At 38.9% G+C, this 57,671-nt stretch carries 50 protein-coding genes and 1 pseudogene (1 of these 51 running past the window's edge); 32 read left to right on the forward strand and 19 right to left on the reverse strand.

Going from position 1 to position 57,671, the window contains the following annotated elements:
• The first annotated feature begins 444 nt into the window (after window positions 1-444).
• Window positions 445-948 carry a GNAT family N-acetyltransferase gene (locus DRF67_RS15265; protein ID WP_115929165.1) on the forward strand — a complete coding sequence of 168 codons (504 nt, stop codon included), beginning with the start codon at window positions 445-447 and terminating at the stop codon, window positions 946-948.
• Between the two features lie 148 nt (window positions 949-1,096).
• Here the strand turns inward: DRF67_RS15265 and DRF67_RS15270 are convergent, their stop codons facing one another.
• From DRF67_RS15270 to DRF67_RS15320, 11 genes and pseudogenes are all read right to left on the reverse strand, one after another.
• Window positions 1,097-2,458: an MATE family efflux transporter gene (locus tag DRF67_RS15270; protein ID WP_115929166.1), complete on the reverse strand. Its 1,362-nt coding sequence runs from the start codon at window positions 2,456-2,458 to the stop codon at window positions 1,097-1,099.
• A gap of 99 nt (window positions 2,459-2,557) precedes the next feature.
• A pseudogene (locus DRF67_RS15275) lies at window positions 2,558-3,743 on the reverse strand (sigma-54-dependent transcriptional regulator).
• A gap of 56 nt (window positions 3,744-3,799) precedes the next feature.
• Window positions 3,800-4,459 carry a YggS family pyridoxal phosphate-dependent enzyme gene (locus DRF67_RS15280; RefSeq protein WP_115929167.1) on the reverse strand — a complete coding sequence of 220 codons (660 nt, stop codon included), beginning with the start codon at window positions 4,457-4,459 and terminating at the stop codon, window positions 3,800-3,802.
• Between the two features lie 75 nt (window positions 4,460-4,534).
• Window positions 4,535-5,407, reverse strand: a complete 873-nt coding sequence (locus DRF67_RS15285; protein ID WP_115929168.1) for a polysaccharide deacetylase family protein — start codon at window positions 5,405-5,407, stop codon at window positions 4,535-4,537.
• 291 nt (window positions 5,408-5,698) lie between these two features.
• Window positions 5,699-6,427 carry a DUF72 domain-containing protein gene (locus DRF67_RS15290; RefSeq protein WP_115929169.1) on the reverse strand — a complete coding sequence of 243 codons (729 nt, stop codon included), beginning with the start codon at window positions 6,425-6,427 and terminating at the stop codon, window positions 5,699-5,701.
• 4 nt (window positions 6,428-6,431) lie between these two features.
• Window positions 6,432-9,284: a heavy metal translocating P-type ATPase gene (locus tag DRF67_RS15295; RefSeq protein ID WP_115929170.1), complete on the reverse strand. Its 2,853-nt coding sequence runs from the start codon at window positions 9,282-9,284 to the stop codon at window positions 6,432-6,434.
• A 216-nt stretch (window positions 9,285-9,500) separates the two neighbouring features.
• Window positions 9,501-10,061: a helix-turn-helix domain-containing protein gene (locus DRF67_RS15300; protein ID WP_115929171.1), complete on the reverse strand. Its 561-nt coding sequence runs from the start codon at window positions 10,059-10,061 to the stop codon at window positions 9,501-9,503.
• The gene (locus tag DRF67_RS15305) at window positions 10,058-10,453 is read right to left on the reverse strand and encodes an acyl-CoA thioesterase (RefSeq protein ID WP_115929172.1); all 396 of its coding nucleotides are present in this window, start codon (window positions 10,451-10,453) and stop codon (window positions 10,058-10,060) included. Before DRF67_RS15305 ends, DRF67_RS15300 begins: the two co-directional genes overlap by 4 nt.
• 96 nt (window positions 10,454-10,549) lie before the next feature.
• Window positions 10,550-10,963: a DUF6157 family protein gene (locus DRF67_RS15310; RefSeq protein WP_115929173.1), complete on the reverse strand. Its 414-nt coding sequence runs from the start codon at window positions 10,961-10,963 to the stop codon at window positions 10,550-10,552.
• A 53-nt stretch (window positions 10,964-11,016) separates the two neighbouring features.
• The gene (locus tag DRF67_RS15315) at window positions 11,017-11,220 is read right to left on the reverse strand and encodes a helix-turn-helix domain-containing protein (RefSeq protein WP_115929174.1); all 204 of its coding nucleotides are present in this window, start codon (window positions 11,218-11,220) and stop codon (window positions 11,017-11,019) included.
• Window positions 11,221-11,222: 2 nt separating this feature from the next.
• Window positions 11,223-11,753 carry a DUF2975 domain-containing protein gene (locus DRF67_RS15320; protein ID WP_115929175.1) on the reverse strand — a complete coding sequence of 177 codons (531 nt, stop codon included), beginning with the start codon at window positions 11,751-11,753 and terminating at the stop codon, window positions 11,223-11,225.
• A gap of 248 nt (window positions 11,754-12,001) precedes the next feature.
• Between DRF67_RS15320 and DRF67_RS15325 the strand changes: the two genes are divergently transcribed.
• Window positions 12,002-12,358 carry an RNA recognition motif domain-containing protein gene (locus DRF67_RS15325; protein WP_115929176.1) on the forward strand — a complete coding sequence of 119 codons (357 nt, stop codon included), beginning with the start codon at window positions 12,002-12,004 and terminating at the stop codon, window positions 12,356-12,358.
• A gap of 575 nt (window positions 12,359-12,933) precedes the next feature.
• On the opposite strand, the gene DRF67_RS15330 is transcribed toward DRF67_RS15325, so the two are convergent.
• The 3 genes from DRF67_RS15330 to DRF67_RS15340 are packed head-to-tail and all read right to left on the reverse strand — an operon-like array spanning window position 12,934 to window position 15,854.
• Window positions 12,934-14,727, reverse strand: coding sequence for a DUF4153 domain-containing protein (locus tag DRF67_RS15330; protein WP_115929177.1), 1,794 nt, complete (start codon window positions 14,725-14,727; stop codon window positions 12,934-12,936).
• Between the two features lie 18 nt (window positions 14,728-14,745).
• On the reverse strand, window positions 14,746-15,243 hold the full coding sequence (locus DRF67_RS15335; protein ID WP_115929178.1) for a BlaI/MecI/CopY family transcriptional regulator: 498 nt from the start codon (window positions 15,241-15,243) through the stop codon (window positions 14,746-14,748).
• 8 nt (window positions 15,244-15,251) lie between these two features.
• Window positions 15,252-15,854 carry a phosphatase PAP2 family protein gene (locus tag DRF67_RS15340; protein ID WP_115929179.1) on the reverse strand — a complete coding sequence of 201 codons (603 nt, stop codon included), beginning with the start codon at window positions 15,852-15,854 and terminating at the stop codon, window positions 15,252-15,254.
• Between the two features lie 203 nt (window positions 15,855-16,057).
• Between DRF67_RS15340 and DRF67_RS15345 the strand changes: the two genes are divergently transcribed.
• The 11 genes from DRF67_RS15345 (at window position 16,058) to DRF67_RS15400 (ending at window position 27,688) form a co-directional block, all read left to right on the forward strand.
• On the forward strand, window positions 16,058-16,489 hold the full coding sequence (locus DRF67_RS15345) for an NIPSNAP family protein (RefSeq protein ID WP_115929180.1): 432 nt from the start codon (window positions 16,058-16,060) through the stop codon (window positions 16,487-16,489).
• 317 nt (window positions 16,490-16,806) lie between these two features.
• Window positions 16,807-17,808 carry a pyruvate dehydrogenase (acetyl-transferring) E1 component subunit alpha gene (pdhA, locus tag DRF67_RS15355; protein ID WP_115929182.1) on the forward strand — a complete coding sequence of 334 codons (1,002 nt, stop codon included), beginning with the start codon at window positions 16,807-16,809 and terminating at the stop codon, window positions 17,806-17,808.
• 109 nt (window positions 17,809-17,917) lie between these two features.
• Window positions 17,918-19,525: a pyruvate dehydrogenase complex dihydrolipoamide acetyltransferase gene (locus DRF67_RS15360; RefSeq protein ID WP_115929183.1), complete on the forward strand. Its 1,608-nt coding sequence runs from the start codon at window positions 17,918-17,920 to the stop codon at window positions 19,523-19,525.
• A 125-nt stretch (window positions 19,526-19,650) separates the two neighbouring features.
• The gene (locus tag DRF67_RS15365; protein WP_115929184.1) at window positions 19,651-20,319 is read left to right on the forward strand and encodes an ABC transporter ATP-binding protein; all 669 of its coding nucleotides are present in this window, start codon (window positions 19,651-19,653) and stop codon (window positions 20,317-20,319) included.
• Window positions 20,320-20,336: 17 nt separating this feature from the next.
• Window positions 20,337-20,912 (forward strand): murein L,D-transpeptidase catalytic domain-containing protein, encoded by a 576-nt coding sequence (locus DRF67_RS15370; RefSeq protein WP_228435821.1) that lies wholly within the window; start codon window positions 20,337-20,339, stop codon window positions 20,910-20,912.
• A 27-nt stretch (window positions 20,913-20,939) separates the two neighbouring features.
• Window positions 20,940-21,617, forward strand: coding sequence for a RadC family protein (gene radC, locus DRF67_RS15375; RefSeq protein ID WP_115929186.1), 678 nt, complete (start codon window positions 20,940-20,942; stop codon window positions 21,615-21,617).
• A complete protein-coding gene (locus tag DRF67_RS15380; protein WP_115929187.1) occupies window positions 21,614-22,525 on the forward strand; it encodes a hypothetical protein in 912 nt (303 codons plus the stop codon). The genes radC and DRF67_RS15380 overlap by 4 nt, the downstream gene beginning before the upstream one ends.
• Window positions 22,526-22,546: 21 nt before the next feature.
• The gene (locus DRF67_RS15385; protein ID WP_115929188.1) at window positions 22,547-23,479 is read left to right on the forward strand and encodes a phytanoyl-CoA dioxygenase family protein; all 933 of its coding nucleotides are present in this window, start codon (window positions 22,547-22,549) and stop codon (window positions 23,477-23,479) included.
• Between the two features lie 36 nt (window positions 23,480-23,515).
• Window positions 23,516-24,028 carry a DUF7935 family protein gene (locus DRF67_RS15390; RefSeq protein WP_115929189.1) on the forward strand — a complete coding sequence of 171 codons (513 nt, stop codon included), beginning with the start codon at window positions 23,516-23,518 and terminating at the stop codon, window positions 24,026-24,028.
• Between the two features lie 17 nt (window positions 24,029-24,045).
• The gene (locus DRF67_RS15395; RefSeq protein ID WP_115929190.1) at window positions 24,046-24,657 is read left to right on the forward strand and encodes an inorganic pyrophosphatase; all 612 of its coding nucleotides are present in this window, start codon (window positions 24,046-24,048) and stop codon (window positions 24,655-24,657) included.
• Window positions 24,658-24,961: 304 nt separating this feature from the next.
• Window positions 24,962-27,688 (forward strand): sodium-translocating pyrophosphatase, encoded by a 2,727-nt coding sequence (locus DRF67_RS15400; protein ID WP_115929191.1) that lies wholly within the window; start codon window positions 24,962-24,964, stop codon window positions 27,686-27,688.
• A gap of 259 nt (window positions 27,689-27,947) precedes the next feature.
• On the opposite strand, the gene DRF67_RS15405 is transcribed toward DRF67_RS15400, so the two are convergent.
• Window positions 27,948-29,087, reverse strand: a complete 1,140-nt coding sequence (locus DRF67_RS15405) for an aminotransferase class I/II-fold pyridoxal phosphate-dependent enzyme (protein ID WP_115929192.1) — start codon at window positions 29,085-29,087, stop codon at window positions 27,948-27,950.
• A gap of 86 nt (window positions 29,088-29,173) precedes the next feature.
• Between DRF67_RS15405 and DRF67_RS15410 the strand changes: the two genes are divergently transcribed.
• From DRF67_RS15410 to DRF67_RS15425, 4 genes are all read left to right on the forward strand, one after another.
• Window positions 29,174-30,214 (forward strand): M28 family metallopeptidase, encoded by a 1,041-nt coding sequence (locus DRF67_RS15410; RefSeq protein ID WP_115929193.1) that lies wholly within the window; start codon window positions 29,174-29,176, stop codon window positions 30,212-30,214.
• Window positions 30,215-30,321: 107 nt separating this feature from the next.
• Window positions 30,322-30,684: a VOC family protein gene (locus DRF67_RS15415; RefSeq protein WP_115929194.1), complete on the forward strand. Its 363-nt coding sequence runs from the start codon at window positions 30,322-30,324 to the stop codon at window positions 30,682-30,684.
• A 12-nt stretch (window positions 30,685-30,696) separates the two neighbouring features.
• A complete protein-coding gene (locus tag DRF67_RS15420) occupies window positions 30,697-31,197 on the forward strand; it encodes an endonuclease V (RefSeq protein WP_115929195.1) in 501 nt (166 codons plus the stop codon).
• Between the two features lie 234 nt (window positions 31,198-31,431).
• Complete coding sequence (locus DRF67_RS15425) at window positions 31,432-32,730, forward strand: T9SS type A sorting domain-containing protein (RefSeq protein WP_115929196.1); 1,299 nt, start codon at window positions 31,432-31,434, stop codon at window positions 32,728-32,730.
• A gap of 100 nt (window positions 32,731-32,830) precedes the next feature.
• Here DRF67_RS15425 and DRF67_RS15430 read toward each other — a convergent pair whose 3' ends face one another.
• Window positions 32,831-36,166, reverse strand: coding sequence for a DEAD/DEAH box helicase (locus DRF67_RS15430; RefSeq protein ID WP_115929197.1), 3,336 nt, complete (start codon window positions 36,164-36,166; stop codon window positions 32,831-32,833).
• 265 nt (window positions 36,167-36,431) lie between these two features.
• On the opposite strand from DRF67_RS15430, the gene DRF67_RS15435 reads away from it, so the two are divergent.
• Window positions 36,432-37,328, forward strand: coding sequence for an MFS transporter (locus tag DRF67_RS15435; RefSeq protein ID WP_228435822.1), 897 nt, complete (start codon window positions 36,432-36,434; stop codon window positions 37,326-37,328).
• 5 nt (window positions 37,329-37,333) lie between these two features.
• On the forward strand, window positions 37,334-37,591 hold the full coding sequence (locus tag DRF67_RS21820) for an MFS transporter (protein WP_228435823.1): 258 nt from the start codon (window positions 37,334-37,336) through the stop codon (window positions 37,589-37,591).
• A gap of 86 nt (window positions 37,592-37,677) precedes the next feature.
• Here DRF67_RS21820 and DRF67_RS15440 read toward each other — a convergent pair whose 3' ends face one another.
• The gene (locus DRF67_RS15440; protein ID WP_115929198.1) at window positions 37,678-38,067 is read right to left on the reverse strand and encodes a hypothetical protein; all 390 of its coding nucleotides are present in this window, start codon (window positions 38,065-38,067) and stop codon (window positions 37,678-37,680) included.
• A gap of 85 nt (window positions 38,068-38,152) precedes the next feature.
• A complete protein-coding gene (locus tag DRF67_RS15445; protein WP_115929199.1) occupies window positions 38,153-39,535 on the reverse strand; it encodes an MFS transporter in 1,383 nt (460 codons plus the stop codon).
• Window positions 39,536-39,607: 72 nt separating this feature from the next.
• Here DRF67_RS15445 and DRF67_RS15450 point away from each other — a divergent pair, with 72 nt between their 5' ends.
• The 11 genes from DRF67_RS15450 (at window position 39,608) to DRF67_RS15505 (ending at window position 53,551) form a co-directional block, all read left to right on the forward strand.
• Window positions 39,608-40,456 (forward strand): helix-turn-helix domain-containing protein, encoded by an 849-nt coding sequence (locus tag DRF67_RS15450; protein WP_115929249.1) that lies wholly within the window; start codon window positions 39,608-39,610, stop codon window positions 40,454-40,456.
• A 205-nt stretch (window positions 40,457-40,661) separates the two neighbouring features.
• Window positions 40,662-41,156 carry a MarR family winged helix-turn-helix transcriptional regulator gene (locus DRF67_RS15455; RefSeq protein ID WP_115929200.1) on the forward strand — a complete coding sequence of 165 codons (495 nt, stop codon included), beginning with the start codon at window positions 40,662-40,664 and terminating at the stop codon, window positions 41,154-41,156.
• Window positions 41,153-41,914, forward strand: a complete 762-nt coding sequence (locus DRF67_RS15460) for a hypothetical protein (RefSeq protein WP_115929201.1) — start codon at window positions 41,153-41,155, stop codon at window positions 41,912-41,914. The genes DRF67_RS15455 and DRF67_RS15460 overlap by 4 nt, the downstream gene beginning before the upstream one ends.
• 561 nt (window positions 41,915-42,475) lie before the next feature.
• On the forward strand, window positions 42,476-44,515 hold the full coding sequence (locus DRF67_RS15465) for a type VI secretion system Vgr family protein (protein ID WP_115929202.1): 2,040 nt from the start codon (window positions 42,476-42,478) through the stop codon (window positions 44,513-44,515).
• Between the two features lie 3 nt (window positions 44,516-44,518).
• Entirely contained in the window at window positions 44,519-46,300 is a 1,782-nt protein-coding gene (locus tag DRF67_RS15470) for a hypothetical protein (protein WP_115929203.1), read from the forward strand.
• 378 nt (window positions 46,301-46,678) lie between these two features.
• Window positions 46,679-47,293 carry a hypothetical protein gene (locus DRF67_RS15480; RefSeq protein ID WP_115929205.1) on the forward strand — a complete coding sequence of 205 codons (615 nt, stop codon included), beginning with the start codon at window positions 46,679-46,681 and terminating at the stop codon, window positions 47,291-47,293.
• A 122-nt stretch (window positions 47,294-47,415) separates the two neighbouring features.
• Window positions 47,416-48,390 (forward strand): hypothetical protein, encoded by a 975-nt coding sequence (locus DRF67_RS15485; protein WP_115929206.1) that lies wholly within the window; start codon window positions 47,416-47,418, stop codon window positions 48,388-48,390.
• Between the two features lie 33 nt (window positions 48,391-48,423).
• Window positions 48,424-48,891, forward strand: a complete 468-nt coding sequence (locus DRF67_RS15490; protein WP_115929207.1) for a DUF4280 domain-containing protein — start codon at window positions 48,424-48,426, stop codon at window positions 48,889-48,891.
• Window positions 48,892-48,896: 5 nt separating this feature from the next.
• Complete coding sequence (locus DRF67_RS15495; RefSeq protein ID WP_115929208.1) at window positions 48,897-51,758, forward strand: hypothetical protein; 2,862 nt, start codon at window positions 48,897-48,899, stop codon at window positions 51,756-51,758.
• A gap of 3 nt (window positions 51,759-51,761) precedes the next feature.
• Window positions 51,762-52,709, forward strand: coding sequence for a hypothetical protein (locus DRF67_RS15500; protein ID WP_228435824.1), 948 nt, complete (start codon window positions 51,762-51,764; stop codon window positions 52,707-52,709).
• Window positions 52,710-52,774: 65 nt separating this feature from the next.
• A complete protein-coding gene (locus tag DRF67_RS15505; protein ID WP_115929209.1) occupies window positions 52,775-53,551 on the forward strand; it encodes a hypothetical protein in 777 nt (258 codons plus the stop codon).
• Window positions 53,552-53,622: 71 nt separating this feature from the next.
• Here DRF67_RS15505 and DRF67_RS15510 read toward each other — a convergent pair whose 3' ends face one another.
• On the reverse strand, window positions 53,623-53,856 hold the full coding sequence (locus tag DRF67_RS15510; protein WP_115929210.1) for a hypothetical protein: 234 nt from the start codon (window positions 53,854-53,856) through the stop codon (window positions 53,623-53,625).
• 201 nt (window positions 53,857-54,057) lie between these two features.
• On the opposite strand from DRF67_RS15510, the gene DRF67_RS21595 reads away from it, so the two are divergent.
• Both DRF67_RS21595 and DRF67_RS15515 read left to right on the forward strand, forming a co-directional pair.
• On the forward strand, window positions 54,058-54,198 hold the full coding sequence (locus tag DRF67_RS21595) for a hypothetical protein (protein WP_165851810.1): 141 nt from the start codon (window positions 54,058-54,060) through the stop codon (window positions 54,196-54,198).
• A 335-nt stretch (window positions 54,199-54,533) separates the two neighbouring features.
• A protein-coding gene (locus tag DRF67_RS15515) for a SpvB/TcaC N-terminal domain-containing protein (protein WP_165851811.1) crosses the window boundary here: on the forward strand, window positions 54,534-57,671 show its 5' portion. 4,347 nt of this gene lie beyond the right edge of the window; 3,138 of the gene's 7,485 nt are visible here — the first part of the coding sequence; its start codon is at window positions 54,534-54,536; the stop codon falls past the right edge of the window.

Consider the following 57,671-nt stretch of genomic DNA (forward strand, 5'->3'; position numbering starts at 1 on the left):
TCTGCTGTAAACTTATATATAGAATATTTGCAGTAGTAAAAAGAGAAGAACCTTTTGTAAATTTAACAAGATATAATTTGCATATGTCTTAGAATACACTGATTTTCACAGATTTTTGAGCATAAATTTTAAGGGACCCCTATAGCAGAGCACGGGAAATAGTTGTAAGTAAACCTTTAACCGACCTAGGAATCAGGAGCGTTAATAAAATTGACCTTGAATCCGTTAAGAAATTTCCAGTGTCTGAGCATGGTCACTCTATTGAGTCGAAGAACCAATATTGAATCCATGCGAGTTTGGAAATTTTAGGAGTCAAGGTCAATTTTTAGCGGATGATTCCAGTCTTGAATTTTTGTATACTTTTGCTTCAAGGCAAAAGTATAAATAGAAAAATACCCCCACAACTTTTGTATTTGATCTATATTAAGTTAACTATTCATATCCATGGAAAAATTAGAATTCAGAAATGCTGACCTGGCAGATTTAAGTACAATCGTAGCAATATACAATTCGACAATTGCCTCAAGAATGGTGACTGCAGACATGGAAGAAGTCTCTGTAGAAAGCAAAATAAAATGGTTTGAAGAGCATAATTCCCAAACCAGGCCGCTGTGGGTGGTTGAAGATGACCGGGGTGAGATCATCGGATGGGTAAGCTTCAGTTCATTTCATGAAAGAGCAGCTTATAGTGGTACGGTAGAGGTGAGTATTTATCTTGATGAAAGCTGCAGGGGAAAAGGGTATGGGAAAATCATTCTTCAATATTGTATTGACAATGCCGGAAAATTCGGGGTAAAAAACCTTGTCGCCCTTATTTTTCTTCACAATGAGCCAAGCTTGAAACTCTTTAGACATTTTGGATTTGAAGACTGGGGGAGTCTTCCAAACGTAGCTGTTTTGGATGGGGTGGAAAGAAGTCTGAAGATTTTAGGAAGGAGAATTAAGTAAAATAGAGAACTTTTTCTCTTCCTGCTATATTAAAAAATAGCTCGCTGATGTAGCAGATAATGCAGATTTCTTAGGATTCATCAAAATTTGCGAGATCTATGGGAGTACATAAAAAAGCTGCTTCTATTGAAACAGCTTTTTTTAAGTATTATGCATTCTGCTTTATTCGTTTGGCAGACATATTCAAAAATCGTTTTACCAGGAATACGGCAGATACCGTGAGCCCGAGTCCGAGAGCGATCCACATTCCGAAAGCTCCCATTTCCAATGTGACACAGAAGAAATATCCCAAAGGAATCGTGATCACCCAATAGGCGATAAAGGTATAGATCGACGGGATTTTTACATCCTGTAGCCCTCTCAGCATTCCTAAGGCGGTTACCTGAATTCCATCGGAAAGTTGGAACAATGCTGCAATAATCATCAGTTTTGCAGCCAGGGTAATTACTTCCACTTCTTCTTTTTTAGTAAAGAAGGTAGGCAGTATGTTTCTGCCTAAGATAAAGACCAAACCACAGATGCACATGAAAATAAAAGCAATTTTCAGGTTGTTGATTCCTACTTTTCTCAATTCCACAAAATTCTGCTCGCCCAGCTTTCTGCCGATCATGACCGTAGAGGCCACACTGAATCCTACACATAGGTTAAAGGTAAAGGATGCCATGCTTAATGCAATCTGGTGAGAGGCAATATCGTGCGCAGAGATAAGACCGCAGATAAATGCAGCTCCTGCAAAAGCCGTTACTTCAAAGAACATCTGTAAAGCTGTTGGTAATCCCAGCTTAACCATTTTATCAAACATTTTTTTTGAAAAATCCTGTATTTTCAGTGAGAAATCTTTGATATATCGTCTGGTTCGTTCTTCTTTAAGCAAAACAAAGTAAAGGAAGACCACCATGAAAATTCTGGAAATAAGGGTTGCCAGCGCAGAGCCTTTCACACCCATTGCAGGTATTCCCCAAAGGCCTTTGATGAATACATAGTTCAGGACAATGTTGATAATATTGGCAATAATGGTTGCTTTCGTTACACCGATAGTATAAGAAAGACCCTCAGAAACTTCACGGAGCGTTTGAAAGGCCATAAACGGGATCATACTGATCACCATAATACTCAGGAAGCTTACCGTATCTGGGATAATCTTAGCCGGCTGCCCGGAATGGTAGAGCAGAGGCATGCCCAAAAGCAAAATCACCATCAGAATAACCCCCACAGACATATTAATAATAAAGCCATGGCTGAAAACAGAATTTATCGTAGTGTGATCCTGTCTAGAATGGGCTTCTGAGACCAATGGCGGTATGGCAAATGAAAATCCAAGAGCCAGTACAAATATGGAGAAGAATACGGCATTTCCCAGTGAAACGGATGCCAGTGCATCTGCGCCCAAAAGCTTTCCGACGATAATATTATCGAATAAGTTGACGGAAACCTGACCCACCTGGGTGAGCATCACAGGCAAAGCCAAAGTCAGGCATTCTTTCGTATAATTTTTATGTAAAAAGTTCATAATATTTTAAGATTCATATAGTTTTAATTCAAATAGTTCAAAAAAAAAATTTGCAGTAGTTGTACTGCAAATTTTTATAATAGTGTAAATAATAGCTTATTATTTCCTTACAAAACTTGCAACGTCGCCTTCAGATACAGTGTTTCCACCCAGAATAATCAATCTTTCCACAACATTTCTTAGTTCCCTGATATTTCCTGTCCACGAAAGTGCTTTTAGAGCATCAATAGCCTTATCATCAAACTTTTTCATAGCCGTACCGTGCTCATCAGCAATCATACCGGAGAAGTGGTCTACCAATAGTTTGATATCCTCCTTTCTCTCATCCAATGGCGGAACATAAATTTCAATCACCGAAAGTCTGTGATAAAGGTCTTCTCTGAATTTACCTTCTTCTATTTCCTTCTGCATATTCTTATTGGTTGCTGCAATTACCCTTACATCAACTTTTATTTCTTTATCACTTCCTACAGGAGAAACTTTGCTTTCCTGAAGTGCTCTCAATACTTTTGCCTGAGCGATAAGGCTCATGTCACCAATCTCATCAAGGAAGATGGTTCCTCCGTTCGCCTGCTCAAATTTTCCCTGCTTATCTTTGATTGCCCCCGTAAAAGATCCTTTCACGTGTCCGAAAAGTTCGGATTCAATCAATTCAGATGGGATAGCCGCACAGTTGACCTCTACCATAGGGCCTCTTGCACGTTCACTTTGGTTGTGGATGGCATGCGCTACCAGTTCTTTTCCGGCACCGTTGGGGCCCGTGATCAATACTCTGGCATCAGAAGCCGCAACCTTTTCAATCATATCCTGAATCTTCTGCAGGGCAGGAGAATCACCGATCATCTGATATTTTTTGCTTACTTTTTTCTTTAAAGTTTTATTTTCAGTCTGAAGATTTTTATTTTCTTTCTTCAGGGTTTCTTTAACCAGGGCATTTTTTACACTGGTGATCAGTCTATTGATATCAATAGGCTTGGAAATGAAATCATATGCACCCTCTTTAAGGCAGGAAACGGCAGAATCTATGTCTGCGTGACCTGAGATCATGATAAAGGTAGTTTCAGGTTTTAAGGCCAGACTCTGCTTCAAAAGCTCGGTTCCTGAAAGTTTAGGCATTTTGATATCAGATATGATCAATGCGAAATCTTCTTTTTCTACCTGTTTGTACCCTTCAAGGCCGTCTTCGGCGATAACAAAATTCATAATCGGTGAGTTCATCCGAAAGAATACTGTGAAGTACTCCCGAGATTGCTTTTTCGTCTTCTACTATAAGGATTTTTTGCATAGTTGCAAATTTAAATTTTTTGTTTCAATTATTAGCAAAAACTATACCTAAATATTCTATAGAAAATAGTCTCTTCTCCCGAAAATGGCAGACCCAACCCTCACAGAGTTGGCCCCACACTCAATCGCTGCAGGAAAATCATCACTCATTCCCATTGATAATGTTTTTAATGGTTTCAGTTGATTTAATTCATCAAAAATAGCTTTTAAGGTTGAAAATTCTTTTTTCACCTGTGGGAGGTTATCGGTAAAAGTAGCCATTCCCATCAGACCGGTGATCTCAATATTGGGAAACTTTCCATCCAGATAGACTACGAACAGTTTTTTAGCTTCAGAAATCTCAAGCCCGAACTTAGTTTCTTCTGCAGCAATTTTTACCTGAAGCAGAACTTTGATCGTCCTGCTGTTTTTTCCTGCCTCTTTGTTGATTTCGGCTAATAATTTTTCAGAATCCACACTTTGTATGGTATCAATAAAAGGAGCAATATATTTAACCTTATTGGTTTGTAAATGTCCGATGAGATGCCATTGGATATCTTCGGGAAGAAGGGGGGCCTTCTCCATCAGTTCCTGAACTTTATTCTCTCCAAAAACCTTTTGTCCCAGGTCATACACTTCCTTAACAGATGATGCCGGATGCGTCTTAGAAACCGCTACGAGCTGAACGTCTGCCGGAAGCTGATTCTTTATATTCTGATAATTTTCTATAATACTCATACCTGCAAATTTCCGAAAATTACTTGATAGTTGCCAGCTGCAAATGTATTTTACATGGCACTTTGTACTGTCAGATTAATTCAAAACCTCATTGATCTTAGGATACTGTGACATTTTTCTGAAAACAAACTTATTGCTTTTCTGAAGCTTTTCTATAAACAGGTCCAGTTCATTGATGGAGTCTGTATCTCTCAGATATTGATCATGCGTAAGAAAAACAAGATGCTTTGAAGTTTTTTCCAGATCATTCAGGAAGATGCTGTCAACTTTCTTCAGCATTGCTTCGTGGCTTCCCTTTAATGTCATTTTTTGGCTGGGTCTCCATTCAAGATCCCATCCGACTACCTTATAACCTGCTTTTCTAAGTCCATTGGCAGCAGCCGTAGAACTTTTGATGTCTGTTACATTGATATTATTGAGCCTCCAGATATTTCTTCCCGGAGTTCTTGCTATTTTATCATAGAGTTTCAGACTGTCTCTGGCAATATCAAAATCATGTACTACCGCCTCTGCATTCCTGTAGTAGTCTGTGTACTTATTGTGGGCATGTGAGAAACTATGGTTAGCCAGCTCAATAAGTGGGTTTTCTTTAAGAAGTTTCAGATCATCTTTTTGCTTTTTGCTTCCATAGGCATGTTTTCCCACCAAAAATGCTGTGGCACACACGTTTCTTTTATCGAGTACTTTTAGAAGATTTTCCGTGCCCTGGTTAGGGCCGTCATCAAAGGTAAGGTAAATTACTCTTTTGTCAGAGTCTGACTCTGAATCATGATCATCTATATCTGTTCTGGGGACTTTTTCTGCGGCAGGATGTTCCTCGGAATCGAGTCTTTCATTCACTTCATTTTTGAAATTACAGCTGTTCAGCAAAACCGAAGTTGCACTCATCAATGCAACCATCCCGAGAAAAGTCTTATTCTTTGACTTTCCCGCAAAAAATTTATTCATAAAGATTATAGAATTTGATTGTTAAAATTCGTTAAAAACAACTGAATAATGTTAACAAATTATATGCCATGTCCGGGATGCAAATTTCTTTTTAAGCTTATTTTAAGAACTTTAATTTAAAGGGTATTTCTGGTAAATGATGAGATTTGAGAATTATGATTTCAGTTTGTTTGGTTTTAACATTTATTAATGCTAAAATGATAGTTTTTCTCTATTTATATTGAAATAAAATAATTCTTCCTACGATAGGGAATTATATAATAATGGTTGTTTTGAAAAAATGAAAGTATTTTATTTTATAATGCTTTTCAAGAACGTTGCATTCGTGATGGCAGAGGTGCCCCATGTATTGTTGAAGAATATAAAGGTCTTCCGTTTGCTGTCGGAGATTTTTGAGGCCAGGTCACTCAGAAAGGCTTCGCTGTATTCAGATTTGTAGAGAATGGGTTTTCCATGAAGTCTGTAATAAAGTACTTCAGGATGGTTAATGATAACATCTTCCGGTAAATTGCCGGGAAAGCTTACCCCGGTAAAAACTACATTTATTTGATGTAGGGCATCCAGTATCTCCTGTTGCCACCAGGAGGAATGGCGGAATTCAATAACATTTAAAAAATTAAAATCCAGATTGTTGACAATCAGGTTCAGATTTTCCGGAGTATTTTTGAAAGAAGGTGGAAACTGGTAGAGAAACCCGGAAAGTTTATCTTTCAGGCTGCTGTGAATGTGTTGACAGAATGCGGTAATTTCTTCTTTGGAGTCCTTAAGAAGGTTTTGATGGGTAATGGCTTTCGGGATCTTAATGAAAAACCTGAACGAATCCGGCGTCTCGTTATGCCATTTCAGAAGGGTCTTAGCAGTAGGTTTCCGGTAAAAGGTAGAATTGATCTCCACCGCATTGAAAACGTTTCCATATAGAGAAAGAAAGTCCTTACTTTGGGCACCCTCAGGATATAAAGACCCTTTCCAGTCGTTATTGTAAAATCCTGAGCAACCGATGTAAAGACTTTCTTTTTTCATGCTGTTATTTTATATCCAGATCTACGGAATTTAATCTCAATGAATTCAGGATCACGGATAATGAGCTGACACTCATCGCTGCCGCTGCAATCATTGGAGACAGTAGAACTCCAAAGAATGGATACAATAACCCTGCCGCAATAGGAACTCCCAATACATTATAAATAAAAGCAAAGAATAAGTTTTCTTTTATATTTCTGAGAAGTTTCTCACTCAATAATTTGGCTTTGGCTACCCCCATGATATCTCCTTTGAGTAAAGTGATTTCTGCACTCTCAATTGCTACATCGGTTCCCGTTCCCATTGCAATACCCACATCAGACTGGGCAAGGGCAGGAGAGTCGTTGATTCCGTCGCCAGTCATCGCTACGATTTTACCCTGTTGCTGAAGTTTTTTCACCTCATTCAGCTTATCTTCCGGAAGACAGTTGGCTTTAAAATGTTTGATGCCCAGCTCATCAGCAACTGCTTTAGCGGTGTGTTCATTATCACCGGTCATCATAATGACATCAATTCCTTCGTTCATCAGCTTTCGAACTGCTTCTTTAGAGCTTTCTTTGATTTTATCTGTGAAGCTTACAAATCCCAATACCTGCTGGTCACGGGCAATGTAGGAAATTGTATGGGCCTTCGACTGCACTTCCACAGCTTTCTTTTTAAGACTGTCCGGGATCTCGATCTGATGTGAGGTCAGCAGATTTTCATTTCCGAGATATACTGTTTGGCCATTAATGGTTCCTTTCACTCCCTTTCCTGAAATATTTTCAAACTGTTCAACTTTTTCAGCAGATACATTTTCATCCTTCGCTTTTTTGATCACTGCATTTGAAAGTGGATGCTCGGAGTTTTGGTTCAATGAGAATGCTAGCTGTAAAATCAGATTTTTATCCTCGCTGTGTATTGTTTCAATATATTCTACAGAAGGTTTTCCTTCGGTTAATGTTCCTGTTTTATCAGTAATTAAAACATTTACCTTATTCATGTGTTCCAGCGCTTCGGCATTTTTAATCAGGATTCCGTTTTTGGCTCCTTTCCCGATTCCTACCATGAGAGACATTGGAGTTGCCAGTCCAAGGGCACAGGGACAGGCGACAATGAGTACAGCAACGGCATTAATAAATGCAAATAAGCTTCTTTTTCCTTCGGGACCGAAGATCTGCCACACGATAAAAGTAAGGACGGCAATAAGGATCACTACAGGAACAAAGACTTTCGCAACTTTATCGGTAAGCTTCTGTATAGGGGCTTTGCTGCGACTGGCTTCATTAACCATTTTAATAATCTGGGAAAGGAGCGTTTCGTCGCCTACCTTTTCAGCTTTCATGATGAATACCTGGTTTCCGTTGATGGTGCCTGAAGAAACTTTATCATCAATATTTTTTTCAACCGGAACAGGTTCACCAGTAATCATGCTTTCATCTACAATAGAGTTTCCTTCGGTGATCTTTCCGTCCACAGGAATTTTCTCTCCCGGTTTTACTTTTAATAAATCTCCTATTTTTACATGGGAAAGCAAGACTCTTTTTTCTTCCCCATTCACTATAAGGTTTGCCTCGTCCGGTGAAAGATTCATCAGTTCCTTGATGGCGTTACCTGTTTTTTTATGTGCTGCAGCTTCCATCAGCTGTCCCAGAATAACAAGCGTAAGAATCACACAGACTGCTTCAAAATACAGAGGGATCTCATGATTGTGCCCCCGGATTTCATGGGGAATCATATCTGGAAAAATAAGCGCTGCAATACTGAAAATAAAGGCTGCAGCTACTCCCAAGGCGATAAGACTAAACATGTTGAGATTCCATGTCTTAAATGAAACCCAGCCTCTTTTAAGCAGGAACCATCCGGAATAAAACATAACCGGAAGAGTCAGCGCAAGTTCGATAAACCCCTGAATCTGATGAGAAAAAGGGAAGCTGATCAGCATTCCTCCCATTGAGAGTATGAAAACCGGAACGGTGAATGCTAGGGAAATAAGAAATTTTCTTTTTAAGATATTGTAGGTTTCGTCGTCTCCGTCATCATCGCCGTCAGGCATTCTTACCAGATCCATCCCACAGATCGGGCAGCTGCCGGGCTCATCACGGATAATTTCAGGATGCATAGGACACGTATATCGGGCGGTTTTCTTTTCCGGATATTTTACCAGATCCATTCCGCAGACAGGACAGCCAACATTAGAGTCGTAGGTTTTGTCGCCTTCACAGTACATAGGGCAGTAATATTTACCAGCCATTTCGTCGGTGATTTTAGGGGGTTCTTGGTGGGTATGATGATGATCATGACTGTGAGAGTGGGAGTGATGAGCCTCTGCATGATGGATCAGTTCATCAGTAATCTCTTCCAGATGCATGTGACAAACTGGGCAGTCTCCTTTTTCATCGTATACCTTGTCCCCTTCACAAAACATAGGGCAATAGTATTTACCAATGTTGTTTTTAAAGTTACCGGGAAGGTTTGCCGCAGAGTAGGCAGGCTTGTGGTTGGGATCTTTAGCTAGTTTTTCTTCAATAGGCACCAGGTACATTTTGCATACCGGACACCTTTCACCCTGCTTAAAATAGACTTTGTCGCCTTCGCATTCCATAGGACAATAATATACCGAAGACGGAGATACCCGATCCTGAGGTTTTACAAAAGTTTTTTCCGGCTTTTCGGGATCTTCAAGCCTATATTTTCCTATTTCTTCAAGGGCTTTATTTAAAACTGAAAGCTGAACTTCATCATCTGAGGTTATGGTTGCAGTATTGTTTTCCAGATTGACATCCGCTTTTACTCCCTGAATGCTATTCAACTGGTTTGAGATCTTTTTCTGACAACCTGAACAGGTCATTCCGAGTATGGTATATTGTCGCTCCATGATTCTTAAATTTATACTACAAATTTCCAAAATGGAAATCGAACGTTGTTATAAATTTAAGGATAATAGTTATAGAATTTAGGTTTGAGAGCTTGAGGGTGGAAGAGTATTAGAGTATTAGGGCATTAGATTGGCGGTTGATTGCTTATTGATTGAAATACAAAATCCAATATAATCCGACTCTCAAATACTCAAACACCATATTCTTCAACTCAACTATAGATTATCAAGGGGTTTCCTGTGATGATCTTTTAATTTTTTAAACTCTGTAGGAGTAAAGCCGGTTACGTTCCGGAATTGGGCCGAAAGGTGCTGAACACTTTTGTATCCCAATTTCCCTGCAATTTCAGTAAGGTTGAATTCATTATACAAAAGCAGCTCTTTTACTTTTTCAATTTTTTGAAGAATAAAAAACTGTTCAAGGGTGATGTTTTCATTCTGTGAAAAGGTTTTGGATAAAGAACTGTACTCTTTGTGAAGCTCTGAACTTAAAAACTCTGACAGCAGAAAATCTTCATCAATATCAAGCTCACTGACTTTTACGATGATCAGGCTTTTGATTTTCTCAATAAGCTGATGGGCATAGTCCATGATTCTTTCAAAGCCGTTTTCAAGAAGCTGTGTTTCAATGATTCGCATCTTTTCTGCAGAAACCTGCATCATGAGTTCCACTTCCCCGAGAATGATGGAATCTGTTTTAACATCAGCCTTGCTGAAGATGGTTTCTACTGCAGCAATACATCGGTTGCAAACCATGTTTTTGATGAAAATCTTCATAGTCCGCTGTTAAGCCTGTCTTTTACAAATTCGATCTGTGTTTTACCGTGCGGAGAAGGGTTTCCTTCATTATCCAGATTGACCATAACGATTTTTTCCACTGTAATGATGGTTTGGTGGGTCATTTTATTGCGGACATCACATCTCAGCGTGATCGAGGAAGACCCAAAATGGGTTGCTTCAATACCGATTTCAATAATATCTCCCTGTTTGGCGGAGCTTACAAAATTGATTTCCGAGATAAATTTGGTCACCACTTTGGTATTTTCAAGCTGAATAATGGCATATAATGCTGCTTCTTCATCGATCCATTGCAAAAGTCGACCTCCAAAAAGAGAGTGGTTAGGATTCAGGTCTTCCGGTTTGACCCATTTTCTCGTATGGTAGTTCATAATTCTTATCGTTTATTGTACAAATTTAGCATTAAAAGCTGATGTAGTCAATAGATAAGCATTTATTGATCTGAAGAGGATTATTCATTTTCTCAATCATTTTCTTTTGGAGCGCATAGCCTTTGTCTTTGTAATAGAGGAATCATTGGAGAGTTTTTGATATTGGTCACTTTCAACGGCATATAATGCTACTTTTCCTTCGGTATTATGATGAATTCCAAATCCATATCTTTTGGCTAAAGGAGAAGAACGAAGACAGGGCTGCCCTTTGGAGAAGAACTGTTCTCTTTCTTTTTCCTTTTCATTTTCTGAAATGCCGCTTTTAACAGCATGACATTCAAAAATAACATCATCAGAAGAATACTGATAAGGATGCTTGCTGATTATTTCATATTGAAGGCTAGCCAGTGTTTTCTCTTTTTTCTGAGGCGGAACTTCCGACCTCGAAACAGGGCAGTCTTCCGCAATTTCTATGAAGGTATTAACGTAATTCGTGGTGTGGATTTTCATAGCCTATAGATAAGGATATATAAATGATAAAGATCCGGATTTTTGGGTATATATTATTCTTTATACTCTAAAATTTCTCCCGGCTGGCAGTCCAGTGCCTTACAAAGCGCTTCCAGCGTACTAAACCGAACGGCTTTAGCCTTACCGGTCTTTAAAATGGAAAGATTAGAAAGGGTTAGATCTACTTTTTCAGAGAGCTCATTCAATGACATTTTTCTTTTGGCCATGATGACATCTAAGTTGACTATAATCGGCATGTCTATATTGTTAATTCGTTTTCGGATTGTATTTCGATTCCTCGTTTAAATACCTGGGCGATAATAAATATAATTCCTCCAAAAAACAAGTATTCGGCTCCAAAGCCCGTAAATTCATAGATATTAGTGAGTTGAACTCCTTTTTTTATAAAACCTTCCCCGTAAGAATCTGCGATTAATAACAGAATACCAATGGCCAGTGAGGAATAGCTGATTCTGGTGATTAATTTCATAACGCTTTCACTGAAAGGAGCTGCCAGATTTAGCTGTCCGAAAATCCTGATCACCAGAAAACAAAGATACGCCTTATAGCATGCAATGAAGATAATAAAAGACATCATCAGATGGTATGAGCTGATATTATAATGATAAAGTTCAAGCAGGTTCAACCCTTCATAGAGGTTTTTTGCGCCTTCCGGATTGACGATCGTAACGATAAATGCGAAGGTAAGTGCACCTGCTTTTATACATGAACCGATAAATATAATCCAGGTGATTATATTTAATACATAAAGAATTTTTTGGGTTTTCATCGTAATTTGATTTTGATTCAATGCAAATATCAATAAAAATTTATTGAAAAACAATAAATTTTTATTCTTTTTCAATCATCGCTGTTTTTTAATTCAACATAATGTAAGAAATACTTAAAAAAAGCTTTGATTTGAAATTATTAATTGTATCTTGCATACGTTATATTTGGAATCAATATTTGTTCATTAATTTATGTTGTTTTTCTTTTATATACCAAATTTTTATTAATTTTTTAATTTATTTTAAAATGAACATTTTTGTTTCAAACATCAATTACGCAACTAAAGAGTATGAGTTGCACGATCTATTCGCAGAATTTGGAGATGTATCATCAGCTAAAATCGTTACAGACAGAGAAACTGGTCGTTCCAGAGGTTTCGGTTTCGTAGAGATGGGTGATGAAGAAGGAGCTCAAGCTATTGAAGCTCTTAACCAAAAAGAATTCAACGGAAAAACACTGAACGTATCTGAAGCTAAGCCAAGAGAGGAAAAACCAAGAAGAAGCTTCGATAACAACAGAGGTGGAGGTTATGGTGGTAACAACAATAGAGGCGGAGGCTATGGCGGTAACAACAACCGTAGCGGAGGCGGAAATCGTTGGTAAAAATATAAGGCGGCTTTTTTAAGCCGCTTTTTTTATGCCCAAACTTGAAATAAAAGCTGAGGCCCAAAAGTTGATAAAACAAATTATTTTTTTCCTATTATACTTTTGCCTTGAAATCGAAGATTAGACGGAGTCAAGCAAAAGGATACAAAAATTCAAGACTGGAATCATCCCCTAAAAATAGATCTTGATCCCTTTAATTTCCAAACTCGGATGGATCAGGTATTTGATTTTCAATTCAATAGGATGTTATGCTTAGACACTGGAAATGTTTCAACAGATTTAAGATCAATTTTGCCTCTGAATTTTTATTTTTGTTTGAATCGGCGAATTTTAAAACGTTTCTTAACACTCCTTATTCCCTGTTCGATTAAGGATTACTTATTAATTAATCAGGACGCCAGATATTCAATAGAACGGACTTTATTCCGTCCCGTTCACCTATAATGGAAAATAAAAACTGATCTCTCGAATTTATCAACAGTTGACCCCTTAGCCTTTTGATATAGCCCACACCTTTGCATATCATTTAATTAAAATTAAACGCTGCCAATTTCATCTGTGATTCCCTGTACTTATTTTATTTTTACCAGCAGGAAGGCATCCTGAAAATAAATGCTGTCAAGATTGTTATAAGAATCTTTTTCCTTTATTATTTGTTTAAAGATAAGCTGTACGTGGTATTTTCCCAAATCTGTTTCCATAGAAATTTCAGGGACTTTTACCGTACCGGTTTTACCTGTGTTTTCTTTAAACAGCCTTATGATTTGAGATCCGAAATCAATTTCCTCCTTTGCATTCAATGTCAGTTTTAATGAAGATTTTTTGGACAGTTCATCGGTTAGGGTAAACTGATCATCATTGAGCTTCTGAGGTTCGTCTTGATTATATTTGGAGAAACTGATCAGATGCTGATAGCTTTCTATGTTTATTGCCTGTTTTTCAGATTGGAGAATCAGCCTTTCGACTTCATAATGATTCGTTTTTGAGGTCCTGGTGATATTGGCAAACCTGTTCTGGATATTGAATCCTATCATATAAAAGTTTCCGGTTTTAATATTTTCTGCCAGGGTTGTCTGGTCTTTCTTATCTAAGAAGCTGAAGATAAAATCGGTCTGTTTTCTTTCTGCCAGAAATTCAATCTTATCAGCGATTTCACGACTGACGGTATCTGTGACTTTCTTTTCAAAATTTATTTTTCCGTCCTGTAACAGCTGCTGCTGATTTAAAACGTTTAAAAGCTCAGCCTTCTGGCTTCGTTTGGCTACGCTGAACGCATTCAGGTAAGGGAAGATTAAAGCAAAAACACCAAATACAAATAAGCTTACCGGAATAAATTTTATCGTGGATCTTTTGGTGAACACAAAATACATCACAATACTCAAAAGCCAGAGGGCGATCAGTAAAACAAAATATCTGGGCTCTGTATATCCGTATTCTAAAATTCGAGTGAAAATAGCCGTGAAAAGCAGTACGACCAAAGGGATTATAGTATAATAGAATGCTTTTGAAAATATTTTGACCCAAGATTTTGCATGATCTTCTTTCAGTGGATGAACCAGAAGGATTGCTAAAATTCCTACTATACTATAAGCCAGAATAAGGTAAGAAACCCAGCCTCTTGGCAGTTGCCAGTTGATAAGGATCTTAAACGAATAAAAATAGAGAATGACTACATAGATAAGCAGTAAAGGAATAAGGATAAACTGGGTGAAAAATTTTAAAACCACAGGATAGGTGCCGTCTTTTTCAAGACTGCTCAGTCCTTTTTCATTAAACAAAAGGAAAATAAAGCAGCTTCCCGAAATGGCAAGAAGAAAGAATGTATCAGTGTACAGTCTGTCTCTGAAATTAAAATCAAAAAGCTTGTCAACGGCAAGAATTGCCAGCTCAACTCCACCGGTAAGAACTCCTGTAAATACAGCGGTAAGAAAGATGTTGACAAAAAGATTTTTATTGTACTGCCAGAATCCTGTCTCCGCGTTTTTCTTTATAAATGGAATAAAGGAAACAAGCAGATGGGTTAAAATTGCTGTGACGGCAATCATGTAGACGTAAACATCGGTGAAATTATTTTTTTTATCGGGTAGGATAAAATAAAAAACTGCAAGAAAAACAATCCCGCAGAGATGCAGGAGAGGTTCTCTGCCGATTCTCTGAGCCAGCATTTTTAACGCAAACATCAGGGAGATTCCCAGGGAAGCACAGATGGTGAGTTTTGAAAATACAATAAACAATTCCGGATCATTGTTGTTTCTATTCATGCAGATAGCCCCGATAGAGGCGATGACAGCCATGATCAAGACCATAGGATACCGGGTAATGACTTCATTGGCCCGGCTTAACGTTTGTCGGAATTTTGTTTTCATGATTTGGTGTTTGGTGGTCTAGTCTTTTTTCTTCTTTTTCTTTTTCTCCTTTTCCTTCTCTTTTTCCTTCTCTTTTTCTTTACCCTTTTTTTCTTTTTTGGGGTTGAGAACTTCGTTGGCTATTTCGAATTCAGGCTGCTTCTTTCGGGTTGGTTTTATTTCTATTTTAAGATCAAAATGACCTTTCATATCTTCCTGAGAAATTAATTTCTCATTCAGCAGCAGTTCCAGGATCTCTTTTCCGGAATCATTAAAGAAATGATGGGAAAGCTCCTTCAGCAGAAATTTTTTGTACTCTTCAAAAGGAACGATGACACTGTATTTGAAAATTCTTCCTTCTTTTACGGTGGACAGGTAGCCTTTTTCCACCAAAATTTTCAAATAGGTAGACACCGTATTCTGATGGGGCTTGGGTTCCGGGTGCTGCTCCATAACGTCCTTCAGATAGAAAGATTCCATTTTCCAAAACAGCTTCATAAAGTTTTCTTCTGCGGCAGTAAGATGATTTATTTTCATATAGTACTCTAATGTTGAAATTGAATATTGCAATAAAGATAAATAAAAGATACCATAAAAGCTATTCCGGCGCCCATAAATACTTCTTTTACGGTATGTCTTTTTAAAATAATTCTTGTGATTCCGACCAGAATAGCGATTCCCAGCCATAGGAGGCCTATCTTCCAGTCTAAGGTGAAAAATAAAGCTGCAACAAACACATTGAATGCGGTGTGCATTGAGCTTTTAATAAAGAAATTACTGATTTGAAGGGCAAAAAGAAGAATTAAAATAAACAGCATCACCAGATCGATATAACCGTTCTGAACATAATTAAAAATAAGATAAGTGACGACACATACGGCAATGAATATATACAGTGTTTTTCTCTGAATGCGGTTGGATACATCCATATTGGTATACCTGCCGGTTTTTACATTCCAAACCAGCCATATCACTACAGGAACGATGATCATTAGCAATACCGGAATAAAATAAAGAAGAGATTCTGTCCATGTGTATTTGTTGACACTCATGGATATAAAAAAAATGATCAGGGAGACCAGGGGATTGAAAAAATCAGAGATGATTTTTGAAATTTTGTGTAGTAATGAAGACTGTTTTTCTTCCATAATCGAATTTAAAAAACCAAATATACTATTATAACGTCAAAGGACAAATGAAAGAAGAGCAGGCAAGAGGAATTGGGAACTCTGTAAAGTGTTTCAATATCAGTTGCTTCACTTGGAATAAAATATTTTTTGGTGGTTTTAAATTTAGATTAAATTTTGCACGAAATACCTATCTTTATTTATCATTTTTTAACATATGTATAATGAAACACCTGTTCATATTTCTGTTGGTCATAATAAGTTGTTTTACCTTCGGACAAAAGCTTTCTCAGAAACCTGGTTTTGTGCAGACAGGTCCCATCCATCAGTTAAGAATTTACGAAATCCCCAAAGAGAATAAGCAGGTATTTCTGGATCGCTTCAGGGATCATGCACTCAGAATAATGAAGAAATATGGTTTTACAATTGTCGCGATCTGGGAATCGGAGTTCAGGGAAAAAACCGAATTTGTGTACTTGCTGGAGTGGAAAAATGAAGAGGCCATGAAAACAGGTTGGGAAGCATTTATGGGAGATAAAGAATGGAAGGATATTAAAGCCAGAACAGCAAAGCAATATGGCAATTTTGTTAATGATATTGAAGACAGAATCTTGAAAATTGAAAATTTTTCTCCGGAAAAAAAGCTGTTGAAATAACCAAAAGATATATTAACAATAATTAAAGAGGAAAGAAATAGGAGCATAAAAAATAATGAATTCTACTATCCCTGAATCCTGTATTAGTTCAATAAAACCATATGGATAGGCCGACTCCTTATAGATAACAACATAAAAATGACAGATGGAATGGTGCTTCTTAAGCTGATCCGGGGCTCGAAAATTAAGAATAATCCCTTCAGCCCGCAAATGGATTTTAGAGAAAAAACGAAAAGTTATCCATGTATAGAATAAAAACAAAGTTTTTTTCATAATTTTGCTCAACTATTTCATCATAAAAAAGCAAGAGCTAACACATGAAAGAATTTTCTAAAGAGGTATACCTGAAGTGGTATGAAGATATGACAATGTGGAGAAGGTTTGAAGACAAATGCCGTTCTCTTTATCTAAAACAAAAGATCAGAGGTTTTTTACATTTGTATAACGGTCAGGAAGCTATTCCTGCAGGATTCACACATGCAATGGATTTAACGAAGGACAGTATGATTACCGCTTACAGATGCCACATCCATCCAATGGCGATGGGAGTAGATCCTAAGAGAATCATGGCGGAACTTTGTGGTAAAGCGACTGGAACCTCCGGAGGTATGGGTGGATCTATGCACATTTTCAGTAAAGAGCACCGTTTTTATGGTGGACACGGAATCGTTGGAGGACAAATTCCTTTAGGAGCAGGTATTGCTTTTGCAGATAAATATTTCGATAGAAAAGCGGTGAACATCTGTTTCTTTGGAGATGGTGCTGCAAGACAGGGGTCTTTACATGAGACCTTCAACATGGCGATGAACTGGAAGCTGCCTGTGGTATTTGTTGTGGAAAACAACCAATATGCGATGGGAACTTCTGTAAAAAGAACAGCCAACCACGAAGATATCTATAAATTAGGATTAGGATACGAAATGCCTTGCCTTGCGGTAGATGCGATGGATCCTGAAAAAGTAGCAGAAGCTGCTTATGAAGCTATTGAAAGAGCGAGAAGAGGAGACGGTCCTACGTTTATCGAAGCAAGAACATACCGTTACAGAGGACACTCAATGTCTGATGCTGAGCCATACAGATCCAAAGAGGAAGTAGCCATTCACAAGAATGACGATCCTATCGAATTGGTAAAACACAGAATTTTAGAAAACGGATGGGCTACAGAAGAAGAATTGGAAGCAATGGACAATAAGTCAAGAGATTTTGTTGACGAGTGTATTGAGTTCATGGAAAACTCCCCATATCCTGAAGCAGAAAAAATCTATGAGTATGTCTATGCTCAGGAAGATTATCCATTCTTAGATAAACTAGAAAACTAAAAAAGATAATGAGTTAATTTGACAATTTGAAAATTTGAGAATGTGATATTGCATATCCTTTTTAATTTTCAAATTTTCAGATGGCTAAATTTTCAAATTAAAATAAATTATGGCAGAAGTAATTACGATGCCCCGCCTTTCCGACACGATGACGGAAGGTAAAGTGGCAAAATGGCATAAAAACGTAGGCGATACAGTAAAAGAAGGAGATATTTTAGCTGAAATTGAAACTGACAAAGCAGTTCAGGATTTCGAATCTGAAGTAGAAGGTACCCTTTTATACATTGGTGTAGAAGAAGGCGGTGCTGCTGCTGTAGATTCTGTTTTGGCAATTATCGGTAAAGAAGGAGAAGATATTTCAGGATTAACAGGTGGGGCTGCTGCTCCCGGTACCGGCACTGAAGAAAAAAAATCAGAGGAAGAGCCTAAAGCAGATAGTCCAGCAACTTCTGAACCAGCTGCAACAGCTGCTCCGGAAGGTGTAGAAGTTATTACCATGCCAAGACTTTCTGATACCATGACCGAAGGTAAGGTAGCTAAATGGCATAAAAATGTAGGCGATACAGTAAAAGAAGGAGATCTTCTTGCTGAAATCGAAACAGATAAAGCCGTACAGGATTTCGAATCGGAATTCAATGGGGTATTATTAAAGCAGGGTGTAGAAGAAGGTGGTGCGGCTCCTGTTGATTCCGTACTAGCGATTATTGGCCCTGAAGGAACTGATGTTTCTTCTGTAGGGGCTCCAAAAGCTACTGCACCGTCTACTGAAAAACCAGTTGAGCAAAAACAAGAAGCTAAAACTGAAGAAAAGGCTGCACCTGCTGCTAATTCTTCAACTTCTGACAGAGTGGCAATTTCTCCTTTAGCTAAGAAAATGGCTCAGGATAAAGGGGTGGATATCAATAGCGTTCAGGGTTCCGGTGAAAACGGAAGAATCGTGAAAAAAGATATTGAAAACTATCAGCCATCTGCAAAATCAGCGGCTTCAGCTCCGGCTGCAAGTGCAGCGGCCCAGGTTGCGGTAAACTTCGTTCAGGGAGAAGATACAGAGACTCCAAACTCACAAGTGAGAAACGTAATTGCAAAACGTCTTGCTGAAAGTAAATTCTCTGCTCCTCACTATTACCTGATGGTTGAGATCAACATGGATAAAGCTATTGAAGCCAGAAAAGAAATCAATTCTTTACCCGATACAAAAATTTCATTCAATGATATGATCATTAAAGCAACAGCTATTGCTTTAAGAAAACATCCTCAGGTAAATTCAAGCTGGGCAGGAGATAAGATCATTCACAGAGGAAATATCAACATCGGTGTGGCAGTAGCTATTCCTGACGGATTGGTGGTTCCGGTATTGAAAAATACAGACCAGATGTCTTACACCCAGATCTCTGCATCCGTAAAAGATATGGCGTCAAGAGCTAAAAATAAAGGACTTAAGGCAAACGAAATGGAAGGGTCTACCTTCTCTATTTCCAACCTGGGAATGTTCGGAATCGAGACTTTTACAAGTATCATCAACCAACCTAATTCTGCTATCCTTTCAGTAGGAGCGATTATTGAGAAACCAATCGTTAAAGACGGTCAGATTGTCGTTGGAAACACCATGAAGCTTTCATTGGCGTGTGACCACAGAGTGGTAGATGGCGCTACAGGTGCTCAGTTCCTGCAAACATTAAGAACTTATTTAGAAAGTCCGTTAACACTGTTACTGTAATTTTCTGAATTGAAGATAATACAGCCTCCCCACCGGGAGGCTTTTTTTGTTATATCCGTTGAGGAATTTAAATTATCACCGTACTTTTTGATGGAATTTCAAAATCAAATTAGTATTTTTGAATCATGATTAAAGCGAGAAATATCCATAAATCTTATGGGAATTTAGAAGTACTGAAAGGTGTTGATATTCATATTAAAATGGGTGAGGTTGTTTCTATTGTAGGAGAATCAGGGGCAGGCAAATCTACATTGCTGCAGATCCTGGGCACCCTTGATCATCCGAGTCAGTCTGGCAAATATGATACAGAAATTGCGATTGCCGGAGAATCATTTATCAATATGAATGATAAGCAACTTTCCAAATTCAGAAATCAGAATATTGGCTTTGTCTTTCAGTTTCATCAGCTTCTTCCAGAGTTTACCGCCCTGGAAAATGTCTTGCTTCCAACAAAAATTGCGGGAGCCAATGAGAGAGAAGCGCTTGAAAAGGCGTATGCCCTTTTTGAAGATTTAAAAATAGAACAGAGATTGAATCATAAACCCAATCAGCTTTCAGGTGGAGAGGCGCAGAGGGTGGCCGTAGCAAGAGCTTTAATCAATTCACCGAAAATCATTTTTGCTGATGAGCCAACAGGAAACCTGGATTCTAAAAATGCGGATGATCTTCACAGATTGTTTTTCGATCTTAGGGATAAATACAATCAGACTTTTGTCATTGTTACCCATAATCCGAATCTTGCTGAAATTACAGACCGTAAGCTTGTCATGAAAGATGGGATGATTATAGAGTAGCCTTACAAAACACCGTGATGAGACCCATTATTTTTCTTTTAATACTTTTAACTTTCTGTTCAAAAGCCGGATCTCAGCAGTTGGATACTCCGGGGCTGCCTGCATCAAAAATATCAGAAATTAAAGAATTTATCAAAGGAAAAAAGTACAGTCAGGAGCTGGCCGTTTTTATCAATTATAAAATACCTTCTGGAAAATACCGCTATTTCATCTATAATCTGAAAAGAAATACAGTCGTTCAAAAAGCAGTAGTTTCTCATGGTTCAGGCTCAGTAATTCCCCGATCAGAATCTTTACAGTTCAGCAATGTAGAAGGATCCTACCAGACTTCCCTTGGAAAGTACGAAATTGGAGAAAGCTATGTAGGGAAATTTGGAAAAGCATACCGTTTAATAGGACTGGACGCTACCAATAGTAATGCCATGCAAAGAGCCATTGTTCTTCATTCTTACGGATGTGTGCCGGATAAAGAATCTCAAAATCCTGTATGCTTAAGTTTAGGCTGTCCAATGCTTTCTGCAAATGCATTGAACCGGACTGCAGCATATATTGATCAATCGGAAGACCCTGTGATCTTATATGCATTTTATTAATTACTTTTATCATTTAAAATCCATTTCATGCCTATAAAATATTTAGCAGAAGACGATAGACCAAGAGAGAAATTTTTGCAGAAAGGCAAAAATTCACTTTCTGATTCTGAGCTGCTGGCGATCATTATGGGAAGTGGAAATAAAGAGGACAGTGTCTTGGAGCTGGCGAGAAAAATCTTAAAATCAGTCAATAACAGCTGGCACCAATTGAGTCTTCTTTCTGTAAAAGATCTTATGAAATTTAAGGGAATAGGAGAGGCGAAGGCCATTTCCATAATTTCCGCTTTAGAGATTGGAAGAAGAAGACTTGGACAGGAGATCCCGGAAAAATCAACCATTGGAAACAGCAATGATGCCTACCAGATCCTGAAAAATCATCTGGAAGACCTGAGAACCGAAGAATTCTGGGCTATTTTTCTCAACAACAGCAACAAGGTAGTGCATATCTCAAAGCTTACACAGGGCGGGATAAGCCAGTCTATTGTGGATGTCAGAGTTCTTTTCAAAACAGCGCTGGATCATTTTTCCACAGGTATTATCATTGCCCACAATCATCCTTCCGGAAGTATAAAACCGAGCAGGGAAGATCTCAATATTACCCAAAAAATAAAAGAAGCAGGGAAAACATTAAGTATTCAGCTTTTAGACCATATCATCATTACCCAGAATGCCTATTGTAGTTTCTCAGACGAAGGATTGTTATGATTAGAAGATTGAAATACAACGAAATAGACTTTGTCAGGTATCAAAAAGTTTTGTCAGAAGCATGTCAGGTTGATGATTTTGCCTCCAGAGAATTCATGGATATTGTTGCAGGAAAAAACTGGGGGATTCTGGTGTATAGAGATTATGAAGCCGTAATGCCCATTGCATGGTCCAGTAATTTTGGGATTAAAATTATTCAAATGCCTCCACTATGTCACCAGCTGGGTGTGTTTTCAGAAGAAGATAATCCCCAAGTCAATCAAGATTTCTCGAACTTTCTGAAAAAGAATTTTGCCATTTCCTATTATGCATTCAATAAAGACAATGCTTTTCCAACTGGCAGCCGGAATAAAAAATCATATGTTATTCTAAAGGACAGGTATGAAGATGTAAAGAAAAAATACCATGTCCACAGAAGAAGAAATATCAGACATACAGAAGATATTAAGGGCAATGCCGAATTTATAAGCAATGTAAACCCTGATGAAATAGAGGATTTTTTTCTTGAAAATGCAAGAGGATTACCCAGCAGATCTCTCAAAAAAGTATACTGGAAAATTGTCAGTAGGTTGATTGAGACGGGATTCCTGGAGGCTTTTGCTGTCAAATATAAAGGAAATCTGCATTCGTTCGTAGCCACCTTTAATGCAGGCCAGACGGATTATCTCAGTATATTCATCAATGCTTCACAACTTGAAAATAAAAATATTCCTTCTCTTGCGATTGATTACAAGCTTCAGCATGCCATTGAGCATAAAAATTTTGACTTTATGGGAAGCAATGTTCCCAACGTTGCCTCGTTTAATGAAAGATTCGGGGCTCAGCCGTATTTCTTTTCCGTCTTAAACTATCAGAAACTGAATATTATCAGTAAAATAATTAAGCTCGCTTTTACCAAAAACAGGTAACTTTATCTAAAATAACTCACCATGCTAAATTTTATCAGGAATTACAAGCTTCCTTATATGATATATAATTTTTTTCATAAAGAAAAGCTGAAACATAATATTCCGCTTTACAGGAAATATGGAGTTAAGAAAAGCTATTATTCACCTATTTCAAGCTCAGATTTTGCTCATCTTCCTGATACCGAGAGATCTATCGATAAAGATCAGCTGTCCTCCACTGAATTTTTCAGAGGTCTGTCCCCGGAAAACAAGGAGAGCGCCCTACATTATGATGATAACGGTTACATGATTCTCAGAAATTTTTTAGATACTCAAACCGTAGATGATATCAATATTGAAATTGAAAAACTCATGGAAGAAGGAACGCTGAAATTTCGTTATGGAGGAAAACTGATGTTCGCCATCCATCATTCTGAAATTATCAGAAATATCGGCAGCGATAAAAATTTCCTTGATTTTCTATCCGTTTTGCTAAATGGCAAGGCTAAGCTGTTCCAAAGTATCAATTTCATTAACGGAAGCCAGCAGAAAACCCATTCCGACAGTATTCATATGACCACCTATCCATTGGGAGGACTTCTGGGGGTATGGATAGCCCTGGAAGATGTAGACGAAAACAACGGGGCCCTGCATTATATTCCTGGCAGCCACAAACTTCCTTATTTCCTGAATTCTGATTACGACAATGAAGGAACGGCTTTGAAAATCGGCAAGAAAAGCTATAAAGCATACGAAGAATTCCTTGAAAATAAAGTAAAGGAACTTGGATTAAAAAAAGAAGTCTTCAGGGCGAAGAAAGGGGATTTATTGATATGGCATGCCAATATTCTTCATGGGGGAGAACCTCATACCGATAAAAACCGAACCCGGAAAAGCCTGGTGTACCACTTTTTCGATGAAAACAGTGTATGTTACCACGAAGTTACACAAAGACCTGCCCTGTTTGAGCTGTAATATCAGAAAATATTAGTAATTTTGCATCCTAAAATTATGGCTAGTTTTTCAGGATATCTACCGTATGCATTTGCATTGATTATCGCAATTCCTTTTCTGGTTTTGCTCAGACAATTTGTACATTCCTATATTACCCTTAAAAATCAGGAGATCAAACTGCTTAGTGTGAAATCAAATGCAGAGAATAAGGCACATTCCTACGAAAGAATGACCCTGTTTCTGGACAGGATGAAACCTTCCAATCTCATCCAGAAATTTAACAAGGAACTGGCAGTGCATGAATTTATTTTCCTTACCGAAAAGACAATAAATGAAGAATTTGAGTACAACTCTTCACAACAGCTTTACGTGACAAAGAATTCATGGAAGAACATTGTAGACTCTAAGAATGCTGTGATTGAGCTTCTCCACAAAACTTATGACGGATTGAACGGGAACGTAGAACTGGACGAGTTCAAAACCCTTTTTATCATGAATTATATGGAGGGCAATGATTATATTGCAGAAACCATAGAGGATTTAAGAAAAGAAATTTTAATAATAACTTAAAAAATAAGAGATAAATAATGATTCCAAATTTTAAAGCACATCCATGGCACGGAATTTCTGCAGGAGAAGATGCGCCAAATGTTGTAAACGTATTTGTGGAAATTGTTCCTTCAGATACGATTAAATATGAAGTAGATAAAGAAACAGGATATCTGAAAGTAGACAGGCCGCAGAAATTCTCTAATATCATTCCTGCTTTATATGGTTTTGTTCCTAGAACATATTGCCATAATGAGGTGATGAAGCTTGCAGTGGAAGCTGGAGCTGATGATGTGACGATGGGAGATCATGATCCTCTTGATATTTGTGTTTTAAGTTCTCACAATATTCATGCTGGAGGTTTATTGATGGAAGCTATTCCAATCGGAGGTTTTAAAATGATCGATGGTGGGGAAGCTGATGATAAAATTGTAGCGGTAATGATCAATGATCACGCTTTCGGACACTTCAGAGATATTTCTGAATTGCCAGAAGCAGAAGTGAAAAGATTAATGCACTACTTCCTGACGTACAAGAATTTACCGGACGAGCCTGCAAAATGTAGAATTCATGAAGTATATGGAGCAGAGCATGCAAGAAAAGTAATTAAAGCATCTCAGGCTGATTACGCAGAAAAATTCGGAGGATAAAAGACTCTGATCAAATAAAAAAAGGATAAACGGGAAACTGTTTATCCTTTTTTTATGAGCTTTTTCAACGAGTCCACAATTTTTAAAGCGGATTCAAGCATCTCTTTTTTTCACCAGCATAAGGCCTGATTATTCTCAATGGCGTATGGCTTTAATCAGCATTTCAACGATGGAGGTTCAAAGATTGTGCGGCAATTCAATTCCTGATTTTTAAACAACAAAGATGCAGTTGTTAAATTTTTTAATGCTTTGGTGATAATTATTTATTATATTTAATTTTCTATTACCAAAAAAATATTAAACTATGGATCTATTTATGTTAGTGCCAATTTTTGGTGTCGTCGCTTTGCTTTATACATTTCTTCAGAGCAACTGGGTCAGTAAACAGAATGCAGGAAATGAAAAAATGAAGACGATTAGTGGTCATATCGCTGACGGTGCCATGGCTTTCTTAAAAGCTGAATACAAAATTTTAACGTACTTTGTGGTTGTGGTCGCCATCCTGCTTGCCGTGATGGGGTCCAGCAATGCCAACTCCCACTGGAGCATCGGAGTGGCCTTTGCGGTAGGAGCTATATTTTCTGCACTGGCAGGCTTTATTGGGATGAAGATCGCTACCAAAGCCAACGTGAGAACTGCAGAAGCCGCAAGAACTTCGCTTTCAAAAGCACTTAAAGTATCTTTTACTGGTGGCTCTGTAATGGGTATGGGCGTAGCAGGGCTAGCTGTTTTAGGATTAGGAGGCTTATTTCTTATCATTAAACAGATTTTTGCCCCCGATGCAACGGTAGACTCCCATGAAATGGAAAGAACCATTGAAATTATTACAGGCTTTTCGTTAGGAGCAGAGTCTATTGCTCTTTTCGCAAGAGTAGGCGGTGGTATTTATACCAAAGCAGCGGATGTAGGTGCCGATCTTGTAGGAAAAGTGGAAGCCGGGATCCCCGAAGATGATCCCAGAAACCCTGCCACCATTGCAGATAATGTGGGTGACAATGTAGGAGATGTAGCGGGGATGGGTGCCGACCTTTTCGGATCTTATGTTGCTACTGTTCTGGCGACAATGGTATTGGGGAGAGAGACTATTTCTGATGATTCTTTCGGAGGTTTTGCACCGATTCTTTTGCCCATGCTGATCGCAGGAACAGGGATTATTTTTTCTATGATAGGGACTTTATTTGTGAAAATCAATGATAATGAAGGTTCATCTACCTCCAGTGTACAGAATGCATTGAATTTAGGGAATTGGGGCAGTATTGTCATTACAGCAATTTCCTCATACTTCCTGGTGACTTATATACTTCCCGATAAAATGATCCTCAGAGGACACGAATTCACCAAGATGGGCGTGTTTGGAGCTATCATGGTAGGTCTGGTTGTAGGTACCTTAATGAGTATTATTACAGAATATTATACAGCCATGGGAAAAAGACCTGTTTCCAGTATTGTGAGACAGTCTTCTACAGGGCATGCTACCAATATCATCGGCGGGCTTTCCGTGGGAATGGAATCTACTTTGCTCCCGATTATCGTACTGGCAGGGGGGATTTATGGATCATATCTCTGTGCCGGACTTTATGGTGTAGCTATTGCAGCAGCCGGTATGATGGCGACTACAGCAATGCAGCTGGCTATTGATGCATTTGGACCCATTGCTGATAATGCAGGGGGAATTGCGGAAATGAGCGAGCTTCCTAAAGAGGTTCGTGAAAAAACAGATATCCTGGATGCGGTAGGAAATACAACTGCTGCTACCGGAAAAGGTTTTGCCATTGCTTCAGCAGCATTGACGGCATTAGCGCTTTTCGCTGCTTTCGTAGGTATTGCAGGTATAGACGGGATCGACATTTACAGAGCAGATGTGCTGGCCGGATTGTTTGTTGGAGGAATGATTCCTTTTATCTTTTCCTCCTTAGCCATTACTGCTGTAGGGCAGGCTGCCATGGCCATGGTGGAAGAAGTAAGAAGGCAGTTCCGTGAAATTCCGGGAATACTGGAGGGAAAAGCACAACCTGAATACGAAAAATGTGTCGCTATTTCTACAGATGCATCCATCAGAAAGATGATGCTGCCAGGAGCCATAGCGATTATCTCACCATTGCTGATCGGATTTATTTTCGGACCTGAGGTATTGGGAGGATTTCTTGCAGGAGCTACCGTATGCGGGGTCCTGATGGGAATGTTCCAGAATAATGCCGGAGGTGCATGGGATAATGCTAAAAAATCATTTGAAAAAGGCGTTGATATCAACGGGCAGACTTATTATAAAGGTTCTGAACCTCATAAAGCATCAGTGACTGGAGATACGGTGGGAGATCCGTTCAAAGATACATCTGGACCGTCTATGAATATCCTGATTAAGCTGATGTCAATAGTTTCATTGGTCATAGCACCTACATTAGGTGTACTGCATAAAGACAAAATTGAAGCAAACAGGAAGGCAAAAATAGAAAGTCTAACTGGAATTTCAGGAGCTGCTTCCAATCCGTCAGATCTTAAGATTCCCATATTTCCAGGTGAAATAAAAGGACATCTTAATGAAGACGGAGATTTTGTATACGAAACCGGAAATCTGCAAAAAGTAAAACTAAAAGGAGGCAAAACTGTAGAACTTGGAGAGGCCAGCCAGCTTTATAAGCTGTATACGGCTGCAGATCAAAGGGACCAATCTGCTCTTGATCCTAATAGATGGTATACCATTGAAAACCTTTATTTTGAAACCGGATCAAGTGATTTGAAAGCAGGGTATGAGGTACAGCTTAATACGATAGCGGAAATCTTAAACGCATATCCGGATCTGAAAGTAAAACTGGGTGGATACACGGATAACAGTGGGAATGAGGAAAGTAATCTGAAGTTATCGAATCTTAGAGCGCAAACCGCAAAACTGAAGCTGCTGGAACTGGGAGTTTCTGCTGACAGGGTAGAAGCTGAGGGATATGGTTCGCAACATCCGGTCTGTGAAGCGAATGACACAGACGAATGTAAAGCTAAAAACAGAAGAATTGATGTAAGGATCCTTGCTCTTTAATCGGCATAAATATTAAAACTAAAGCACTGCATTTGCGGTGCTTTTTTTATAATATGGTTCTGTGATAGTGAAAAGTGACTGATGAATAAGGCAAATATCGTTATAGGCTTACAATAAATCAATAGCGTTGATCTGTCTTACAGCTTCAGTACTGAATCCTTTGCCTTATGCTTATAAGAAACAATGATAAAATGAGAAAACGAAATATAATGGGTTGAGATATAACTGTATAAAATCAGGAGAATAGAGGTCATTGGAATTAAAGGTTTTTTCTCAGATGTTCCAAAGCCTGAATAATCAGCTCATCTTTTTTCGCAAAACTAAACCTGATGTAATCCGAATCCTGTCTGGAGCTATAAAAAGCAGAAAGAGGAAGGCAGGCCACTTTTTTTTCAACAGTCAGCCATTTTGAAAACTCCACATCAGTCATTGTTTTGGAAAGGCTTCTGAAATTGACGGTCTGAAAAACACTTCCTTCGGCTACCTGATTGACGACCAGAGGGGTATCTTTTAGCATTTCATTAAAAAGATCTCTTTTGTTCTGCATAGCTTTCCGGTTCACAGAAGGGTCAAAAATATTCAGATATCTGGCCAGAGCATACTGGGCTGGAGCGTTGGCGCTGTAGGAAATATACTGCTGATGACAACGAAACAATGCGGTCATCTTTTCAGGGGCAAGCATATAACTTACCTTCCAGCCGGAAGTATGAAACATTTTGCCGAATGAAAAAATACAGAATGTTCTGCTTCTTAGGTCAGGATGGACAAATGAGCTGTAATGATCAGACTCATCATAACAATAGGTATCATAAATTTCTTCAGAAATTAAATAGATCTCACGATTTTCAATCAACTCATATAAACGGTTCCAATCCTCCTTTGTCCATATTTTACCGGTTGGGTTCTGCGGAGAATTTACAATAATTGCCTGGGTCTTTTCGGAAATACAGTTTTTGAATACTTCCCAGTCCATATTGAAATCATCGTTAAGGTCATAATAGACAGGAACTCCACCATTCATCACTACAGAAGGAGCATAGGTATAATAGGAAGGTTGAATGATAATGACTTCATCTCCTTGTCTGATAGTAGATTTGAGTGCTGTATATAAAGCAAAGGTTGCACACGGAACAATGGTAACTTCATGAGATCGGAGTGGGATGCTGTTCTTCCTTTTTGCATTAAAAGTGATGATAGTATCAATCAAAAGAGGATTTCCTGCAAGAGGTTCATAATTGTGGGTGGCATGATCCGCTGATTCTTTTAAGAATGATTTCAGACGTTCATCAATATCGAAATCAGGCAGCCCTAAAGATAGATCAAAGCTTCCGTGCCTGGAAGCCAGTTCGGACATTTCCGTAAAAAAGGAATAATGAGTAAATCCATAAATTCTATCCATCTCTTTTGCATTGTTATCAAATATAATGAAAATAACATTTCATGGTGATTAAATAAAATTTGTTATTTTTAAGAAATTTATTACGTATGAAAAAATTACTTATACCGCTATTTTCTATTGCTGTAATGACCAGCTGCGGGACGGCAAAAATGACTGAAGGTACCTCTTCAAATCCTGTTTCTGCCAAACATGATAAAGCATTTTCTGATGCTTACAGGATCATTAAGGCAGAAAACTTAAAAAAGAACCTGTATGTTATTGCCTCTGATGAGATGGAAGGAAGGGATACGGGAAGCAAAGGACAGAAAAAAGCAGGTGAGTATATCGTTAATTATTATAAAAACCTGGGCATTTCCTATCCTAAGAGCTTAGGTTCTTATTTTCAAAAGGTTCCATCAGACTTTATGAAGAAAAGAGGAGGGGGAAATCTTCCTGATTCCGAAAATATTCTGGCATTCATTGAGGGAAGTGAGAAGCCTGAAGAAATCGTTGTCGTATCAGCACATTACGATCACGTAGGAACCAAAAACGGAGTAGTCTATAATGGAGCTGATGATGACGGAAGCGGAACAGTGGCCGTTATGGAAATGGCAAAAGCATTCCAGGAAGCTAAAAAGGCAGGAAAAGGACCGAAGAGATCAGTCTTGTTTCTTCATGTGACAGGAGAAGAGCATGGCCTGTTCGGATCAGAATATTACTCTGAAAATCCGGTTTTCCCGTTAGCCAATACTGTTGTTGATCTTAATATTGATATGATCGGGAGGGATGATCCTGCCAACCGAGGAAAACAATACGTGTACGTGATCGGTTCTGAGATGCTGAGCTCACAGCTTAAGGTAATTAATGAAGCTGCCAATAAAAAAACCAATAATCTGGAACTTAATTATAAGTACGATGACCTGAACGATCCTGAACAGCTATACTATCGCTCAGATCACTATAACTTTGCCAAGCATAATATTCCGGTGGCATTTTTCTTTGACGGAATTCACGAAGATTATCATCAACCGGGAGATGATCCTGAAAAAATAGATTATCCATTGCTGGAGAAACGTACCCAGCTCATTTTTACCACAGCCTGGGATATTGCCAACAGACCAGATAGGATCGTGGTAGACAAAAAATAAGCAGATCATATATTTTCCCGCAGATAAACCATAAAACGGAGTCATCTGCGGGAAAATTTTATCAGAAAAAATCATTAGCCACTAAATTTAATAACCAGCTTAAAACCATGGGACAACACATTAAATCGATCCGCCCCTTCATAGGCGCTCAGAATTTTGAGATCAGCCGGAGTTTTTACAAAGATCTTGGCTTTGAAGAGGTTTTACTTGAACCCAAATTAGCATTGTTTAAGCGCGACGAAACAGCGTTTTATCTTCAGGATTACTATGCCAAAGACTGGGTTGATAATACCATGGTTTTTATGGAAGTACAAGATACGGACGCATTCTGGAACGAGCTTCTGTCTCTGCATCTCACCGAAAAATATGCAACGGTAAAACTTACACCTGTAAGGACAATGATTTGGGGAAAAGAATGTTTTGTACATGATCCTTCCGGAATTTTGTGGCATTTCGGGGAGTTCTTTTAATATGGTTGAAATATGATATACGCATTTGATACTTATTATTATCCGGAGTATGCCAATACTGTTTGTATTGCCTTTGAGAACTGGACATCAGAAAAAGAATCAGAAGTCTTCGTAGAACAGACGGGGGTAGATTCAGGATACGAAAGTGGAGCCTTTTACAAACGGGAGCTGCCATGTATCCAGAGCCTTCTGAAGAAAATTGTATTAAAACCTGGAGATATGATTATTGTAGATGGCTATGTTACTCTTGATCATGAAGGTAAAATGGGTCTTGGAGGTTACCTTTATGAAGCACTGGAGGAGAAATTTCCAGTAATAGGCATTGCTAAAAATGAATTTATTATGCCGGACTCCCACAGGCGAACTGTGTTTCGTGGTGAAAGTAAAACCCCGCTGTTTATAACCACAAAGGGAATAGATGTAGATGAAGTCAGGTATCATGTAGAGAAAATGCATGGTGCCTTTAGAATTCCTGCCTTACTGAAAAAGCTTGACCAAATGAGCAGGGAGTAGCATCATAGTAGTTTCAAGGTAAAGAAAGATCAATGCAAATTCGTCAATAATTATCTGGCACAAATCTAAAAGCTTAATAATACATTAGTTACAATTTAATAAACAGCTTGTTTTACAAAGATATCGACAATCAAATACGGTTAAATTTCAATAAACTGACAAATGTCAGCCTGTTCTTATTTTTATTGATTCTAAATAAATATAAATTTGTCTCAGTTAAAAATGAAGAACTCTATGAAAAAACTATCTACTCTTTCAGCGGTCATTCTCTGTTCAATGATGGAGGCACAATATTGTACTCCTTCGTTTCAGTACGGGGCAGACAGCAACATGATCACCAGGGTCATTTTTGGAAATATCGATAATACTTCTCCGTTTCAGTCTGGAACCACTCAGGCTTATGAAGACTTTACAGCAATGTCTACTGATCTTCAGGCAGGAAATACTTATCAGATTTCCGTAAAAGGTCCATCAGGAACATTTCCGAGTGATGTGATGGTTTTCGTAGACTTCAATCATAATGGAAACTTTGATGATGCAGGAGAGAGCTTCTACATTGGAAGGCTCCAGGAGGCAACACCGGCGAATGCGCTTACCATCAACGGTACGATTGCGGTTCCGGCCAATGCCGCCTCAGGAACTACAAGAATGAGGGTCGTTAAGAACAGCAATGTGGCTGCCTATTCTGATCCTGATGCCTCTAATTCAATTCATACAGGATGCGATTCTGATTTACGTTCAGGACAGACAGAAGATTATAGCGTTTCCATTTCAGGAAACAATACAGGCTTTCCATTCCCATATTGTGGAGCTGAAAATGTCACCAGCCTTACAGTAAGTGAAATAAGCAAAGTAGAATTTGCGGGAATTACCAATGACAGTAGTATCGACGGAAATTCAGAAGTACTGGAGGACTTTACCACAACTGTTTTTAATGTCAGCAGAGGGGGTTCGTATCCGATAACGGTAACAGGTGGAACGCACGGCCAGCAAACCGTATCAGCGTATGCTTACATCGATTTAAATCATAATAATCAGTTTGATTCGGATGAAAAATTTGACCTTGGATATCTTGATAACTCGGATCCGGTGTCCAACCAGCAATCAGGAGTTGCGGTAAGCAATATTACGATTCCTGATCATGCTATCCTTGGAGAAACCCGTTTCAGGCTCGTGAAAGCGTATGAATCCAGCTCATGGATGGGAACATTGGAAAATCTGCCGTGTCCTGCAGGATGGTTTATTGGCCAGGCAGAAGACTACACCATCAATGTACAGCCGGAGAATCTTTCTACAAGGGAAGTTTCAAAAGAATCTTCTATAAAGATACACCCAAACCCTACAATGGGAATGATCAATATTGAAACGGCAAAAGGTATTGAGAAATACGAAATATTCAGCATCTCAGGGCAAAAACTACAAGAAGGGAATATGCCGACAGTTAATATAACAGGTTTTGCAGCAGGAGTTTATCTGATGAAGATCCTGACTAAAGATAAACAAATGATGACAGAGAAAATCATTAAAAACTAAGAACACATATCTAATCATATCCATATCAATTTTTGTTTTTTAACCGGCAGACTATTATATCTGTCGGTTTTGTTTTGGATATATTTCGTTATTGAACGTATTAAGATTTCAGAATATTGAGAAGATCCTGCTTTGATAATCCCTGAAACTTTGTATGGTCTGAAGTAAGCAGATTCTGGGCAAGCTGTTTTTTCTTTCTTTGGAGGCTTAAGATTTTTTCCTCCACAGTATTGGAGCAAATCATCCGGACAGCAATGACGTTTTTCGTCTGTCCTATCCTGTAGCTTCTGTCAATAGCTTGATTTTCAGCAGCTGGGTTCCACCATGGATCCACGAGATAAATATAATCTGCCTGTGTAAGATTGAGGCCAACACCGCCAGCTTTCAAGCTGATTAAAAAGACACGTATGGTATTGTTTTCCTGGAAATGAGCCACTTTTTCCCCTCGGTTTTTCGTCTGTCCGGTAAGATATTCAAACGGGATACCATGATGCTCCAACTCTGCTTTCAACAGATCAAGCATGCCAACAAACTGAGAGAAGATGAGAATTTTATGATCTTTTGATTTTCCAAGGATCTGCTCCATAAGAACTTCAATTTTTACCGCATTTTCTCCTGAATACCCTTCTTGCAGTAACGCGGGAGAGTTACATATTTGTCTCAGTCTTGTAAGCCCGGTCAGCACATGCATGCTGTTTTTATTGAGCTCATCATCGTCACTGGCTGCAATAAATTCACGAAGTTCCTTTTCATAAGCATCATAAATCTTACGCTGCTCTGTATTCATTTCACAGTAGATGACGGTCTCTGTTTTTTCCGGAAGCTCCTTGGCCACCTGCTTTTTGGTTCTGCGAAGAATAAACGGTTTTATCTTTTGCTGTAGCTCCAATGCACGTTTGCCGTATTCAAATTTGTCGACAGGAACGGCGTAAATATCTTTAAAGGATTGTTTGCTTCCCAAAAGTCCCGGACAGGCGAAAGAAAGCTGACTGTAGAGGTCAAACGTACTGTTTTCAATAGGCGTCCCGGTGAGTACTATTTTGTTCCGCGACTGTAACAGACGAGCGGCTTTATACCTTTCCGAATTAGGATTTTTGATGGTTTGTGATTCATCAAGAAAGATATAATTAAAAGCAAAGGTCTTCAGGAAGCGGATATCGGAGAGCAGCATTCCATAACTGGTTAAAACAACATCATAATCAGAAAGGTGGGATGTTGTTTTTAGTCTGTCAGCCCCATAATGTAGCAATACCTTGAGGGAAGGAGCAAATTTTGAGATTTCGTCCTGCCAGTTGAACAGAAGTGAGGTAGGAACTACGACGAGATTGGTAGTGTGCCCCCGCTTTTCCTGTTGCAGCAGAATAAACGCAATGATCTGCAAGGTCTTGCCAAGGCCCATGTCATCTGCCAGACACCCGCCAAAGTTAAAGTCATCCAGAAAATTCATCCAGTTGAGTCCTTCATGCTGATAGTCTCTCAGGTCAGCCTGCAGTCCTGCCGGAATATTGACTTCCGGAATTTTTTGATCAGCTGAAAACTGAGAAGTATAATACCTTACCTCATCCTGCGCTTCTTCATTCATGAGTTCCTTTTCAAAAAGAGACGAAACTTCAGTAAAATTGATTTTCGGAATTTTCAACAGGTCTTCATCAATTTCCCCAGCCCGGAAATAGGCCGCAATTTTATCGATCCATTCTTCAGGAAGAATACCAAGAGTTCCGTCATCCAGCTGAACAAATTTACTCTTATTGCGGATGGCACGGTGAAGCTGCTGCAAAGCGGCCTCCTTGGGTCCAAAGCGTACTTTTAATTGAGCATTGAACCAATCTAATCCGCTGGTGATCTGGATATTAATCTTGGCTCTGTGGGCATTAAGTTTGTTGTTTTTCAGTTCGTTAAACCCAAGTATGATAACTCCTTCGTTTCTTAAGGTTTCAAATGCGTCAAGAAACCAGTTGTTGTCCAGGAACTTATCTCTGTGAAGATAAAAATACTGATATCCATCCATCTGCTCTTCAAAATCAGGATGCTGTTGCATCACCAGAGAGGTAAAACGTTCTTCTGCAGTCGTATCTCTTTCTATTTTAAACGGATTTCCATTCTGATCCGTATCAAAAAGCTGTTTTTTGGAGTAGACCGGAACTTCCACCTGCCCATATTTCATAACTGGAGTAATTCCGATATAATTTTCCTGTTGCCGGAGGTAAATTACCTTTTCAATATAATAATTTTTGTCTTCAAGTTGTGCTTTCGTTGCACTTTGTATATATCTGTAATTAATATGAATACGATCTTCTATGCTAGCCAGGGTATTGTGTATAAATCCTTCATATTTTGATGAATGGATCAGCAAAATTTCGTGATTAGCTTTAAAAAACCGGATGATACGGAGCAAGTCAGGATCGTCTACAAAGCTGAATACGTTGCGGTTATATACAAAATATTCATTCCTGAGAATAACATTTTTAAAAGGAACAGAAACGTCATGAAACAGCAATTCACCTGTGATTTCATAAAATGGATCTTTCTTAAATACAGAAAGTTGTACCTCCGCATCTAAAGTATTAAGTTGAACAGGCGTAAGAGATTTTGCAGTGATGCTTTCCGCGATCTCCCGGTCATGATAGAATACGCTAAGTCCTAAAGGATTCTGTACAATCTGTTTCAAAGCTTGCAGCTCCGAAGCATTATACTCTTCATTGTAGTTGTTCTGAAAAGAGCTGACAGCGGTGTAGAATTTAATATCGGAGGGCTTTTCCGATTTCCATATCAGCTGTGTGGCATCCATAGCCGTTATGGGATTTTTAATTTTTCCGGCCTGCGTTATTTCTGCTTCCATCAATGAAAAAATCAGATGATTGTAATACCGGTGTTTTCCGACTACCAGTATCTGCTTTTTACCCGTTTCTATCTGTGTCAGCTCTTCCAGTCTGGAAGGATGTTTGGGAAGGAGACTGTTACGGAATGTAAGATCATCCATCGGAAGCATTTCTTTGATCTTTGGGAGGATTTGCGGTTTGCCTTCCTGATATTCCAGCTGAAAGTAGAGATCAAGATCAGGCTCATTTTCCAGGCCATATTCTTTCGCCTTGGAAATGAATGATTTTTTGCGGAGGACATCATCAAAAAAAATACGGTAATTTTTTTCCTCAATGATGCAGTGAATAATTTCCGTTTGATGCTGGCAAAGCTGATTTTTAGAATGGTCGCATGTGCACGAGCAAAGTAAGGAAGTGCCTATACGGCTTATGGTAACTAAAGGAAAATCATGCAAGGCTGACTTCTTTGTAAAGGTACCGGTATTTGTTTCAAGGGTTACCGGGTATATTTCCTGAAAATCTGTAATGGCAATAAAAGTACTGTCTGTTGTATGCTTCAACAGATCGTATACGGAAAGTGTACGGATATTGATATTTTCAAGAATGTATTCGGCCATACAATTGATCGGGGCAAACTTACAAAAAAACAACGAATGAGGACGGGAACCCATGTATTTTGGCCACTTATCCTGTTTTTCAGCGTGAGCAAATTAAGTATTGCAATCCGGATAGAATTACCTCATTCAGGGGCAAAAGAGGTGCTTTTTTGAGGATTGACTGCATTCTAAACCTAAATTAATTACATTATTTCAACGATAGAATATACATATTTGGATAAGTGTGCCTAACTTCGCGACCGGAAATTTAATCAACAATGCCGGAATGAAAGACAGAGATTCTCTTAACGCAAAAAAGCCAGCTGCATGCTTTCTGCTTTTCTTTGCCCATGGGCTTGTCTTTTCTTCCTGGGCAAGCAGAATTCCCATCATAAAAAATGCTCTTTCCATCAGTGAAGCAGAATTAGGGAATCTGTTACTTTTAATGCCGATAGGTCAGCTTTCTACAATGGTACTGGCCGGAAAACTGATCAGCATTTACGGAAGCAGCTGGGTGATTAAGAGATGTTTTTTACTGTATCCTTTATTTCTTTTGCTGATCAGCCTGTCCCCATCGTACTGGACGCTGGCTGCGGTTCTCTTCTTTTTTGGAATTTCGGGAAATCTCTGTAATATAGCGATCAATACACAGGCTATTGAAATAGAATCGATTACTAAAAGAACACTTTTATCCTCTTATCATGGGGCCTGGTGCTTTGCCGGGCTGGTGGGAGCCCTTGTCGGGCTGCTGATGATTAATCTAAAGGTGGCCACGTTTTATCATTTTGCATGTATTTGTATTGTGGCAGCAATTATCTGGCTGTACAGTGCAGGGAACCTTACCAACATCATCCACAAGGCCGAGCCGCAGACCCGTTCGATTTTTAAATCGGTGAATCCTACATTGCTGGGATTGGGAGGTGTCGGGTTTTTGAGCATGGCGATAGAGGGCGCAATGTTCGACTGGAGCGGGGTGTATTTCCAGACTATAGTAATGGCGCCGGAAAATCTTGTTATACTGGGGTATACAAGTTTTATCTTAATGATGACTTTAGGGCGATTTGTTGGTAACAGAGTGATTGAGAAATACGGGAAAAGAGTAGTCCTGCAAGGTTGTGGCCTACTGATGAGCGGCGGTCTTTTCCTGAGTGTTTTCTTTCCGAATTATGGATCTGCACCATAGCCTTTATGATCATAGGTCTTGGAAGTTCTCTGAGCGTCCCTTCCGTGTACAGCACTGTTGGGAAGGTAAGTACGGTAGCTCCCAGTATTGCACTTTCATTTGTATCCAGTATTTCGTTTTTAGGATTTCTTATAGGGCCTCCTCTTATAGGATATATTGCTGAAAGTTTTGACCTCAGGTATTCTTACGGCCTGTTTGCGTGTTTTGGGATCTTGTTGGCGGTCATGGCCCGACAGATGAAAGTCTTCAGTAACAAAAACTGATTGCTGTAGAATATTTCTCCGATCTGTAGAGCCTTTTTCAGCCTTTTTTAATCAACATACTGACAGGAATGCCTGTAGGAAAAGGATTACATCCAAACTTCAACAAGGTGCAGCCAAAGTGCTTTTTCTTTAGTGACAACAAAGACTGCAGATGACTGACGCTTGTTTGAGTTTGCCCCTGTAACCTGGGTTTCAACATAAGTAGCCAGGCCATGATGATCAGAATTTTCCACCACAATGTTTTCAAGCTGGATTCTTCGTTCCGGAAACTTACCGAATACCGTAGGAAGCCAATCTGACAGCATTTGCAGGGTCACGGTATCTCCGTTTCCATTGATCATACTGAATTCCGGTGAGAATCCGGAAACTAAGGTCTCATAAAGGGCTTCCTGACTGTCTGTCTTACCCTGAAACCATTTTTCAATATTGCTGTGAAATTCTGTAATTTCCAGAATGATTTTTTCTGTGTTCTTCATCGTTTTAAAATTACGCTGTTTTTTATTTCTGATTGTTATTGTCCAAGAGGATTTTTCATTTTGAATTCGGAGAATCGTCTGATCTTCAAAGTTGTTGCATATATTTTCTTAATCGGAAAGCACCACATATTCCAAAGATCTGAAAGGCTCCAATCATTGCAATTGCCAGGGCAAACGCTTCAGGAAAGCCAAGTATTTTAATCATATTAAAAAATAAAGTACCGATTATCGCTCCCCCGCTTACACTGCCAATCTGTATTCCAATACTTACCAGGCCGGAAGCCTGTCCTGCTTTCTCTTTAGAAACAAATGAAATGGCAGTCCGCATCATCACCGGCATAATAGTCCCATGACCCAATCCGGCTATAAATAAGGTGATATGAGTGATAAACGTTGGTTTTTCATGATTATAAAAAGCCAAAGCGGTGAGGGTAAACCCGGCTACGAGCAAACCCAGTCCTGCATAGATCATTTGGTCTGCTGGGAATTTGATCCGGGAGGAGGCTAAAGGACCCAGAAAAAAAGCCAACCCATACGGTAGAATCGCGATCCCTGTCTCCATAGAAGTCTCATGTAGGAACTGCTGTAAATAGTAGGGATAGCAGATAAATAATCCTGCGGTAAAATTGTAAAAGAAAATAATCAGCAGGCTTAGCGCAAATGGAAAATTCCGTAGTAGTGCAGGATCAATGAGTGTTGGTCTGCTTTTTTGCTGAAGGCGTGTTTCATATTGTAGAAATGCAGCCAGCAATATAATTCCCGTTAAAAGAATCCCGAAAACCGGCCATGCCCATTCATATTTTTGCCCAAAGATCAGCGGACAGATCAACATAAGTAAAGCCAGGATCAATACCAACGAACCCATAAGGTCTATCCCTGTTTTTTTTTCCTGATGACTGTTGGCCATATTGAAATGAATCCCTGCAATACAGATAACAGTAATGGGGACATTTACCAGAAAAACAATTTCCCATGAAACATATCCCCAGTCCAGGCTTAAAAGGACGCCTCCCAGAAGTTGTCCGGCTACGGAAGCCAGTCCAAATACAGAACTGAAAAGACTGATAGCCTTCGGTTGTTCTTCACCGCTGAACAGTACTTTTATAGAGGCCAGCACCTGGGGAGCCAGTAATGAAGCTCCGACTCCCTGAAACATCCGTGAAATAATGAGCGTGAATATATCAGGCGAAAAAGCACAGGAAAGAGATGAAAAGAGAAAAATATACAACCCAGATGTAAATATCTTTTTTCTTCCGTATAGATCTCCCAGACGCCCACCACAAACCACAAGAGCAGCATAGGTGAGTCCATATACAGCAATAACCATTTGCAGTTGATGATCACTTGCTGAGAAGGCTTTTTTAATAGATGGCAGCGCCATATTGACAATAAAATAATCCAAAGGAGAGAGGAAGGCGCCGGTGATCAGAAAATAAAGCGCCCGCCAACGTTTCGGATATACGTTCATAATTTTTTTATGCAAAGTAACCCGTTAACATTCTTTTAAAATTGTACTTTTGGAGGAAAAAGCGGTATGCAGATGCAGGGATTGAATCCGGAAGGTATTGAGGTAAAAGAAATATCATTAAAAGACGAAGAAATAACGATCAGGACAAGAGCATTTCTCTCATTTGTTTATGTTGCAAAAGGAGAAGGAATGCTAGGATATGATGACCGGCATATTCGTTTTACAGAAAGTAAACTTTTCATCATTCCACAGCAGGAGATTTATCATTTTAAAAGTAATGACGCCATGCTCATTATGCTTCAGTGTCCTATTGAATTTATTGAAAAGATAAGGCTGGAGGCAGATCGTATTGAAAGCTGTGAGAACCTCTATAAGTTACAGTATATAAGCCATAATTATCATGCAAGAGCCGGATGTGTTTTTCGCCATAAAAATGATGAGCGCTTTGCAGAAACACTCATTCTCCAGATTGCTGAAGAATTCAGAAATAAGGCAGAGGATTATCTTATTATCCGCAACTGCATTTCAATTCTGCTTAATCTTATTGCCCGGAATATCATCAAAAGCGAGACTTCTGACCTCCAGGAAAACCAAAAGGCTTTTTCTATCATGAAAATAATTGCGTACATCCAGCAGAATATCAAAGACAGAGAAAAAACAAGCCTTCATACCATTGCCGATCACTTTGGGATTTCAAGAAACTATTTCGGGGAATACTTTAAACAGCAGACGGGTACTTCCTACCAGGATTACCTATTGGATTACCGGCTGAAGCTGGTAGAAACCTATCTGAAATACAGCAGTGTCCGTCTGAGTGAGATCGCATACGATCTTCAGTTCAGCGACGAGAGTCATCTTTCCAGACTTTTTAAAAAGTACAGGGGCGTAACTCCCGGAGCATACAGAAAAAATTGTAAATAGAACCTTTGGACAATACATAATCACGATCATCAATAATCAATATTAATTATAGCTAGGGGTTACACGTCATTGAAATAGCAGGCCCCTCAAAAATAAAGCATCACAAGTAGTATTTTTATGATCAGATTGATTGATATATAAAAAATATAGTCAACTATATAGTGGACTATATTTTTTTATATATTTACTGTAAATATTTATCAAAATGGATTTTGACTTTATTAAGGATCTGGGATATAAGGCTTTGGACAGCAGGTTGAAAAGGATCAGTGACCGGATGTCCCATGATGTCAGAAAATTTTACAAAGAATTCGGAATCGATGTTGAACCTAACTGGTATCTTATTTTTATGCTGCTTCAAAAACAGGGAGAGATCTCCATCACAGATATTGCTGAGCCGTTGGGATATTCGCATCCTTCTGTGGTGGTCATCGTTAAAAAAATGGCGGATAAAGGTTATCTCACGATTAAAAGGGACCGTGCAGATAAACGGAAGCAGATCATCTCCCTGTCCTCTAAATCTACAGAGATGCTTCCCCAGCTGGAACGGGTTTGGGATAGCTGTGAGAAGGCAATACTGAAAATGCTCTCAGAGGACCTTGCTATTTTGGGTTATCTGGATCATATCGACCAGGAACTTAAAAATGACTCTTTTCATCATCGTTTTAAACAGGAATATTTAAAATCAACCAACCTATGAAAGCACTTATTCTCATCATGACATTCTTCACCGGTATTATGATTTCTGCAACAGAAACAAAGATCATGATCAGGGCCCAGGCGAGAGATGCCAAGTTTATAGGATCCTCACTGGGAGGAGCGCATGTTATAGTCCGAAACAAATTGAACAGGGAGATACTGGCTGAAGGAAACACTAGTGGCAGTACAGGAAATACAGACCTGATTATGAAAACTCCAAAAGTAAGAGGGAAGTCGATAGCCGATACCCAGACCGGTGGCTTTGTCGCTTCACTGGATATCAGCGAGCCTACATTTGTTACGATAGAAGTGATTTCCCCCCTGAACAGCAGACAGGCACAGGCTGTGGTAAGCACTGAATTGTGGTTGATCCCCGGTAAGCATATTTTGGGGGAAGGAATTATTCTTGAAATACCGGGATACATTATTGATATCCTGAAGCCCAGGACGCATCAGTATATAGCTTTGAATACTATCAAAGACAAGCCGTTTCAATTTCAGGCCAATATTGTGATGATGTGTGGTTGTGTCATTGAAAAAGGGGGAGTGTGGAACTCTGACGAAATTGAAGTAAAAGGAATTCTGAAAAAGGACGGAATATTCTTCAGGAATGTTGATCTTTCTTTGGTGTCAACCAATCTTTTTGAAGGGAATACCTCCATAAATGCTTCAGGAAATTATGAGCTTATCTTGTATGCTTACCATGAGAAAACAGGAAATACGGGAGTGGACAAAGTAAATTATGTAGTTTTTGAATAATAACCGCGATTGTTTACCAACCTATTTTGTACTTTCCATTTGAATAATTGTTTTCCTTAGGTAAAAACTCCTGAACCATGGTCTGGTTCCCTAAAGTACCACTGCATAAGTAGGGGACGGTTTCTCGGCATCTGCCTGATAGCCTTGCTTTATTATCTTCTATTCATCCGTAATCACACCAGGAACTGCAATGTCTCAAATATTCTTTCATGTACATATGATTTTTTAGTCGTTTTCTGATTATAGACATCACTTTTATAAGGTTTATCAAAGTACCTTCCGTTTATTTTAAACAGTCGTAGAATTACTACAATTTTTCAAAAAAACCTTATTTCTTTTTGCCGTCATTTTTTATGGTGATATATTAGCCTTACCAAGCCGGAAAATATGAAATTAAATTTCGTTAAGATATTGAGAATAATAGTATTAGGAGAAATATTTCAGTATTGATTTCCTGCTAATAGAATGTAGATGAGTTTCATATCAATCAGTGATCTCAAAAAGATCCCGGAAGGTTAAAAAAACGTTGTAGTGAAAACACATCAGTAAAAAAATTAGATCATGAATAAAAAAGCAAACGAGAATCCAGTTCAAGATATGAACGCAAAGTTTATGGATAAAACTTTGCAGACCAACAAACCTACCGTAACGGATGATAAGGTGTGGTCTAAACAACCTACTTCCAAAATTTTTAATGCCCAGGGAATTCCTGAAAATGCTGTTGCAGGAATCAACAGAGTGGTAAAACTTGAAATTTTTGTCGAAGGAAAACCAATTAAGTTTTTTAAGCATTTTAAATTGAAGCAGAGTGCTGTAAAGCATCATGAATTTGATCTTACGCTTGCACATGATACGCTGGGGAGTGCTGAAAATCATAATCTTGAAGAAGCACAGAGCTTTTTAGGAAAAAGAATTACAGTCATTTTCAGATATAAAGATGTTGAGAGCAGCCCCGAAAGGAACTTCGTGGGAGTGATCACAGAAGTAGGGTTCAGCCAGGAAAAAGGAAATCTTGGAAACATTGTTCTCACAGGTTTCAGTCCTACGGTTTTGCTTGATGCCGCTCCTCATATTCAGAGCTTTGGAGGCAGTCAGCCCATCAGTCTAAACAGTATTGCCAGTGAGGTAATCAAAGAGGGATTGGGACATGAAAAATTTGACTTCAGGGTAGATGCTAATTATGGCAACGTTCCCTATAGCTCACAGTACGAAGAAACCCATTATAACTATCTGGCCAGGATGGCTGAAGCTTATGGTGAACAGTTTTTTTATGATGGGGAAATCCTTCATTTTGGGAAACTTCCACCACAGGAAAAACCTGTAAAACTGGTCTATGGAAGTAACCTGAGTGATGTTAAAATCAGGATGAGGGCTCAGCATGTGAATCCAACTTTTTATGGATACAACAGCAGCCAGCATGAGAAGCTGACAACAGGAACTTCCAAAGTATCCCATACCTCCGATATTGCAAGAAGAGCCTATGAAATCTCTGAAAGTACATTCAAAACCCCTTCTTTACGAATAGCCCCGATCAAAGCGGACACCTTTATGGATGTGGATGTTTCCCAAAAAGGAACAACAGGAAGTTACGCCTCTCAGGTTTTTGTGACTTCTGGATTCATGACAGTTCCGTTTTTATACCCGGGATGTATTGTTGATCTGGAAATGCGCAAGGCTGATACCAGCGATACTTCGTATTTTACCAAGCTGATGCTTACGGAAGTTACCCATGAGGTGGATGCCCGAGGATATTATGATGGCTATTTTGAAGCGATTGCTGCCGATACAGGGTTTATTCCCCGGCCTGAATTTACCTTGCCTAAAGCTGAGCCGCAGGTGGCTACCGTTATATCGAATACAGATCCATTAAACCAAGGACGTATACAGGTGCAGTTTGACTGGCAGAAAAGTAATACCACTCAATTTATCAGGATGATGAGTCCGGACGCAGGAGGAACGGATCAGATCACTCAAAACAGAGGCTTTGTAGCCGTACCTGAAGTAGGAGATCAGGTGATGGTAGGCTTTGAATACCACCATCCGGATTTTCCTTTTGCAATGGGAGGAATGTTCCATGGTCAGGTAGGATTGGGAGGAGGTATTGATAACCACATCAAGTCGATCCAGACCCGAAGCGGTAATAAAATAATTTTTAACGATAAAGAAGGAAGTATTTATATTGAAGATCCAAGCGGAAATTCATACCTGATGGACGGGAAAGGAAATATCACGGTAACAGCCCCTAAAAATATGACCTTCAATGTTGGAGAGAACCTTAGCGTGAATGTGGGACAGAATATGAATACTACAGTAGGCTCTGACCAGAGCAATATTGTCGGAATGAATAAAACAGAAAGCGTAAGCATGAACTCTACACAAAGTATCGGGGCCGTGAAAAACGTTACCATCGGAGGAAATTTTATGACGAATGTTGTGGGGAAAATGATGGAATTTATTAAAGGTAATAAAGAAAGTGAGGTAGAGCAGGACAGTCAGAAAGTAGTAAAGGGAGAACGGGTCATCCATAGTGATAAGGATCACAAAATCCACTCTCAAACTGAAATTAACGGACAGTCTAACGAGAAAACCAATATGCACTAGGTTATGTCAAATGGTATTGCAAAGATAAGTATCATAGAAGGTGATTCTATTGAAAAAGTTAGAGGACAGCATACGGAGTATGTTGGTAAAATGACCTATTCTTCATCTCAAAAATTAGTGACAACAGCGGAGGGCGGAAAACGTTTTGGTGATAAGCCTGAAGATCCTCCTAAAACAGACGGAAGAATTATTGATATTGTTATGTTTGTGGCCGGAACTACAGATCCTATTAATACTGAAGGTAAAAAGCACCAGGCCAATACAAGTTACTGGAAATATATTGATGAAGAAACAAAAAAAGAAACAGAGCAGAGTTTAAACAATCTTTGGAACAAGCTTAAGGAAATTAAGTATCAGTTCCTGGACCTGCATATCGAGGGTGATTTTTTCAGTTGGTCCGGAGACAATGATACGAGCGAAAGAATCAAGGCTTCTGAAAGATTATTTGATATCATATTACGAACATATCCCAACTGGAAAAATCAAGAGGTACATTTACACTTAATTGGTCATTCGCATGGAGGTAATGTCATCAATCAGTTTACAGAGCTGATCTCCAGTAAAGATATGATCGCAAAATCCACTATTCTGAAGCCCCGTAAGATTGCCGAATTTCCTAAACCATGGAAAGTTAAAAGTATTACGTATTTATCTACTCCTTTTTTTCAGAAGAAACATCAGCTGAATCACAGCAAATTGCATAAAGATTGTAAAATCATCAATGTACATAATGAGTATGATCTTACCCAACAGTTGATCGCTAACTTCAGTCTCAACAATCTGGAAGGTTTACTGAAGTCTTTTAAGGTCGATCGGTTTACTACTGGTATAACAATCGTTAAAGATGTAAAGAAAGACATTATCATGACCTACCTGAAAAGTTTGATTTGGCAGGATTTCAAGAACAAAGCAATTTTAGCATGGCGGGAAATGTCAAATGCATTTTTAGGATTCAATATAATTACTGCAGAATTCATTAAATATATTAATTCCCTGAAAATCGAAAATTCAAATCTGCAAAAAGAAAAAGAAACGTTTGTCAACCTTTTAAATAATCTTCAGCAATGGACTTATGACGTTCATAAAAACTATTCTTCAATAAGTGGAGGCTATGACAAATCAACCTGGGCAAAAAATTTAAACCTGTCACAAGGGTTAAGCGTGTTGAATATTTTGTTTGACATTAAGACGGGTCCTAAAGACAGCTATTTATTGAGTTTATTGGCCGGTATATTTGGAGAAAGTAAAGGAATCACTGATAGTATTGATGAAACTCTATGGTCGCCAAGTAAACAAACCAAGGGTCTACCTATTATAGATGTCCCTATCTTTGAAAGTGACCCCTATAACTCCAGAAATAAAAGAAAAGAATTCGATGCTTTTTTAAAGGGAGTGCAGGGTGCAGTCCATAAACGTGAACTGGAAGATATGCTGATGAGGCTGCTTAGTCAGTTCGTGAAACCTTCTATGCTAGCTTTGGTAGTACTAACGATTGATATGTTCATTGAGCCTTTGATTTTTGGAAAATTAGATACGGAGGTTACAAAACTGAGAAAGAATCTGGAAGTATACTCAAAATTTGTTTCCAAGTACCACGCATACCTGGTTACACCAAAAGATGAAAAAGCATTTGCCAAGGATATTATGAACGCGCCGGGCTCTATTTCCTATTTAGCCATGGCATCCCATAGTTTAAGCCATACCCAGCTCTGGAAAAGGGTGGAAGATGGATTGAAAGATTCATTCAGCTCAGGGAAAAATCCAGGATATAGAAAGAAAATATGAAAAACGTAACACAGATCATTAGTAAAACGGCACTTGTTTTTTTACTGTCGAATTTAGTGGTAACTGTTTATTTTTTATACAGTTATCGCAGTATTATTGAAACTGTTGATGTACAACTCATTGCCAGAATTATTAAACAGTTTGGTTTAATAATAAGTATACCGGCAACCATCTTATTTGTTCTTATAGATACTCTTTTGGTAAAGGTAATTAAAACGAATTGGGCTTTGTACGTTACCCGGACTATTATTTTTTTAGGAGTGTTATATATCATGTGTTTAGTGTTTTCTATCTATATTATAACCAGTGCTTTAATAGATAATCCTTTAGCTGAATAGGTAACCGGGATTCTAACGGTCAAATTTTTTTATTGATACAATGAATATAAAAACAGTATTGCTGCACCTGGTTGTATTTCTTCTTGTAGCACAAACCCATTTATATGCGCAGAAAATTGCTCAAAAAGATAATTTTACGTTTCAGGTGCAAAAAGAAGTGGGAGATTTGAATAACGATAAACTCGATGATAAAATTATGGTGGAAATGGATCTGAAGGATGATACCAGACCTTTGAGAGTCCAGATATTTCTGTCACAACCTGATAAAAAGCTTAAGCTGGTGGTTTCTTCTACAAAATTGATTGAAAGCCAGTATCCGAGCTATAAAAAAGGAGAACATAATGGGGATGTCATTCCTGATTTTTTTATTGAAGAAGGTAAATTAAAAATGCTTACTGATATTAAGAACCGAAAAAGCAGTTATGAATTTAGACTCAAGCAGAATAATTTTGAATTGATTAAAATATCCCGTGTACGATGGGACGGAAAGGATACAACTTTTGAAACAAAAATTGATTTATTAGCCAAAACAAAAATTGAGTTTGAGCAAGTAACAGGTTCCGAAAAACTCTTGAATAAAAGAACAAAAACAATAAAAATCAATTCATTGCCAAAAATCCAGGATTTAAGCTATTCCGATTTGGAACAATATTAAAATACGTACAAAGAAGTATTTTACATCAGAAATAATAAAATTTTATTTTATGGTACGGGAAATGTAGTGTATAAAATTAATTAAAATAGAAAATTGTTTAAAGATTTATCTTTGCGGATGAAATGAAAAATTCTGTAACGAAAGAATATACAAGAGTAAAAGTAGAAGGAATTCTCAACCTTGAAGAATTTTCCGGAGCGTATGAAATGACTCCGGAAGAAATGGTGAGTTTTCATAACCAGTGCTGCGGACTTCAGGAATTGCTGACCGTTTCACTACCCAAGTATGTAGAATACGTCTATATACCTGCTGATAAATATCAGAACAGAGAGGATAAATTACTTAAAAGCTCAACATTATCCTTTCCATCGCTTTCCAGTGATAAAGTATATGGGGTCATGATCAGGTTTATACCCAAGGATTTGCAGATCCATTACAGGATAAAAGTAAAGAGAAATACATCATTTACTGAACTTATAAAAGAAAGGACCTTTGTCAATAATCAGGGAATTGATAAAATCATAGAGCAATTATTTGAGAAGGCTGAGCAGGTATTGTATCCATTACAGATCTCTGCTGATAAGAAGGGGGCATTTGGCCAGATTACTAATCATAAAGAAATAAAGGAGCGTTGGAAAACCGAAACATTTCCCAGGCTCAAAGAATATTATCAGTCGGAAACTACCGATAAAATATTGGAAGATATGGATGTGGCCTATTCAGATCTTAACCAGAAAAAAGAGCTGTTTAACAGAAATATTTTCTATACCCTTTTTTTTCTTCCCGTGTACCAGACATACCCTGATTTTTTCAGGAAAGATTTCTTGGAAGTTTTCTTTTCCGGAATCTCAAGGAGTGTTAGGTATGATACAGAATATTGGGTAAGCAGAGAATATACAAAAGGAAATAAAATAGCATTAAACATAAAAGGAGTTGAAGAAGAAGATCCATTTAATAAAAACAGTCCGAAAGGGCAGATCGATCTTCTTTACAAATTTGACAGGGAGACAGGCCATCTTTTTTCGATTGCCGGATTCCTCTCAACTTTTGAAAAAAATACTGAATATAAAATTGATTTTCAGTTGTATGAACAGTAATATTTTAAACTAGAACCAAAAACACAATACGATATGAGTGAAGTACATCTCGTCTGTCAGGGAGCAACATGCCAATGCAACTTTGGGACTACACCCGACAAGCTTAAAGTAAATACACAGACCCAACGATACATTAATGATAGTGACGGCAGCAAAAAGCTGGTAGCCACTCATGTGGATATCGGAACTACTTTTGAGAAAAATACCTTTGGATCCTGTAAAAAGAAAAATAATACTCCATGCCAGGCAGTAGTAACGCAATGGAGTGGGTTTTACGAAAAAATCATTGTGGAGGATAACAGTGGTAAGGTCCTTCTGGAAACCAGCAAAGCCACCTGTCCTGTTGGAGGTCCCGATTGTATCACCATCATCAATCACGGACAAACGGCAGAAGCCAACCAGAAGAATGTTGATAATGCCAATCAGGAAGTCCTTGCTGAGCTTATCCCATTTGTCAATACCAACCGTAAGGTAAAAAAATATATTCCTATTAATCGATAACAGCCATGGAAAATAATACTCGTGCTCCCCTGCATATATACATTGAATCCAAACCTGGACAGGTATTCCACAAAGATATAGGTTGGCTGGAATTAAAGCAGGCAGAAAGCTTTGATGTTTACATAAAAGAATATAAGGACGAAAAAGATAAACTCGATCAGAAGCATAAAAGTGATCGGAAAAAAGCCTACAATGATTATTCAAGAAAGTTTGATGAGGTACAGAAAGAAGATAAAAAAAGTGACGAATTCATCAAACAGAATTATGAAAAGGCTAAAGCCGGCCAGGTAAAAAAAGAAACTTATGATGCCAATCTCCGGAAAAGAGAGGAAGGAATGGCTGCCCGTCAGAAACAGTATACTGAATTAAGCAATGAATATCATAAAAACCTGGAGACGATTGACAAAAAGCATGATGAAGATGTGCAGGCTGCTAAGGATAAATACAAATCAGTACGCTGGGTGCATCAGCTGGTGGGAGACCGACGACCTGAGCTTACTGAAGAGAGCTTTAATGAATCCGTGGGCATAGGAACTACAGCCATAGGCTTTACATTTGATGAATTTTTGGAAGGAGGTGGTGCCGTTTATCTGGAGCCATTCTGGGAAGGAACAAAACCTCAGGGCAGATATCCTCATGGAATTCTTATCAATGCTAAGGGCAAAAAGCCGGAAGTCATTCTGGGTGAATGGACGGATGCACAGAACAACAAGATCACAAACCCATTGAAATTCGGGTCTTCAGTATATCTGAATATTTATACCGGTGCTCTGTATGGAAACAACATCCAGGTACAGCTTAAAGATAAAGATCAGGTCATCAGGATCGTGACTCTCGGACTCACCAATGCTGATGATAAGCTTTTTGCTACAGAATATCTGAGCAATAATACTGAAGAAAGAGGGAAAGAAGATATTGCAAAGCAAGGCGCTCTTTTTGAAAGGGCCGTTTCCGTACACCGGGAAAAAAGGGTTCCCGGCTCAGCAAAAACAGGGTACCTTGTAGAGGATGATAACAATAAATATGATGGAAAAGCAAAAGGACTGCCCAATGTTCAGAAATCTAAGTTTGTGGTATATATCGATCCGCTGTGGGAAACCATGGGAGGGGAGTCTCTTGAAATTTATCCGGTCGTCTATCATGATAAGATTCCGGGAAAACAGAAAACTCTTCAGGACTGTATTTTAAAAGTTCATAAGAATGCCAAAGACGAGGTAAAAGTAGATAATTCAAACTCCAATAAGGTAGTTGTTCTCAGTCAGGTGGAAACGGACATTGCATTTTTCCATCCCTGTCAGTATTCCCTGGTTACCGGGGAATATAACGGTAAAAAAGCAACGATTTTTGAACGGATAAAAGATAAATATAAAAATGAAATCTATTACCGTATTGTAGCTGATGATAAAGAGAAACCTATCACCATTACCATTGCAGATTTAAAGACCGATCATTGTGCTTTTGAGAATAAACCGGAGGAGACTCATGAGAAAAAGGCTGTCACGATAAAAAATGCTCCTTCCTCGTATAAAAATCTGAATATCGGTAAAAACAATATAAGCTTTTCCGTTTTCTATCCCAAGCCCACCCATGCGCAGGCACTTGATATGATGAGCCTGAGTGGAGTAAAAAAGTACAGTTATCCTATAGCGTTGAGCTCTTGTGCAATTTCAAAACCGCTGACTGTAGAAGTGCTTCCTGCTCTCTATTACGAGGTTGGCTTTAAGCTTGCGGCAGAAAATCCGTTTTTCACAGGACAGACGAAATCCTATACTCAAAGGAAATATCTTGGAAAAGGAGGCTTTTTCAATAAGAAAAACAATAAGAAGATAAGGAAAGCCCAGTCCAATGCGCGTGAGGAAAATTATAAAAACGAAAAACAGGAAGTAAAAGAAGGAAGACTGAGCTACAACCAGTTTGAAGTCGCTCTGGAATGGGGATTCAATGATATAAAAGAGGAAGCGCTGACCTTGTCCGGCGAACATCCTGTTTTGAATATTATTGACAGTGCCATGTGGGTCATCAATACCATCAGTCTCTTAAGTTTCAATAAAGAAGCTGATGAGGCGATCGCTGAAAACAAAAATAAAAGACCCGATCAGGTTAAGAAGAGAGATAAAAAACGTAATGCGTATCTTGCCAAGAAAAATAAGACATTAAGCAAAATTCCTTTCAAAATTGAGATTGGGCAGCCGGCTTTTGCAGGTGCGGTGAAATGGAGTTATGTAGCCAGTGAAAAAGAAGGCGGAGAAGTAGGAACATTATATGAAGTAAAGTTTAAGGCCGATCCTCTGATCGAAATAAAAGGAAGTCTTGACCTCCTGTTTGTTGCTACAAAAATTCCATATGTAGGCCAGGTCGTGCAGGGAATGACAGCTGTGGCAGATACGGTAGGATCAGCTGATGACTTCTGGAATCAGGTCGTAGACTTTTTCGGGGGTGGAGATGATTACAAAATCCAGCTTGATATCGATTATTATCTGGATCTTTTTGTTTCCGGAGCATTTAAAATAGAAGCTACAGCTACCAAATACCATACGGTAGACGGATTTAAAGAAAACGATATAAGCCCGTCTGTTGAGATCAAATTCGGAATTGAATGCGGCGGAAGCTTAAAAGCTAAATTTGGAAATGTTTATTCTGTGGAAGCTGAATTTTTAGGAAGTGCTTATGCCGTTCTGAATGTAGCCAAGAATGCCGAGACCAATTCACTGGAATGTAAATATCAGGGGTTGTATGCAACGGTAAAAGCAAACATTAAAACCGATAGTGACAATTTAAACAGCAACACAGAAGATAATGACGCCGAACCGGATGAAAAAAAATTCCTTTTACATGATGGTTTTGCATATGAATTTAAACTTGACTAGAACATGAAAAAAATAATATTTGTCTTCCTCCTGATCATGGTGAATGCAGGATGTAAGGATCAGAAGAACAATAATGAGAAAATTGAAAAAGAGATGATACATCAAGTCGCAAAAGAAAAACAGATTACCTATTCCATTTCAGCAACAGCTACCATACCGGTGGTCATATATTTCAATGACATCAAGGTATCGGAAGAAAATACCCCTCTCAACTCATCCATAGATGTGAACGGCTACGCGCTGAAGAATGGAAAATATAAAATAAAAATCCAGATTTTCCCGGTGTTCAGACGTGGAGATACTACCGTAAGCCCTGAAGATATCAAATCATGCCAGTTCAGCTTCGGAAGTTTTACAAGAGACAGAGCTACCGGAGATATCCTGAATCCGAAGACGTACAGCGAGCTTTCACTTAAAGCTCCCAATGCACCTGTACCTTATTTTGAGCAGGAATGGGAAGTGGAAATCAAAGATCTTCCTTATGAGCTGGAGGGCTGGAGCAAAGGTCAGGATCTATCCAAAATGGATAAAAAAGAACTTGAAAAGAGAGTCGTAAGCTTTCATGAGAAAGTGAGAGATATTCTCGATCAGGGAAATGGAGATAAGTGGGGTGATATGACAAAAAAGAGGGCCCAAGAAACAGCTGTATTTTATTACAGCAACAATGAACAGCACCAGACTTCTGTAAGTGAGAATACAGCTAATGTTGCAAAATACTGCAAGGGGATGATGGTTCCTCTTGAGGATTATGAATTAAAGCTCTATGCCGAAGGAAAGCTGGCAACATTGGAAAGAAAAAATCACACCATGGAATTTAACAACAAATCTCCATTGGATATAAAAGGATGGGGTGCCCTTATCAGAAAAGGACAGAAATCAGGGGCAGCAGATTACCGCATCTTGTTGTACCTTCCACCCAATAGCAACGATTTTATCATTGTCCGTAAATAATAAGCGTCACCCCTGTTTGCACAGGGAAAGTGCAGGAAGAGAACTTTAAAGATCGCTGCTCATCTATGTTTGGAGTCAATATTAAAGAATACCATTCGGTTTATTTAACTGGTATTACACTTTTGATCACTCTCTGCCTTTCTTATCAATGGTGGAAGAAGGAGAAACGCTTAAAAATTATTCCTAAAGGTCTTGCCATTGTGGCAATGGGTTTTATCTTTTATCAAACAGTTATTTATCTGGTGACTGCATTGGTGTTTCTTATGCATACAGCTGAAGACCATCTGTTTTCTGATACCAGAGAAGCACAGGTTATAGATTATAAAATTCAAAGGACTAAGCCCTATAAAGGGTCGCTTTTTTATCCCATCGTCACCTATCAGGACCAAGATGGGCAGGAAAAAAAAGCAGTTGCAGATACCGGATTTGGAAACGATGTGGTTCCGAAACTTAAGGAAAGGGTCAGAATAACCATTGACAGCGAAAATGGGCAGGTAAGGCTTATGACAGAGGTCAAGATTATGATCATAGCAGGAATCCTTGTTTTTATTCTCTTTGGAATACTGATATTAGCAGGAATTGCTGAATATGCGCTAACTGGAAGGTTTCAAAATACTCAGGGACTGATGATAGGAGGGAGCTTCTATATTTTGATTCCTCTTCTGATCTTAGGGACTGCTTTTTTCTTTGGGCGTTCTGCGTATCATTTTTATGGCCAGAGTGACTTTTCACGCAGCTTCTGGATCCATACGGTTATTACGGGAGGATGTCTGCTGTTTCTTACTGGCTATATCAATATCCTGAGAGACCACTTGGGAAAAAGAAAGAAAAAGAAAAGATAATATACAATACTGGTATAAAGAGCTATATAAAAAGAGAGCAAAGGCTCTCTTTTGTTATATAAAGTCCGGGGCTAAAGATGGTTGAATACACTGATAATAGATTCAATGAGTTCTTTATCAACAGCTGGATTTGAAGAGGACTCAGGAACAAGAGCTCTCAAATGACCCTCGTCATCCCTTTCAAAAACCACTTCAATGCCATCAATATCCACATAGAGCTTGTAACCATATGTGAATGTTGCCAACCGCCCGTTAAAAACGAGCTCTTTACCTTTATACGTTACAGGTATTTCAAATTCTTCCATTAATTACAGTGCGTTCAAATGAAAGGCAAAGGTCGGGATTTTTTACACGGTATACGGTATGATTTACTGAATTCTTAAATGTTTCGGCCAAAGATATTTTGTGGGATGGATTATGTAGAAACTGTCGTAGTTCTACGATTTGCTGCCCATAAATAGATAAAATAAGCCATTTCTTATCTTAAGGAAAATCATAAGCCATTATTGAACATCAAGGTACGGTGTCTGTTTGTAGATCATCCGGAATATCAGATGAGTTTATCGGATCCTATGGAGTCGACAGATCTGTATAAATACTATGTGGAAGTCGATATGGAGCAAAAAAGACATATGATTATGACCTAACGCCAGAGACCAATTCAAATACTACTGTTCCTTTATTGCCGAAAGTATCTATTATTTTTCGATTTCAATTAATATGAGTTGCTACAGAGATTTCTTCGCAAATAGGTATTTGTACGTAATTGTAAATTGGGTATTTACACTCTATCTAATGCTTTTCGTTGTACATACCTTTAAGGTATATAATTGTTGATGAAATTATTTTGTTTGTAACCCAATATACTGGTCTACCTTATTTGATCACAAGGAAAAAATGTAAACTTTTTGTTTGGGTTCTATTTGTCTTAAGTCGTTCGCATTTAAACGTATTTTAATTGCAATCAGTCAAAATGATAGCTATGGAAAAAGTATCGATCTCTGGTACTTCTCTGCCCGGTGGAGGAGGAGCAATAAAAGGAATAGGTGAAACATTTCAGCCCAATTCATTTTCAGGAACCGCAGCCTATACAATCCCGGTTCCCATAACGGCTGGCCGCGGGTTAGCGCCGTCCCTTTCGTTGGCCTACAATTCCGGATCGGGTAACAGTATCTTTGGGGTAGGCTGGGATGTCGAAATCCCCGAATTTACAATTCGAACTGAAAAGGGAATCCCCAAATATGACGGAACCGATATTTTTCTCTTTTCCGGAAAAGAACTGGTACCTGGAGAAAATGCGACCCGCACTGAAACCGATCAACAAGGTGATATATGGAGTATTTGTATTTATTTTCCACGTGTGGAAGATGATTATTCCCGTATCGAATATCATAAAAACCAAACCACCGGTGAGAGCTTCTGGCGTACATTTGCAACCAATAACACGGTATCGGAATATGGATCGGTTCCCGAGGCGCGTGTTGCCGATCCCGATGATGCAGCCCGGATCTTTAGCTGGCAAATCGTTTCGATAACCGATCCCAAAGGAAACAAAGTTCAGTTTCGATACCAACGGGAAAACGATCTGGAAACCGGAATTTTAAATCGAGGCGCCTTTACACGAAATTATATTGACCGTATTTTTTACGGCAATTATTACAATACTTCCAAAGAAGAAAAATTTGCTTTCGAAGTTATTTTTGACTACGGATCGCATGAACTGGATAATTTAACAACAACTGCGGCCGACCCCTATGCTGAGGTACGTTCTTGGGCATGCCGGCCGGATCCGTTTTCTTCGTTTAGAAGTGGCTTCCAATTGCGCACTTATCGCAGGTGTCAAAATATACTGTTGTTTCATCATTTTGAAAACGAAAACAACGGGAATCCTTTTCTGGTAAACCGTTTGCAACTTGCCTATTATGATACAACGGATTATACTAAGGTACCGGATCAGACCGCAGTGATTTCCTGCCTGAAAAAGGTAATCATTACCGGATGCAGAATTCAAAGTGACGGCAGTTACGAATTATTAGCAAAACCGGATCTGGAGCTTACTTTTTCGGTATTTGACGTGGCACCCACTGCAACGTTTAGTACATTAACTGTTGCATATAATGGGACTATTCCCGGAAAACTTGATACAGGTGATTTTCTTCCGGTTGATTTAAATGGCGCCGGATTACCCGGCATTTTATATACCCGCGATAGCGGATCATTTTATTACAACCCGAAAGGAAACGGCCATTATTCCGAACCGGAAACTGTACCGGATTTTGCCGTGGGTGATTCGGGGGTAATTACCGATTTACAGGGTAATGGAATTAAAGACCTGATGGTAAGCAGTCCACCCGGATACTATACCAATACAGGACAAGGCTGGGAACCGTTCCAACCTTTTGAACAATATCCAAGTGCATTGGCCGGAACGGAATCGGTGGATTTGAGTGGGAATGGTAAATCGGATTTTTTAGTGGCTTCGGACGATTATCTGACGGTTTATCCCGGATTGGGAAACTTTGGATATGGCGAACCACAACAAGTACCGGCGCCGGAAGGGTTCCCCTTACAAAGTCAGAACTCCGGAAAAACATCGGTCTCTTTTGCCGATTTGTTTGGTGACGGATTACAGCATCGGGTTGCCGTGGCAAACGGAACTATTTATTGTTGGCCTAACTTAGGATACGGCCGTTTTGGGCAACGTATCCAATTAATAAATGCACCCTATTTTGAAGCCGGTTTTGATGCTTCCCGATTCTATTTTGCCGATCTGAATGGAACCGGTACTATGGATATTGTATATGCATTAGACAATGCGGTTCAGCTTTTTCTCAATAAAAGCGGAAATAGTTTTTCGGAGGCAATTACTATTACTTTACCGGAATCGTTCGATCCGTTAGACAGCCTTCATTTTGCTGATATATTGGGAACCGGAACCAGTTGCCTGGTCTTTTCGAAACTAACCGATACGCCAAGGCATTATTACCTGAATTTTTCGGGAGTCGATCCGCAGGATATCGCTACGGTAACACTAAAACCCTATTTGCTTACCGAAACCAATAACAATACCGGTAGCCGAATGGTTTTGCATTATTCCAGTTCGGTACGCTTTTATCTGGAAGATGAACAAGCCGGAGAACCTTGGAAAACACGTTTGTTTTTTCCGGTTCAGGTTATCGACCGTATTACGCAAACGGATGCTGTTTCCCAATCATGCTACGTTCAGGAGTTTGGTTATCACGACGGATATTATGATCCTGTGGAAAGAAGTTTCCGCGGATTTGGTTTTGTAGAAACATGGGATACACAAACCTATGAAACGTTTACCGCGACCATCCAAAATCAGGAATTCCCAGTAAACGAGATCAATAAAGAACTGTATGTCCCCCCGGTATACACCAAAAAATGGTTTAATACCGGTGTGTTTGAAAGTTATGACGAATTACAGGAGCAATACCGGGCCGATTTCTTTAAGGGAGATGCTAATGCCTACGATTTTCCGGACAATGTGTTTGCTGCCGATATTTATGCCGCCAATGGTAAAACGTTTCGGGAAGCTTTTGTAGCCTTAAACGGAAGCCTTATCCGGACGGAAGTTTACGGATTAGATGATCAACCCGAATCTAGTGTGCCTTATGCAGTTGAACAAGCTAATTATGGCGTGGCTTTGGTTCAGCCGGCATCCGATGAAGAGCATGCTATTTTCCGTGTCGATCCACGGGAACATATTGCTTATCATTACGAACGTAACGCAAACGATCCGCGGATAGAACAGCAATTTACACTTGAAGTAGATCCTCAAAGCGGCACAGTAAAACGGGCCTGTACCGTTTATCCGCCGCGCCGTACACCATCAACTAACGGTGTTTCGTTATATCCGGAACAACAACAACTCCTGGCGACTTTTACAACGACTGATGTGATCAATACCAACGAAAAAGAAATGTATTGGATGGGAATCGTAGGCCAGGAGCAGACATTTCAATTGTCGGGCTTTGCCCTGGAAACGGGTAAGGAATACATGGATTTCGATTACTGTAATGACCTCATAGAAGAGGCACTGCAAAATATCATTCCTTATGGAGTATCACCCGGAGAAACGGTTGCGGCCTTGCAGCTT

The sequence above is a fragment of the Chryseobacterium pennipullorum genome, from assembly GCF_003384725.1.
Classification (GTDB): Bacteria; Bacteroidota; Bacteroidia; order Flavobacteriales; family Weeksellaceae; genus Chryseobacterium; species Chryseobacterium pennipullorum.

Excerpts from the sequence above, each read along its gene's own strand:
- DRF67_RS15265 (WP_115929165.1), top strand. The coding sequence starts at position 445 with ATGGAAAAATTAGAATTCAGAAATGCTGACCTGGCAGATTTAAGTACA.
- DRF67_RS15270 (WP_115929166.1), bottom strand. The coding sequence starts at position 2,458 with ATGAACTTTTTACATAAAAATTATACGAAAGAATGCCTGACTTTGGCT.
- DRF67_RS15280 (WP_115929167.1), bottom strand. The coding sequence starts at position 4,459 with ATGAGTATTATAGAAAATTATCAGAATATAAAGAATCAGCTTCCGGCA.
- DRF67_RS15285 (WP_115929168.1), bottom strand. The coding sequence starts at position 5,407 with ATGAATAAATTTTTTGCGGGAAAGTCAAAGAATAAGACTTTTCTCGGG.
- DRF67_RS15290 (WP_115929169.1), bottom strand. The coding sequence starts at position 6,427 with ATGAAAAAAGAAAGTCTTTACATCGGTTGCTCAGGATTTTACAATAAC.
- DRF67_RS15295 (WP_115929170.1), bottom strand. The coding sequence starts at position 9,284 with ATGGAGCGACAATATACCATACTCGGAATGACCTGTTCAGGTTGTCAG.
- DRF67_RS15300 (WP_115929171.1), bottom strand. The coding sequence starts at position 10,061 with ATGAAGATTTTCATCAAAAACATGGTTTGCAACCGATGTATTGCTGCA.
- DRF67_RS15305 (WP_115929172.1), bottom strand. The coding sequence starts at position 10,453 with ATGAACTACCATACGAGAAAATGGGTCAAACCGGAAGACCTGAATCCT.
- DRF67_RS15310 (WP_115929173.1), bottom strand. The coding sequence starts at position 10,963 with ATGAAAATCCACACCACGAATTACGTTAATACCTTCATAGAAATTGCG.
- DRF67_RS15315 (WP_115929174.1), bottom strand. The coding sequence starts at position 11,220 with ATGCCGATTATAGTCAACTTAGATGTCATCATGGCCAAAAGAAAAATG.
- DRF67_RS15320 (WP_115929175.1), bottom strand. The coding sequence starts at position 11,753 with ATGAAAACCCAAAAAATTCTTTATGTATTAAATATAATCACCTGGATT.
- DRF67_RS15325 (WP_115929176.1), top strand. The coding sequence starts at position 12,002 with ATGAACATTTTTGTTTCAAACATCAATTACGCAACTAAAGAGTATGAG.
- DRF67_RS15330 (WP_115929177.1), bottom strand. The coding sequence starts at position 14,727 with ATGAAAACAAAATTCCGACAAACGTTAAGCCGGGCCAATGAAGTCATT.
- DRF67_RS15335 (WP_115929178.1), bottom strand. The coding sequence starts at position 15,243 with ATGAAAATAAATCATCTTACTGCCGCAGAAGAAAACTTTATGAAGCTG.
- DRF67_RS15340 (WP_115929179.1), bottom strand. The coding sequence starts at position 15,854 with ATGGAAGAAAAACAGTCTTCATTACTACACAAAATTTCAAAAATCATC.
- DRF67_RS15345 (WP_115929180.1), top strand. The coding sequence starts at position 16,058 with ATGAAACACCTGTTCATATTTCTGTTGGTCATAATAAGTTGTTTTACC.
- pdhA (WP_115929182.1), top strand. The coding sequence starts at position 16,807 with ATGAAAGAATTTTCTAAAGAGGTATACCTGAAGTGGTATGAAGATATG.
- DRF67_RS15360 (WP_115929183.1), top strand. The coding sequence starts at position 17,918 with ATGGCAGAAGTAATTACGATGCCCCGCCTTTCCGACACGATGACGGAA.
- DRF67_RS15365 (WP_115929184.1), top strand. The coding sequence starts at position 19,651 with ATGATTAAAGCGAGAAATATCCATAAATCTTATGGGAATTTAGAAGTA.
- DRF67_RS15370 (WP_228435821.1), top strand. The coding sequence starts at position 20,337 with ATGAGACCCATTATTTTTCTTTTAATACTTTTAACTTTCTGTTCAAAA.
- radC (WP_115929186.1), top strand. The coding sequence starts at position 20,940 with ATGCCTATAAAATATTTAGCAGAAGACGATAGACCAAGAGAGAAATTT.
- DRF67_RS15380 (WP_115929187.1), top strand. The coding sequence starts at position 21,614 with ATGATTAGAAGATTGAAATACAACGAAATAGACTTTGTCAGGTATCAA.
- DRF67_RS15385 (WP_115929188.1), top strand. The coding sequence starts at position 22,547 with ATGCTAAATTTTATCAGGAATTACAAGCTTCCTTATATGATATATAAT.
- DRF67_RS15390 (WP_115929189.1), top strand. The coding sequence starts at position 23,516 with ATGGCTAGTTTTTCAGGATATCTACCGTATGCATTTGCATTGATTATC.
- DRF67_RS15395 (WP_115929190.1), top strand. The coding sequence starts at position 24,046 with ATGATTCCAAATTTTAAAGCACATCCATGGCACGGAATTTCTGCAGGA.
- DRF67_RS15400 (WP_115929191.1), top strand. The coding sequence starts at position 24,962 with ATGGATCTATTTATGTTAGTGCCAATTTTTGGTGTCGTCGCTTTGCTT.
- DRF67_RS15405 (WP_115929192.1), bottom strand. The coding sequence starts at position 29,087 with ATGGATAGAATTTATGGATTTACTCATTATTCCTTTTTTACGGAAATG.
- DRF67_RS15410 (WP_115929193.1), top strand. The coding sequence starts at position 29,174 with ATGAAAAAATTACTTATACCGCTATTTTCTATTGCTGTAATGACCAGC.
- DRF67_RS15415 (WP_115929194.1), top strand. The coding sequence starts at position 30,322 with ATGGGACAACACATTAAATCGATCCGCCCCTTCATAGGCGCTCAGAAT.
- DRF67_RS15420 (WP_115929195.1), top strand. The coding sequence starts at position 30,697 with ATGATATACGCATTTGATACTTATTATTATCCGGAGTATGCCAATACT.
- DRF67_RS15425 (WP_115929196.1), top strand. The coding sequence starts at position 31,432 with ATGAAAAAACTATCTACTCTTTCAGCGGTCATTCTCTGTTCAATGATG.
- DRF67_RS15430 (WP_115929197.1), bottom strand. The coding sequence starts at position 36,166 with ATGGCCGAATACATTCTTGAAAATATCAATATCCGTACACTTTCCGTA.
- DRF67_RS15435 (WP_228435822.1), top strand. The coding sequence starts at position 36,432 with ATGAAAGACAGAGATTCTCTTAACGCAAAAAAGCCAGCTGCATGCTTT.
- DRF67_RS21820 (WP_228435823.1), top strand. The coding sequence starts at position 37,334 with ATGATCATAGGTCTTGGAAGTTCTCTGAGCGTCCCTTCCGTGTACAGC.
- DRF67_RS15440 (WP_115929198.1), bottom strand. The coding sequence starts at position 38,067 with ATGAAGAACACAGAAAAAATCATTCTGGAAATTACAGAATTTCACAGC.
- DRF67_RS15445 (WP_115929199.1), bottom strand. The coding sequence starts at position 39,535 with ATGAACGTATATCCGAAACGTTGGCGGGCGCTTTATTTTCTGATCACC.
- DRF67_RS15450 (WP_115929249.1), top strand. The coding sequence starts at position 39,608 with ATGCAGGGATTGAATCCGGAAGGTATTGAGGTAAAAGAAATATCATTA.
- DRF67_RS15455 (WP_115929200.1), top strand. The coding sequence starts at position 40,662 with ATGGATTTTGACTTTATTAAGGATCTGGGATATAAGGCTTTGGACAGC.
- DRF67_RS15460 (WP_115929201.1), top strand. The coding sequence starts at position 41,153 with ATGAAAGCACTTATTCTCATCATGACATTCTTCACCGGTATTATGATT.
- DRF67_RS15465 (WP_115929202.1), top strand. The coding sequence starts at position 42,476 with ATGAATAAAAAAGCAAACGAGAATCCAGTTCAAGATATGAACGCAAAG.
- DRF67_RS15470 (WP_115929203.1), top strand. The coding sequence starts at position 44,519 with ATGTCAAATGGTATTGCAAAGATAAGTATCATAGAAGGTGATTCTATT.
- DRF67_RS15480 (WP_115929205.1), top strand. The coding sequence starts at position 46,679 with ATGAATATAAAAACAGTATTGCTGCACCTGGTTGTATTTCTTCTTGTA.
- DRF67_RS15485 (WP_115929206.1), top strand. The coding sequence starts at position 47,416 with ATGAAAAATTCTGTAACGAAAGAATATACAAGAGTAAAAGTAGAAGGA.
- DRF67_RS15490 (WP_115929207.1), top strand. The coding sequence starts at position 48,424 with ATGAGTGAAGTACATCTCGTCTGTCAGGGAGCAACATGCCAATGCAAC.
- DRF67_RS15495 (WP_115929208.1), top strand. The coding sequence starts at position 48,897 with ATGGAAAATAATACTCGTGCTCCCCTGCATATATACATTGAATCCAAA.
- DRF67_RS15500 (WP_228435824.1), top strand. The coding sequence starts at position 51,762 with ATGAAAAAAATAATATTTGTCTTCCTCCTGATCATGGTGAATGCAGGA.
- DRF67_RS15505 (WP_115929209.1), top strand. The coding sequence starts at position 52,775 with ATGTTTGGAGTCAATATTAAAGAATACCATTCGGTTTATTTAACTGGT.
- DRF67_RS15510 (WP_115929210.1), bottom strand. The coding sequence starts at position 53,856 with ATGGAAGAATTTGAAATACCTGTAACGTATAAAGGTAAAGAGCTCGTT.